The organism is Catellatospora sp. NPDC049133 (genome assembly GCF_040648455.1).
Lineage (GTDB): Bacteria > Actinomycetota > Actinomycetes > Mycobacteriales > Micromonosporaceae > Catellatospora > Catellatospora aurea.
This window is the reverse complement of record NZ_JBEZDT010000011.1, coordinates 54,946-104,297: the sequence shown is the minus strand read 5'-3', so window position 1 is coordinate 104,297 and position 49,352 is coordinate 54,946. Positions and strand designations below refer to the sequence as shown.

The following is a 49,352-nucleotide window of genomic DNA, read 5'->3' as shown; positions in this document are numbered from 1 at the left end:
CTGTCTGCCTGCGGCTGCCGCGGCGGGCGGTTGGGACGGTGCCCTTCCTCTACGTTTTGGGTTTGAATGGTGCCCTTCCTTGCTTGGCGGTGGGCCGCTCCCGGAGGGAGCGGCCCTGAGGTGGAGGCGGCGTCCGCCGACCGACGTCGCGTCAGCCGACCGACGTCAGGCTGGGCTGCTGGGGGACGGTGGGCTTGAGCTGTGCCTTGTGGGCCAGTTCGGTGACCGCGGCCTTCTTGCGGGCGCGGTGGGCCGCCACGTGCGAGCGCGTGGCGCAGCGCTCGGAGCAGAAGCGGCGGCAGTTGTTGGACGAGGTGTCGAGGTAGACGTTGCCGCAGCGGTCGTCGGCGCAGACGCCGAACCGGGCGCTGCCGTACTCGCAGAGCCACACGGACAGGCCCCAGACGGCGCCGGCCAGGTACTCGGCGCTGACCGCGGAGCCGCGGCTGGTGACGTGGATGTGCCAGTTCCCGGACTCATGACCGGAGATGCGGGGGTGCACCGGATGGGCTTCGAGCAGCGAGTTGAGCTCTTCGACGGCCTCGCGTTCGCGGCCGTGCGCGCCGTGTTCGAACACCTCGCGCAGCCGCCGTTGTGCCTTGCGGAACACCTGCAGGTCGCGTTCGGTGGCGTCCTCGCACATCCAGTCCGGCCCCGGCAGGACAGCGCGGAGCTGGCTCAGGTCGTCCAGCGGCGCGTTGACAAGATCAACAGCCGTTCGGGCGTACGCATCGAAGTTCACCCGACAAAGGTAGTGCACCTACGGCGTGCGTGGGGTGTCAACATAGTGGGGTATGAAGCGAGCGTGACCGTCGGTGATCAGACTGGTGCTCTCCCGTAGTCCCAGTCCCGCCGACTCGCCATCGATGATCCACGAACCCAGCACCACGTGGTTGCCCTGGAACGAAGGCAGCGCACGGAACTCCTGGAAGCAGTGGCCGCCGGTGTCGTAGATACCGTCCGTGACCTGCTCGCCTGTGGCAGTGACGATCCGCACATTGGCCCCCTCGCGGCCGAGCAGCGGTTTGGCCACGTACTCGGCCAGGTCCCGCGGGCCGTCCAGGTATGCCGGCAGCAGCAGCTCGTGGCCCGGGTGCAGCTCCCAGAGCACGGCCAGCAGCGCCTTGTTCGACAGCAGCAGCTTCCAGGCCGGCTCGATCCAGGTGGTCGGGGTGCCCGGGTCCAGCGCGAGCCGCCCGTACGGCTCGGCGACCATCCACTCCCAGGGGTACAGCTTGAAGATCGTGCTGATCGGGTCGCCGCCGCTGTCGCGGAAGCGCCGCCCGTCCCAGGCGATGTCGAGCATCGGGGTGACCCGCACGTCCAGGCCGGCCTGGTGCGCGGTGTCGGCCAGGTAGCCGACGGTCATCAGGTCCTCGAACGTCTCCTCCAGGTTCGACCACGCGAAGTGCACCGGGCCCGCGGCGAACTGGGGGCCGAGCCGGCGCCACGCGGCGATCAGACGCTCGTGCAGGCTGTTCCACTGGTCCAGGTCCGGCCGGGTGTCGGTGAGCCAGAACCACTGGATGATCGCCGCCTCCAGCAGCGACGTGGGCGTGTCCGCGTTGTACTCCAGCATCTTCGGCGGGCCGCTGCCGTCGTACCAGAGGTCGAACCGGCCGTACAGGGTCGGCGGCTGCTCGCGCCACACCCGGCGCACCTCGTCCACGGCCCAGGCCGGGATGCCGAAGTCGACCCACCGGTCCTGCTCGACGACGTGCTTGGCGGCCGCGAGCGACATCCGGTGCAGCTCCTCGGTCGCCTCCTCCAGCCGGAGCACCTCGTCCAGGGTGAACGAGTAGCAGGCCGACTCGTCCCAGTACGGGGTGGTGGCGCCGTCGTCGAGCTTGGTGTCGGCGTAGAGCATGCCCTGCGCCCGGACCTTCTCCCGCCAGTCCGGGCGCGGTTCGATCTGATGACGCTGCACGAGCGGTCAGCCGCCGCAGGAGGCGAGGTGGGTGCCGAAGCCGCCCGAATCGGGCAGCGCCTCGGTAGGGGCGGGGGGCTCGGCCAGCCGGATGCCGGAGCTGCCGGCGGCGAACACGGTCTGCTGGGGGTCGGGCTGACCCCAGCAGTCGTCGTCATCGTCGTCCAGGGCACAGGCCAGGCCGGCGACGAGCAGCACGACCCCACCGATGATCACGGCGGGGGAGCGGAGCGGGTTCGAGTTCACAGCTGAAGTTTGTAGCCGACGCACACAACCCTCCCATCACCGAGATATCGAGCAGTGTTCTTGTATACAACGGGCAGGAGTCCCGTGAGCCCTTCGGTGCAGGCGGGTTACGCTGCCATCATGCTTCGCTCCGTGATCCTCGCCGCCGCCCGATCCCAGAAGGTGGAACGGCTCGTAGAGACCGCCCCGGTCAGCCGGGACGTCGTCAAGCGTTTCGTCGCCGGCTCCGGAACCGGCGAGGCCCTCGCCGCCACCCGGCAGCTCGCCGACGCCGGCCTCTGCATCACCCTGGACAACCTGGGCGAGGACACCCTCACCGCCGAGCAGGCCAACGCCACCAAGGAGGCGTACCTGGAGCTGCTCGCCGCGCTCGGCCACGCCGGGCTCACCGCGCCGAAGGAGGGCGGCGGCGGGGTCACCGTGGCCACCGCCGAGGTCAGCCTGAAGTTGTCCGCACTCGGCCAGGCCTTCGACGAGCAGCTCGCGGAGAAGAACGCCCGCGAGATCTGCGAGGCCGCCGCGGCCCTGGGCACCACGGTCACCCTGGACATGGAGGACCACACCACCACCGACTCGACTTTGGACATCCTGTCCCGGCTGCGCCGCGACCACCCGGGCACCGGCGCGGTGCTGCAGGCGTACCTGCGCCGCACCGAGGGCGACTGCCGGGAGCTGGCCACCGCCGGGTCGCGGGTGCGGCTGTGCAAGGGGGCGTACAAGGAGCCCGAGCACGTCGCGTACCAGGCGCCGCTGGAAGTGGACAAGTCGTATGTGCGGTGCATGAACATCCTCATGGCCGGCGAGGGCTACCCGATGCTGGCCACCCACGACCCGCGCCTGATCGCCATCGCGCAGGACCGGGCCCGCTGGTTCGACCGCTCGCCGGACGAGTTCGAGTTCCAGATGCTGTACGGCATCCGCCCCGAGGAGCAGGCCCGCCTGGCCCGCGCCGGGCACACCGTGCGCGTCTACGTGCCCTACGGCACCGAGTGGTACGGCTACCTGATGCGCCGGCTCGCCGAGCGCCCCGCCAACCTCGCCTTCTTCGGACGGGCGCTGATCTCGAAGAAGTGACCGTCCGGCCGAATCACCTCGGCCGCGCAGGTGGGTAGCGTCCTCGTCCGTGATCGCCGAGGACGCCGCCCATTCCACCGACGGATCCTCGCCGCCCGTCCCGACTCCGCACCCCGTTCCGGCGCAGCGCGCCGTGCCGGATCCGTACCCGGACTCGTACGCGGTGCCGGGTCCGCAGCCGGCGCCGGGCCCGCCGCCCGGTTTCGGGGCGCCCTACCCGTACCCCACGCTCTGGCCCGATCCGGCGCTGCTGCACCGGCCGCGCCGCCGCTGGGGCCGGGTGATCGGGCTGGTCGCCACGGGCCTGACGCTGGCCTGCGCGGCCGCCGGGGGCCTGGCGGTGGTGCTGGTCCCGCCGGTGCTCGACCAGCTCGCCGCGGCGGGCACGCAGACCCCCGGCACCGCACCCAGCCCGCAGCCGGACGACAAGCTGAGCGTGCGCCAGGCCTGGGTCAAGGAGCGCATCGACGCGGCGCTGGCCGTGCAGCGCGAGGCCCTGCTCGCCGGGGACGAGAAGGCCTACCTGTCGGTGGTCGAACCGACCGCCACCGATGCCCTCGACCGGCTGCGGATCCAGTTCCGCTCGCTGCGCGCGATGCAGGTCGCGGCGTGGACCGACCGCGGCTACCAGCCGAGTCCCAGCCCGAACGACGAGTGGCAGGTACGGCTGAGCAGCACGCCGTGCTTCGTCGTCGCGGTGTGCAACGAGTCCCGGACACCGTCGTTCATGCGCTGGCGCATCGAGGACGGCCGGGCGGTGCTGGCGTACTGGGAGCCGGGCGACAAGGACGGCGGCGCGCCCTGGCAGACCGACGAGCTGGTCGCGCTGGCAGGTGCGCGCACCGTGGTCGCGACCACCCCCGTCTTCGAGCGGGAGCTGCCCATGCTGCTCCGCGAGGCCGAGAAGGCCGCGAAGGTCGCCGACCGGTACGCCGTCGGCACCCCGCCCACCCGCTACCCGGTGTACTACGCGGACAGCCGCGAGTGGGAGCGCTGGTACGGCGGCCACCCGCCGGACTGGGCCGGCGGCGTCGCCATCCCGGTGACGCGCGAGCGCTACGAGCTGGTGCTCAACGGCGCCTACCTGACGCGGGCCGGGCTGGGCGAGCTGATGCGGCACGAGCTGGCGCACGCCTCCTCGCTGGCCGGGGCCGGCGGCGGCTACGGCTCCTGGTGGCTGGTCGAAGGGCTCGCCGAGGAGGCCGGGGCGAACGGGGCCAAGCCTGCGGCGTACCCGGCGATGGCCGAGGTGCGCCGGTTCGTCAAGAAGTGGAATCGCGACATCGAGCTGGCCGCGCCCGGCGAGAAGACCCCGGAGTCGGAGGTGGCGGGCCGTTACGGCGTCGCCTACCTGGCCGTGCACCGCCTGGTCGCCCGGTTCGGGTTCGCCAAGGCGATGGCGTTCTTCAAGTCTGTGCTGCACTTCCGGAAGGAGGCGGCGCTGGCGGCCCCGGAGCAGCTCGGCGTGAGCTGGGCGGCGGTGGAGCGGGATCTGGTCGACTACGTGCGGCGCACCGCCCGCTGAGCGGCGGCTGGACGACGTCGAAGCAGGGTGAAACGGGCGCACCGCTTTGGATCGCCCATGCCGCTCATACCGGATTCGACTGCCGCGAGCCCTACCCGTTGCCGCAACCCGTTGGTAGCCTCCACGTCCGTGCCCCCCGAGGACGAGACCCCTTCCGCCGGTTGGCCCCCGCCCGCCGATCGACGCTCGCCCGACGAGACCGGCACGGGGGCCGTCGACCCCTGGGCGAGGACCGCCCCGGACCTCCTGCCGCTCGACGACGAGGACCCCACCCCGGCCGCGGTGATCGCGGCCGCCCACTCCGCCGCGCCCCCCGACGACGAGCAGCCCACCGCGCCGCTGGCCGGGTATGCGCCGTCCCCGGTGGAGCCGCCGACCGCGTCCCTGGCCGGGTTCGCGGGGCCTCCGGCAGACCCGCCTACGCTGCCGCACGCCGGATACGCCCAGCAGGCGGCGGCGGACGCGACCTTCGTGCCGCCGCCCGCGCCGATGCCGCCGGCCGGCTACCCGGCACCGGCAGCTCAGGCGCCCACCACGGTTCCCGGCTACCCGGCTTCGGCCGCACACGGCGGCTATCCGGCTTCGGCGGTCCCCGCCGCCTACCCGGCTTCGGCGATGCCCGCCGGCTACCCCGCGTCCGGTGTGCCGGGCGGCTACCCGAGCGCCGGTGCGCCGGGCGGCGCGCACCCGGTGCCGCCGGTGTCCGGTGTGCCCGGATACCCGGTGTCGGGCGTTCCTGCCGGGTATCCGCAGTTTCCCGCGTCCGGAGTGCCGGGCGGTCATCCCGCGGGGTGGCCGCCGCCGCGGCGCCGGCGGCGCTGGGGGCGGGTGCTGGCGTTCGCGGTCGTGGTGCTGGTGGTCGTGTGCCTGGTCGCGGGCGGGCTGGCGGTGCTGGCGTTCCCGTGGCTGAAGGAACGGATCTCCGGCCCGGAACCGACCGGCGCGCCGAGCCCCGGACCGAACGCCCCGTTCGCCGCCCGCCAGGCGTGGATCAAGGACCGGATCGGGACGGCGCTGACCGAGCAGCACCGGGCCCTGCTGGCCGGTGACGAGGCGGCCTACCTGTCCGTGGTCGATCCGGCCGCGCCGCAGGTGCTGGACGGCATGCGCACGCAGTTCCGGTCGCTGCGCGCGATGCGGGTGGCGGGGTGGACCGACGAGCCGAGCAACCCGACCCCGGTGGCCGCCGACGGCGGCGAGCAGTGGTCGACCGAGCTGCGCGGCACTCCCTGCTTCGTGACGCCGACCTGCGCGAAGGCCGGCGCGAAGGCGCAGACCCGGTGGCGGATCCGGGACGGGCGGGCCTGGCTGTTCGAGTGGCAGCCGGTCGCCACCCAGCCGTCGCCGCACCCGTGGCAGGTCGCGGAGCTGGTCGCCGACGCGGGGGAGCGCACCGTCGTCGCGACCACGCCGGACTTCGCGGGCAAGCTGCCCGAGCTGCTGGCCGAGGCGGAGAAAGCGGCCAAGGTCGCCGACCGGTTCGCCCGCACGGGCGCCACGCCGTCGCGGTACGTCGTCTACTACGCGGGGCCGCAGGAGTGGCGGCGCTGGTTCACCTGGAACCCCGGGGACACCGTGTCCGGGGTGGCGCTGCGGGTGAGCGTGGAGCGCTGGGAGCTGATGCTCTACGACGACAACATCACGCCGGAGGTGCTGGGCGGGGTGCTTCGCCATGAGCTGACCCACGCGGCGTCGCTGGCCGGCCCGTTCAAGGACAGCGACACCATGTGGTGGCTGCACGAGGGCCTGGCCGAGTACGCCCTGATGGACGGGGCCCGGGTGCGCGACTACCTGCGGATGCCCGCCATCCGGCAGTTCGTCGAGGACGGCTGGAACGGCGACATCGAGTTCAAGGACCCGCCCAAGGGCACCAAGGGCTGGATCGTCTCCGCCCGGTACGGCGTGAGCGCGCTGGCCGTGCGGCACATGGCGGAGCGGTTCGGCGAGGCCCGGCTGGTCGAGTTCTTCCACCGGGTGGTCCACGACGGCGTGACGGTGCCCGTGGCGGCGCGGGAGACGCTGGGCGTGGAGTGGGCCGCCCTGGAGCGCGACTGCGCCGCCTTCGTCCGGGACAGCGTGCGCTGATCAAGCCCTGATCAGCCCGATCTTGGGGAAAGGCTCGCATCGGTCACAACCGTCCCGGTACCGTACTCAATACACAGGAATTTGCGTTCGCGACCTCTACCGCGACCGCGACCCGCCGCCCTGCGGCGCGGCCTGTACCGGAGGAGGTGGGCCTGCTCATGATCGGATCGACACGACAGGACGCGCGGCTGGCGGAGGTCAGATTCCTCACCGTCGCCGAGGTGGCGACCCTGATGCGGGTGTCGAAGATGACGGTCTACCGCCTGGTTCACTCGGGGGAGTTGTCCGCCGTCCGGGTGGGGCGCTCGTTCCGGGTCCCTGAGCAGGCGGTTCAGGAGTATCTGCGGGGCGCTTTCTCGGAGCAGTAGGTATCCCCGCTCACCCTGACGGTGCCCCCTGGCAGCGGGCTCGCGGCTGCTCGGCTACCCTGAACGGGTTCCACCACCGTCAACTTCGAGGGGATGCCGTATGGGCTCCGTGGTCAAGAAGCGCCGCAAGCGCATGGCGAAGAAGAAGCACCGCAAGCTGCTGCGCAAGACCCGCGTCCAGCGTCGCCGTCTCGGCAAGTGAGGCTCGCGCCCGGCGCTGAGCTGACCGTCCGATCCGCCCGCGTACCACTGGCGGATGCGTAAAGACGGGCTCAGGCCTGGGCGTGGTCCCGCGAAACCCCTGAGTGGGCCGTACAGCTCGCGGGGTTCGCGGTGCTCCTCTTCATTCTTCGCCGCCCCGGGGAGGCGCGTATGACCGCGGTCGCCAACGGCTCCGCCGCCGATCGCGCACGCGCTCCCCGGGTCGTCATCGTCACCGGCGTCAGCCGGTTCCTCGGTGCGACCGTCGCCGCCCGGATCGCCGCGGACCCCCGGGTCCGCAAGGTCGTCGGCGTGGACCGGGTGGATCCGCCCGCCGAGCTCGCGCCGCTGCTCAGCGACGTCGCGGTGCGCCGGGTCGACCTGACCGGCGGCGCGTCCTCCCTGGTCAAGCTCGGCGCCGAGGCTCTCGTGCACCTCGCCGTGGTCTCCTCGCCCGACCCGGACGCCGGCGGGCGGGCCGCGATGAAGGACCAGAACGTCATCGGCACGCTCCAACTGCTGGCCGCCTGCCAGCAGATGCCGTCGCTGCGCCGGCTCGTGCTGCGCTCCTCGACGGCGGCGTACGGTGTGTCGTTCCGCGACCCGGCCGTGTTCACCGAGGACACCGAGCCCCGGGACGCCCCGCGCGGGGGCTACGGGCGCGACATCCTCGACATCGAGTCGTACGTGCGCGGCTTCCGGCGCCGGCGGCCCGACGTCACCACCACCGTGCTGCGCTTCGCCCCGTTCATCGGCCCGCAGGCCGACACGGCCCTGCTGAAGTTCCTGGCCCGCCCGGCCGTGCCGACGGTGCTCGGGCGGGACCCGCGCCTGCAGTTCATCCACGTCGACGACGCGCTGGAGATCCTGCGCCGCTCGGTGCTGGAGGACCACCAGGGCACCTTCAACGTGGCCGGTCCGGGCACGCTGACCCTGTCCCAGGCGGTGCGCCGATCGGGGCGCATCGCGCTGCCGGTGCTGGAGCCCGCCATGCACGCCGCCGCGTCGTTCGGCCGCGGGGTAGCCGGGCTGAGCCTGGACCAGGTCGACCTGTTCGTGCACGGCCGCGTGGTCGACACCGCGAAACTCGTGCGGGAGTATGGCTGCACGCCCCGCTCGACCGCCGAAGCCTTCGACGACTTCGTGCGCGCCCAGGAGCCCGGCGCGGTCATCACCCCCGCCCGGGTGGCCGCGACCGAGCAGCGGCTGCTCGACATGATCAGGTCGGTGCGGGAGAAGCAGCGGAGGGCCGGCCGGTGAGCGTCCCCGAGTACGACGACGAGTTCGACGAGCGCGTCGCCGCGGGCCTGGCGTTCGTGCGCCGCCGGCTGTCCGGGCAGTACCAGATCGACGAGTTCGGGTTCGATCCCGAGCTGACCGAGCAGGTCTTCCAGCCGGTGCTGCGCCAGCTCTACCACCGCTGGTTCCGCACCGAGGTGATCGACGTCAAGAATTTGCCCGGCGAGGGCGGCGCGCTGGTCGTCGGCAACCACTCGGGCACCGTCGCGCTGGACGCGCTGATGCTGTCGGTGGCCTGCCACGACGAGCACCCGGCCCACCGGCACCTGCGGCTGCTCGGGGCCGACTTCGTGTTCCGCATGCCGTTCGTCTCCGAGCTGGCCCGCAAGTCGGGGGCCACCCTGGCGTGCAACCCGGACGTGGAGCGGCTGCTGCTGGCCGAGGAGCTGGTCGGGGTGTTCCCGGAGGGGTTCAAGGGCGTCGGCAAGCGCTTCGTCGACCGGTACAAGCTGCAGCGCTTCGGGCGCGGGGGCTTCGTGTCGGCGGCGCTGCGCACCGGCAAGCCCATCGTGCCGGTGGCCATCGTCGGGGCGGAGGAGATCTACCCGCTGCTCGGCAACATCAAGCCGCTGGCCCGGCTGATCGGCGCGCCGTACTTCCCGGTCACCCCGACATTCCCGTGGTTGGGGCCGCTGGGCCTGATCCCGCTGCCGAGCAAGTGGCTGATCCGCTTCGGCGAGCCCATCGACACCACGCCGTACGCCGACGCCGCCGACGATCCCGCGGTCGTCTTCAACCTCGCCGACCAGGTCCGCGAAACCATCCAGACCATGCTCCACGAAACCCTCGAACTGCGCCCCGACCCCTTCGCCCCCTGAGGTCAGGGGAGCTCGCGCAGGTCTATGGCGTGCCAGGTGAGGGTTTCGTTGTCGCCGGTGGACCACCAGAGGACGCCGCCACGGCAGGCGATGCGGCCCGCGTTGGCGGTGACCAGGGACAGGGTGCGGGTCTTGAGGTCGTAGAGCATCACCCGAGTGGTCGTGAGGCCCTGGGTCGAGCGGGTGTACACCTCGAAGCGGTCCAGGACGGCCACGTCGGCGATGGCCGAGGAGACCGCGCCGGTCACGGTGCGCACGCGCTCGGAGCCGTCGGGGCGTAGCAGCTCGATGACCGTGGAGGCCTCGGTGCTGCCGATGATCAGTGACCGGCACCAGACCGCCGAACAGCTCATCAGCTCGCCGCTCTGCACGCCGACCAGGACACGCTCGGCCGTCTGCGGGTTGGTCAGCTCGATCGAACCCGCATCGGCGACCGGCTCGCTGACCAGCCACGGCCAGGCGCTGATGGCGTACCCACCGGTCATCTCCCGCACGACGGGCCTGCCACCGGCCACCGGCACCGTGTAGATCGCGGACACGCCTGGCTTGCCGACGTCGGCCATCCAGCTCAGCTGCCCGTCGTGCAGGACCAGGTCGCCCTGCTTGTCGAAGAGCATCACCAGGCCGGTGTCCTCGGTGACCAGGCGCGGCGCGCCGCCGTCGAGCCGGGCCGTCCAGACGCCGCTGCGGCCCGCGCCGTCGGCGTCGCTGCTCAGCTCCACCCAGGCCACGATCGTGCCGTCGCTGGTGAAGCCGGCGAACTCGGCGGCGGTGTCCTTGGGCATGCGGCGCAGCTCGCGCTCAACGCCCCGGTCACGCAGCAACAGCCGCACATCGGCGCCGCCGGGCGACAGCGCTGTGCCGACGGACCCGGTCGCGCTGAGGAAGTAGACCGGGGTGTACGCCGACCCGTCGGCCAGCGTGCCAGGGGTGTCCTGGGCGACGGCACCCGGATACGCCTCCGCGAGCGCCGGTTCGGCCGAACGGGGCGGGGCGGGCTGCCGTGGGCTCAGCGCGAGCATGAAGCCCACCGCGCCCAGGGCGAGCAGCAGCGCGACGGCACGGGGGACCGGCAGGGTGGCGGGGTGCCGGTGCGGTCCGGGCGGCTGCGGGTCCGCCGCGGGCGAGGTGTCGCGTCGGGCGGGTGTCGTCAGGTCCTCGGCCGGCGGTGGGGTGGTGCGCCGTCCGGGCAGCGTCACGTCTTCTTCCGGCGGCGGCTCAGCACCACACCGCCCGCGACCGCGCCGGCCAGCACGCCCGCGCCGAGTGCGACGGGCACGGCGACCTTGGCGGCCTTGCGCCCGGAGCGGAAGTCCCGGATGTCCCAGCCCTGGGTGCGGGCCATCCGGCGCAGCGCGCTGTCGGGGTTGACGGCGACCGCGCGCCCGACGCTGGTCAGCATCGGCACGTCGTTGATCGAGTCGCTGTACGCGGTACACCGGGTCAGGTCCAGCCCTTCGGCGGCGGCCAGCGCCTCGATGGCGTGCGCCTTGGCGGGGCCGTGCATCATCTCGCCGACCAGGCGGCCGGTGTACGCCCCGTCGCGGATCTCCGCGACCGTGCCCAGCGCGCCGGTGAGGCCGAGCCGCGCCGCGATGACCCGGCCCAGCTCGACGGGGGCCGCGGTGACCAGCCAGACGCGCTGGCCGGCGGCCAGGTGCTGGTCGGCGAGCGCGCGGGTGCCGGACCAGATCCGGTCTGCCATCAGCTCGTCGAAGATCTCCTCGCTGAGCCGCTGCACGTCGTCGACCTGCCAGCCCTCGATGAAGGCGAGCGCCGCCTCGCGGGCCTGCGCGATGTCGCCGGAGTGCTCGGCGGCCAGCAGGCGGAACTTCGCCTGGCTGATGGCGAACCTGGCCAGGTCGATGGTGGTGAAGTAGCGCCGGGACGCCAGGCCGCGGGCGAAGTAGTACAGCGAGGCGCCCTGCATCATCGTGTTGTCGACGTCGAAGAACGCGGCCCCGGTGCGGTCGGCGACCGGTGCGGCCGGCTCGGTCAGGGGCATCGGCACGATGGTCGGTGGCAGCAGCGGCCCGGCCGTGGCGGCGGTCGGCTGCGCCGGACTGCGACGACGTGCCATCGGGCCCTCCTTCTGCGGGGAACGTGGTGCGCGCGACCGCTAGAGCGTATGCGCCGCCGGACGCCGCACACAGTAGGGGCGCGACGCCGTTCCCGGCACCGCGCCCCCGTGTTGCCTCTGTCGGGCTAGCCCAGCAGGCCGCCGAGGATCCGTCCCAGCTCGTCGAGCAGGCCGTCGTCCTGCGCCTGCTCGGTCTCGCCGTCGGGAGCCGCGGGCGATGCCGAGGCGTTCGGGCTGGCCGACGCCTGCGGGGCGGCGGGCGTGGTGCCGTTGCTGCCCGGCTTGGCGTTCTCCTTGGTCTCCGCCGGTTCCTGCTGCTGCTGTTCCGGCCGCGAGGGCTGGGTGACCGCGTTGGCGCACGCGCCGGGCACGGAACCGAGCTTGTCGCTGCCGTTGGAACCCGCGCCGCAGGCCAGCGCCGTGCGGGCCGCGGCGGAGCGCTTCTCGATCCGGTCCAGCAGGGACAGCGAGCCGGTGACCTTCTCCCGGTCGGTGCCGCTGTCGAGCAGCTGCCCGACGAGCATGCGCTGGTCGGCGACGAAGCGGTCGACCGCGTCCAGGGCGGAGGTGTCGCGTCGCGCCATGGCGGACGTGATCAGCATTCGGATGCCCTGTGTGGTGTCGCTGTCCATGTCGGTGAGCGCGGCCCCGAACCCGGTGGCGTCGGTGCGCACGGCGTGCGCCTCCGACAGGCGGGTGCGGGCGAACTCGAGGTAGAGCCGGCCACGGGACAGGTCCGAGCCGGCCAGCGCGAGCTGGGCCTTCTCGGTCTGCCGCTTGACGCCGTAGAGGGCGTCGCCGGGGATCGCCTCACCGCTGGCCACCGATACGCCGGACAGTGCCAGCGTGCCGGCGGCGATGCCGATGACGATCGCCCCGCGGGCGCGCGCCCGGCCGGGTGTGCGGGCGGTCCAGGGCGCCGCCGCGCGCTGGTCCTCGACGTCGGTCCGGGCGGTCACGCCGATGCCCTCGCGTTCCGCGGTGGCGATCAGCTGAGCGCGCAGATCCCGTTTGAAGTTGGCCTCGGGCGCGCCGGGCAGGGCCACGGTGCGCAGCTGCTGTCCGACGGTGACCAGCTCCGTGAGCTGGCCGTCGAGGCGGGACCGGGTGTGGTGACGGCGGCCGCCGTTGGCCTCGTCGAGCAACTGGGCGAAGCGCTCGGCACGCCCACGATCGAACAGGGAAATGTTGTTCACCGCGGGCACCCCCCTTCGCTGATCGCGGTGATGGTTACGGCGAACGCTGAGAATGCCGCTCGCACCCGGTCAAACGGGGCCAGGGCACGATCAGTTACGGCCGTCGAGGGTGACGGGGCACCCGGAGTGAGGTGAGTCACGTTCACGGTTGGAACCCCTCGGGCAGCAGGCGGGCGAGCGCGCGCACGGCGCGGTACTGCAGGGCCTTGATCGCGCCCTCGTTCTTGCCCATCGCCTGCGCGGTCTCCGCCACCGAGAAGCCCTGGAGGAACCGCAGCACGATGCACTCCTGCTGCTCGGGGTTGAGCTGCTTGACCGCCGTCAGCAGCGCCACGTTGGTGATGTGGTCCACCACGGCCGTCTCGGGGCTGCCCTCGGGGCCGCGGTCCTCGCGGTCGGCGTCCAGCACGTCGCCGGTGGTGACCTCCAGCCGGTACCGGCCGGACTTGAAGTGGTCGGCGACCAGGTTGCGGGCGATGGTGACCAGCCACGCGCCCAGGTCGCGGCCCTGCCAGGTGAAGCTGCTGATGCGCTTGAGCGCGCGCAGGAAGGTGTCCGAGGTCAGGTCCTCGGCCAGCGGGCGGTTGCCGACCCGGAAGTAGATGAACCGGAACACCGTGTCGACGTACCGGTCGTAGATGAGCCCGAACGCCTCGGCGTCGCCCTGCTGAGCCCGCTCCACCAGCGTCCACACCTCGTGTGCGGCGTCGCTGGGATCGGGCCGGTCCGGGTAGCCGGTGCCGCCGGAGCCGCCCTCCTCGACGGACGGCAGGACCTGGGTCTCGCCGCTCTCGACGGCGGAGCCGCCGGCCTGGGTGGGGGCGCTGCGCCCGTTGACCCGCCCGCCCACGGGTTTGGTGCCCGGGGGCTGGTGGCGGACCGCGGCGTCGTTGCTCTGCCGGGTGCGGATCCGCTGCGTGCCGCCGTCGCCACGTACCGCTGTGGCCAGCATGTCGTTGAGCGAAGTACGGAGCAGCGTCAGGCCGTCGACCAGGGCCCGGCGGGCCGCCGCCACCTCGCTGGTGACCACATCATCGCCGAACAACACAGAACTCATCCCGCCACCTCCGCGTGCCCCCAGACCGATCCGCCCCGGTGCTGCGGAGGGCGCGTACGACCTCCGGCATACCGGGCAATCTCCACCATAAGCCGCTGAACACCCATGAGGTACTCGTTCGGTGCGATAAACGGCACAAAGGCCTCCTCTGGCTGAGGGGTGTCGACTCATGGCAAAACGGGTGAGCCGACCCTGAGGACTATAAAGGCCCCAACTCACCCAGCGGTGTGGAGTCAGTTACACGCCGGACCGAAATGTTGCACCGGCACCCGTAGGGGTAGTCGCACACGTTGTGCGCTGGTCCGCGTACTGACCGAAAGTTTCGGGGCCGACTCACCCGGCCGGGTGATGCTGCTGTCGCGCCTGTGACAGCGTCGTGTCAGGGCGGTGAACGCGAGGGGTGGGCGCGCGGGCCGCGCTGTGGAAAACTCAGCCTCCGTGAACCTCGCCACACTGTTGCGCCAGCACGCCGCCGCGACCCCGGACCGCATCGCGCTGCGCGCGGGCGAGGAGAGCCTGACCTGGGCGGAGTGGGATAGGCGGGTCGACGCCGCCGCATGCGGCCTGGCCGCGCTGGCACTTCCCGCCTCGGCCGGACATCCCGCGCGTGTCGCGATCGCCCTGCCCAACGGCCTCGACTTCCCGGTCGCCCTGCTGGCCGTGCTGCGGGCGGGCCTGGTCGCGGTGCCCTGCAACCCCGGCTTCACCCCGCGCGAGCTGCGCCACGTGCTGGCCGACAGCGGGGCGCAGGTGCTGGTCGCGCCACCGGAGCTGCTGGCGGGTGTCGACGGCGCCGTGGCCCATCCGCTGACCGTGCTGCCGGTGGCCGAGGGCGCCCCGCCCGCCGAGGGCGCCGGTGACGGCCTGGCGCTGCTGCTCTACACCTCCGGCACGGAAGGCGTGCCCAAGGGCGCGATGCTGCCGCACGCGGCGCTGCTGGCCAACCACCGGCAGCTGGCCGCCGTGGAGCCGCCGCTGGTCGGCCCGGACGACACGGTGCTGCTGGCGCTGCCGCTGTTCCACGCGTACGGGCTCAACACCGGCCTCGGCTCGGTGCTGTTCCACGGCGCGGCCGGCGTGCTGCTCGCCGACTTCCACCCGGCCGCCTCCGCCACGCTGATCGCCGAGCACGAAGTGAGCGTGCTGGTCGGCGTGCCGCCCATGTTCCTCGCCTGGAGCGCGGTGCCGGACATCGGCGAGCGGCTGCGCTCGGTGCGGCTGGCGGTGTGCGGCGCGGCCGCGCTGGAGCCTGCCGCGGCGGCGCGCTTCACCGCGCTCACCGGGCACACCGTGCAGATCGGCTACGGGCTGACCGAGACCGCTCCGGTGCTGGCCTCCACCGTCGCGGCCCCGTCGGCCAAGCCGGGCTCCATCGGCCGGCCGCTGCCTGGGGTCGAGCTGCGCCTGGTGAACCGGGCCGGGGAGGACGTGTGGCGGGGCGGGGAGCCGCTCGGCGCGGCCGAGGAGGACGACCTCGACCTCGACGTGCCCGACTCGCCGGGCACCGACCCCGGCGAGGTGGTGGCCCGGGGGCAGAACCTGTTCGCCGGGTACTGGCCCGACGGCCGGGGCGGCCCGGACGCCGACGGCTGGTGGCCCACCCGCGACGTGGCGTACGCCGACGGCGACGGAGACCTGTTCCTGGTCGACCGGCTCGGCGAGCTGATCCTGGTCAGCGGCTTCAACGTGTACCCGGCCGAGGTGGAGCAGGTGCTGCTGGCGCACCCGGGCGTGGCCCAGGCGGCCGTGCTGGGCGCGCCGCACCCGATGACCGGGCAGCAGGTGCGCGCGGTGGTGGTGCCCGCCCAGCGGGGCGAGGTCACCGCGGCGGAGCTGGCCGCGCACTGCGCCCGCAACCTGGCCAGGTTCAAGTGCCCGAGCGAGATCGAGTTCGCGGACGCCCTGCCGTACTCGGTCATCGGCAAGGTGCGCAAGGGGCTGCTGTGATACGCGGAGCCCGGTCCGCGAGAATGACGGCGTGACCCGACTGACCCTGTACACCCGGCCCGGCTGCCACCTGTGCGAGGACGCGGTGGCGGTGCTGGAGCGCATCGGCGAGCCGTTCGAGGAGATCGACATCTCGGGCGACCGGGAACTGGAGGCCGAGTACGGCGACCGGATCCCGGTGATCATGCTGGACGGCCGGGAGCACGGCTACTGGCGGGTGGAGGAGCAGCGGCTGCGCCGCGACCTCGCGGCCTGATCTCCGCGGCCCGGGCGGGGCACCCTGAGCAGCGGTCACGCGAGTAATCTGGCGCGATGAAGCGCGGCGCGAAGCACCTTGTCTGGGACTGGAACGGGACCCTCGTCGACGACCTGCACCTGGTCGTGAACTCCACCAACGTGGCGTTCGAGGCGGCCGCTCCCGGCCTGTCGGTCAAGGTCACCGCCGACGAGCACCGCCGTGACTTCCGCCGCCCGATCAGCGAGTACTACGGCTCGGTGCTGGGCCGCACGGTCACCGAAGCGGAATTCGCCCAGCTGGACCAGATCTTCCACAACGCCTACCGCACCGGCCTGGCCGAGCTGGCCCTGGCCGCCGGTGCGCGGGACGCGCTGCGCGGCTGGACCGGAACGCAGTCGCTGTTGTCCATGTGGTTCCACGACGAGCTGGTCCCGACGGTCACCCGGTACGAGCTGACGTCGCACTTCATCCGGGTGGACGGGCTGCGCGAGCGGCTGGGCGGGGAGCAGGCGCACAAGGCCGGCCACCTGAAGCGGCACCTGGCCGAACTGCGCCTGGAGGGCGCGGACGTGGTGCTGATCGGCGACTCGATCGACGACGCCGACGCGGCGGCGTCCGTGGGCGCGCGTTGCGTGCTCTACACCGGCGGCTTCACCGATCCGGCCAAACTGCGCACGTATGGAGTGCCGGTCGCGGACAGCCTGCTGGAGGCGGTCGCGCTCGCGGCGTGACGTTCGTCTCTGGATGACGGTGGTCGAGGGCGCCAGTCACCGCTTTGGATGGTTTGCTTCTTCTGCATGTGTTTGCGGTGAATCAAGCGGGCGTGTTTTGGTAGCGATTGTCGTAGTTGCGACATAATCGCGGAGCAGCGCCCATCCGGACGTCCGTCGCGAACCGCCTTTTCGGCGACTCTCCGTGACGGGCAGAGCGGCGTCGGGCCAGAGTGGGGGCACACATGCCGCGGGGGCATTCTGGCCGATTCGCGCTCCCGGATGGGCGCGCTTTCAAGATCGCGATTTGTGCACCTGTTCACAAGCGCTTAGTCTGTTACCTCGACGTTCCCCGCTAGCACAGAGCCGTTCGGCCATGTGATCTGGGGTCTAAGCCTTGTTCGGCACGGAGTCTCATGAGTCAGCAGCGCACCGGTCACGAAGCCGGTATCACCGGCCGTGTCGGCGCGGTCACGCCCTCGGCGGCGCTCGGCAGCCAACCGGATTTCCCGGACCTGCCCGAGGCCACGGTGGCCCGACTGCCCGAATACCTGCGTGCTCTGCATCACCTCGCCGAGACCGGGCACGACACCGTCTCCAGTGAGGGCCTGGCCACCGCCGCCGGGGTCAACTCGGCCAAGCTCCGCAAGGACCTCTCCCACCTCGGCTCGTACGGCACCCGCGGCGTCGGCTACGACATCGAGCCCCTGGTCGGCCAGATCGAGTACATCCTCGGCCTGAACAAGCGCCGGGCCGTCGCCCTCGTCGGCGTCGGCAACCTCGGTCACGCGCTGGCCGGCTACGCCGGGTTCGCCAGCCGCGGCTTCCGCATCGCCGCGCTGTTCGACGCCGACCTGACCCGCGTCGGCGAGCTGATCAACGGGCTCGCCGTGCGGCACATCAGCGACATCCCCGAGGTGGTCAAGTCGGAGGCGATCTCCATCGCCGTGCTGGCCACCCCCGCCGGGGCCGCCCAGGCCGTCGCCGACCAGCTGGTCGCGGCCGGGGTCACCAGCATCCTGAACTTCGCCCCGGTGGTGCTCAACCTTCCGGAGCAGGTCGACGTCCGCAAGGTGGACCTCGCCGTGGAGCTGCAGATCCTCTCGTTCCACGAGCACCGCAAGTCGGCCCGCGGGGCCGAGCTGGCCAAGGCGGTGGCCCTGGCCGGCGACCAGGCAACGTCTGCCGCCCCGGCGGCACTCAACGGGGCCGAACCGGTCCGCCCGGTGGCCCGCGCCGCCGGCCGGGGCCGGGTCGCCCGCGTCATTGCCGAGGCGGGTGGGGCCGTGAACGGCAGCCCGGCCGCACGAGGAGAGGTGGCCGCGTGAACCTCGTCGTGGTCGGCGCGTCGTACCGGACGGCGCCGGTGGAACTGCTGGAGAAGCTGTCGCTGGTCGAAGGCCCGCAGGCGCTGCCCCGGCTGCTGGCCGGTGGTGAGCTGGCCGAGGCGGTCGTGGTCTCCACCTGCAACCGGGTAGAGGTCTACGCCGCCGTGCCCGCGTTCCACGCCGGTCTGAGCCACCTCGGCGAGGTGCTGTCGGAGCTGTCCGGCGTGCCCGCCGAGCAGCTCGCGAGCACCCTCTACGTGCACCACGGCCAGGACGCGGTGCGCCACGTCTTCCGGGTCGCCGCCGGGCTCGATTCGATGGTGGCCGGCGAGGCGCAGATCCTCGGCCAGCTCCGCGAGGCATACCAGCACGCCACCGAGGCCGACGCGGCCGGCAAGGTGCTGCACGAGCTGCTGCAGCAGGCCCTGCGGGTCGGCAAGCGGGCGCACGCCGAGACCGGCATCGACCACGCGCCGCGCAGCATGGTCAGCGCCGCGCTGGACCACGCCGTCGCGAACTCCGCGGACTGCCACCGCTGGCTCGTGGTGGGGGCCGGGGCGATGGGCGCGCTGGCCGTCGCCGAGCTGACCCGCCGCGGCGCGGGCACGGTCACCGTGGTCAACCGCGGCCTGGACCGCGCGCAGCGGCTCGCCGACGCGTACGGCGCCACCGCCGCCCCGATGGAGCGCCTGCCCGAGCTGCTGGTCGACGCCGACGTCGTGATCACCGCGACCGCCTCGACCGGCCACGTACTCACCACGGGCAACGTCGGTGCGGCGCGCGCCGGGTCCGCCAAGATCCTGACTATCATCGATCTGGCGATGCCGCGCGATGTCGAGCCGGCCGTCGCCGAACTTCCCGGGGTGCGGCTCGTCGACGTCGCGCGCCTGGGCACCGTGCTCGACCCGGCCACGTCCGGCGCGCCGGTCTGCCCCCGCTCGTCCGCCGACCGCGAGGTCGCGGCCGTGGAGGAGATCGTCGCCGGCGAGGTCGACTCGTACGCGAGCTGGCTGCGCGGCGCCGAGGTGGCGCCGACGGTCGCCGCGCTGCGGGCCAGGGCCGAGGACGTGGTCAGCGCCGAGCTGCGCCGCCTCGCCCAGCGCCGCAGCGACCTGACCGACGAGCAACGCGCCGACGTGGCGCACACCGTGCACCGGATCGTGCAGCGCCTGCTGCACCAGCCCACCGTGCGGGTGCGCCAGCTGGCCGCCGAGCCCGGCGGGGAGGCGTACGCCAGCCTGCTGCGCGACCTGTTCGACCTGTCGGTGATCCCCGGATCGCCGGACCACACCACGGTGGCCGACGTGCCAGATTTGAAGGGGGGTGCCTGATGAGCCGTACCGGAGTGCTCCGGCTGGGTACGCGGGGCAGCGCCCTGGCGATGGCGCAGTCGCAGACCGTCGCGGATCTGGTGACCGCGGCGACCGGCCTGCCGGTCGAGCTGGTGGAGATCGCGACGGCGGGCGACCGCTCGTCCGCGCCCGTGCAGCAGCTCGGCGTGGGCGTGTTCGTGTCCGCCCTGCGTGACGCGCTGACCGCGAAGGAGATCGACTTCGCGGTGCACTCGTACAAGGACCTGCCCACCGCGCCCGCCGACGGCCTGTCCATCGCGGCCGTGCCCGAGCGGGCGGACCCGCGCGACGCCCTGATCGCCCGGGACGGGCTGACCCTGGCCGAGCTGCCCGCCGGCGCCGTGATCGGCACCGGCGCGCTGCGCCGCATCGCGCAGATCAACGCGCTGGGCCTGCCCGTCACCACCGTGCCGATCCGCGGCAACGTGGACACCCGGCTGCGCAAGGTCGCCGACGGCGAGCTGGACGCGGTCGTGCTGGCCCGCGCCGGCCTGGCCCGGCTGGGCCGCGCCGGTGAGGTCACCGAGATCCTGGACCCGATGCTGATGCTGCCCGCGCCCGCCCAGGGCGCGCTGGCCGTCGAGTGCCGGTCCGCAGATGCCGATCTGGTCGAGGCCCTCGCGGCCCTCGACCACCGGGCGACCCGTGCGGCGGTCACCGCCGAGCGGGCGCTGCTGGCCGCGCTGGAGGCAGGGTGCAGCGCACCCGTCGCCGCGCTGGCCGAGACAACCGAAGACGACGAGATCTACCTGCGCGGTGCGGTGATCAGCGTGGACGGGCGGTTCGCCCTCCGGCTGTCGCGCACCGGAACGCTCGCCGAGGCCGAGCAGATCGGGCGGGCCCTGGCCGCCGACCTGCTCGAAGACGGTGCCGAGAATGTACTTGGGAGTGCAGAATGACCCGCACCCGTAAGCCCGCCGGGCACGTCGCGTTCGTCGGGGCTGGACCCGGCGACCCGGGACTGCTCACCCGCCGCGCGTACGACACGCTGCTCGAAGCCGACCACATCGTGTACGACCGCAGCGTGCCCGACGCGCTGCTCGACACGCTCAAGGCCGAGACCGGCGACCTGACCGAATACAGCCCCGCCGAGGGCGTGCCCGGGGACGTGGCCAAGGTGCTGCTGTCCGAGGCGCGTTCGGGTCGCAACGCGGTGCACCTGGTGACCGGTGACCCCTTCGGCCACGACGCCGTGGTCAAGGAGGTCCAGGCGGTCGCCCGGACCAACGTGCGCTTCGCCGTCGTGCCCGGCGTGCCCCAGGCCGCCGGTGTGGCGACCTACGCGGGCGTGCCGCTGACCGGTGTGCGCACCGCTGCCGACGTCGACGACGTCACCACGCTCGACTTCGACGGGCTGGCCGCCGCGGTGCGGCACGGCTCGGTCGCGCTGGCCGTCGACGCCGGCGACCTCGCCTCGGTGCGCGACGGCCTGCTGGCCGCGGGCGTCGACGGCACCGCCCCGGTGGCGATCACCGGTGACGGCACCGGCGACACGCAGTACACGACCACCTCGTCGGTGGACAGCTTCGTCGCCGCCGCGCTGGGCTTCTCCGGCCGGGTCGTGGTGACCGTCGGCGGGGGCGTCCAGCACCTGGACAAGCTCGGCTGGTGGGAGCGGCGGCCGCTGTACGGCTGGCGCGTGCTGGTGCCGCGCACCAAGGAGCAGGCGGGCGTCATGAGCGCGCGGCTGCGGGCGTACGGGGCCATCCCGTGCGAGGTGCCGACGATCGCGGTCGAGCCGCCCCGGACCCCGGCCCAGATGGAGCGGGCGATCAAGGGCCTGGTCGACGGCCGGTACGCGTGGGTCATCTTCACCAGCGCCAACGCGGTGCGCGCGGTGTGGGAGAAGTTCGGCGAGCACGGCCTCGACGCCCGCCACTTCGGCGGCGTCAAGATCGCCTGCATCGGCGAGGCGACCGCCGAGGCGGTCCGCTCCTTCGGCATCCAGCCCGAGCTGGTGCCCGCGGGCGACCAGTCGAGCGAGGGTCTGCTCGCCGAGTTCGCGCCGTACGACGAGATCTTCGACCCGGTGGGCCGGGTGCTGCTGCCCCGCGCCGACATCGCGACCGAGACGCTCGCCGCCGGGCTCACCGAGCGCGGCTGGGAGGTCGACGACGTGACCGCCTACCGGACCGTGCGCGCCGCGCCGCCGCCGGAGGAGATCCGCAACGCCATCAAGTCGGGTGGTTTCGACGCGGTTCTCTTCACGTCAAGCTCCACAGTCCGCAATCTCGTCGGTATCGCCGGCAAACCGCACCAGCGTACGGTGGTTTCGGTGATCGGCCCGAAGACGGCCGAGACCGCACTGGAGTTCGGTCTGCGCGTCGACGTGCAGCCCGAGCACGCGTCCGTCCCCGACCTGGTCGAGGCGCTCGCGATGTACGCCGTCGAGCTGCGTGAGCGGCTCGCCGCGATGCCTGCCAAGCAGCGCCGCGGCTCGAAGGTGCAGGGCCCCACCGCCCTGCGCTTCCGCTGAGCTGCGGCACCACGTGATCGAAGTGTCCTCGACGTCGTTATAGCAGCGTCGGGGACACCTCGATCACAGGAAAGACAGGGAGTGCGTGATGTCCTTCCCGAACGTGCGGCCGCGACGGCTGCGCACGACCGCGGCGATGCGGCGGATGGTCAGCGAGACCCGGCTGCACCCGGCCGAGCTGATCCTGCCGCTGTTCGTGAAGGAGGGCCTCGCCGAGCCCCGCCCCGTGAAGTCGCTGCCCGGCGTGCTCCAGCACTCGCGCGAGTCGCTGCGCAAGGCCGTCGCCGAGGCGGCGCAGGCAGGCATCGGCGGGGTCATGCTGTTCGGCATCCCGGCCGAGAAGGACGCCGTCGGCTCCGGCGGCATCGACCCGAACGGCATCCTCAACGTCGCGATCCGCGACGTGGTCGCCGAGGTCGGCGACAGCGTCGTGGTCATGAGCGACCTGTGCCTGGACGAGTTCACCTCGCACGGCCACTGCGGCCTGGTGCGCCCCGACGGCTCGGTGGACAACGACGCGACCCTGGCGGCGTACGCCCGCATGGCGGTGGCCCAGGCCGCCGCTGGCGTGCACGTGGTCGGCCCCTCGGGGATGATGGACGGCCAGGTCGCCGTGGTACGCCGCGCCCTCGACGAGGCCGGCTACCGCGACACCACGATCCTGGCTTACGCGGCCAAGTACGCCTCCGCCTTCTACGGCCCGTTCCGCGACGCTGTCGAGTCGTCGCTGGAGGGCGACCGGCGCACCTACCAGCAGGACCCGGCGAACCTGCGGGAGTCGCTGCGCGAGGTCGCGCTCGACGTCGCCGAGGGCGCCGACATCGTCATGGTCAAGCCCGCGCTGCCCTACCTCGACGTGGTCGCCGCGGTCCGGGACATGGTCGACGTGCCCGTCGCCGCCTACCAGGTCAGCGGCGAATACGCGATGGTCGAGGCGGCCGCCGCCAACGGCTGGATCGACCGCGACCGGGTGATGATGGAGACGCTGCACTCCATCCGCCGCGCCGGCGCGCAGATGATCCTCACGTACTGGGCCACTGACGCCGCCCGCCGCCTGCGCGCGGACTTCTAGCCGCCCGCCCCGCAGGGGCGATTTCAAGATCGCTGTTTGCGGTCATCTTGTGAGGCCTGGCCTGACATCTTGACCGAAAACAGCGATCTTGCTGGTGGAAGGGCGTCGTGCGACGGCGCGGGACGGGTCAGCTGCAGCAGCCGCCACCGCAGCAGCCGCCACCGCCGGACGGCGCGGGGATCGCGTCGCCGCGGCCGGAGAGGCCGACGGTGGTCAGCAGCTTCACGGTGTCGTCGTGGCCGGCCGGGCAGGGCGCGGGGTCACCCGCGGCCGCCATCGGCCGGTTCACCTCGAACGTGTCGCCGCAGGCGCGGCAGCGGAAGTCGTAGCGTGGCATCGGATCAGCTTATGCGGAGGTTGGCGGCCAGTTCCACGACGTCGCCCTCGTACTCCAGCCACTGGCGGTCGGCGACGAAGCCGAGCTCCTGGTTGACCTTGATGAGGGGTTCGTTGACCGCCGCGTTCCAGGTCTGCACCTCGGTCAGGTTCGGCTCGGCCGAGCGCAGCTCGAACAGCATCCGGGCCTTGATGGCACGGCCCACGCCGTAGCCGCGGTGGCGCGGCACGACGACGGTGTCGTACTGGTCGGCACGGCCGGGGCGCTGGGCGGGCACCACGACCTCGGTCAGGCCGGCGACCTCGCCCGTCTTCTCCTGGACGGCGACCACGATGTAGAGCTTCAGGCCCCGGGCGGCCAGGGTGTGCAGGCTGGCCAGCAGCCGCTCCGGCTCGTAGGAGCTCGGGCGCAGCTCCAGGTCGCCGAGGTCGTAGTCGTCGCGCACCTCGGCCTTGGCGGCCGCGTACGGCGTGATCAGGTGCTCGGGCGGGCCGTCGGCGTAGAACTCGATCTGGTAGCCGGCGCCGACGCCCGCGGCCATGTCGCCGAGGGAGAACCAGTCGACCGTGTCGAGCCGCAGCACGCTGCGGATCTCGGTGAACGCCAGGGTGAAGCCGTGCGCGTGGTAGAAGTCGACGGCGGACGTGCCGCCGGCCACCTCGACGCCGAGCGTGGTGAAGCCCTTGCGCAGGGCGACCCGCACCTGCTCGGTCAGCAGCGCGCGGCCGATGGCCTGCCGGCGCGCCTTGGGATGGACCAGGATCTCGACGACGCCGATGTCGCCCAGCAGGATGATGCTCCCGGCGCCCAGCGGGGCCACGCCGCGCGCGGCGTCGCCCTCGTTCTCCTCGACCAGCCACATCATCTTGCGTTCACCGGGCATGGTGACCGCCAGGTAGTCGCGCATCCGGCCGTCTTGCCACAGGGGATCATCAGGTAGGTCGACCGCGGACACCTCGTTGAGGAGCGCGACCAGAGAGGTGATCTCAGTGGCGGCGGCGGTACGGGGATCCCATTCGCGCACCTTCACTTGTCCAGCTTGCACACTGCGCCCCCGAAACGGAAGGGTCCCACCTGTCATCGTATGCAAACCATTACTCTGAGTGGCGTTCAACGACGCAGGCAGTGGCGGACGGTAGTGTTATGGGCCGTTTCGCTGAACTGTGCGAGACGTCCGGTGGATCAGGTCTGACTGCTACGACCGTACGCCTGCGCGGTGTCGTACACCTTCTGCAGGTACACCCCGACGTTGTTGTACGACAGCACCACCGATTTCCAGTTGGCCACGACGGTCAGGTCCTTGTTCGGCGCGCAGAGGTAGTACGCCGCGGACAGCGCCGCGTCGTCGAGGTCGTGCGGGTCGATGAGCTGGTCGTTGTCGGCGTCCACCCCGTAGGTCGTCCACGTGGTCGGGATGAACTGCATGGGGCCGACCGCGTGGTCCCACTTCTTGTCGAGATCGAGCCGGCCGGCGTCGGTGTCGTTGATCTTCTTGGTGTTCTTGGTGCCGTCCAGGGCGGGCCCGACAATCGGCGGCAGCGCCTTGGCGTCGTCGCCGAGCTTCGCGCCCTTGGCGCGGCCGTGATCAGATTCGATCTTGCCGATCGCGGCGAGCGTGGTCCACCGCAGCTTGCACGACGGGCGGGTCGACGTCACCACCCATTCGGCGTACGCATACGCCTCCAGGGCCGTCACCGGCACGTTCACCTTGGCGGAGGTGGCCTCGGCCCAGCGGCGGAACGCGGCGGCCGGCCGGGCCACGGGGCTCGGCGCGGCGGTGGCCGTGGGGAGCGGTTCGAAGCTGGGGCTCGGCGTCGCGCTCGCGGGCGCCTCGCTCGACACCGACGGCGACGGCGCGGGCGCGGCCTTGGCTCCGACCAGAGAAGGGATCAGCAGGGCACCGGACGCGCCGGCCGCGGCCACCAGCAACGCGAGGGTGACGCCCGTGGTCGTGAGCCGGCCGACCGGGCGGCGCGACTGCCGCCAGACCACGCGGCCCGCGTCCATCGCCGCCGAACGCAGCCGCACCATCGCCGCCCCGACCGAGATCGCGGGCACCGCCTCGGTCCCCGGCACCGCCTCGGTCCCCGGCACCGCCTCGGTCCCCGGCGCGGCCTCGGCCGCCGGCGTGGCCGCAGCATCCGCTGTGGCCGCAGCATCCGCTGTGGTCGCAGCGTCCGCTGTGGTCACGGTGTTCGGCCTGGTCATGGCATCGCCGTCGGCCTCGGCCGCTGTCGCGGCAACGGTTTCCGCGTCCTGCGGCGCCGTCGCGCCGACAGCATCCTCGGCGGCCGGCTTCCGAGCCCGCGCCGCCGCTTCCGTGGTGTCCTCCCCGTCCCGCACGGGTCGAGTATGCCTCGCGCGCGCCGCATTGTCGTGCGCACGCCGTGTCCGTCGGCGACGGCTCGGATGATCCGGTTGTGACCTCACGGCCCACATCCGCCCTGCGGTGTCGTCGTTACGACGGTTGCAAGCTCGACACGGCACTGATCGGCTTCACCGTTCGCGGACGGCGACACCCTCGGACGGCTCGATCAACCCGTTCTCACGATGTCCTGTGCAGGTGGGGGTACGGCAGCATGAACCGCGACTTCCAGGGGGGCGGAGGTTATCCGCGCGTGCAGCAGCGTACACATCTGCCTCGTGGGCAGGTGACGTTCTTGTTCACCGACATCGAGGGCTCGACCCGACTGGCCCAGATGCTCGGTGACGGCTACCGGCCGGTGCTCCACGAGCACCGGCGGGTGCTGCGTGCCGTGCTCGCGGCGGCCGGTGGTGTGGAACTGTTCACCGAGGGCGACTCCTACTTCTTCGCCTTCGCCGACGCCTCGACCGCGGTGGAGGCGTGCGCCTGCGCGCAGCGTGCGCTCGAAGCCCACACGTGGTCCGACCCGCAGGCGCAGCCCAAGGTGCGGATGGGGCTCCACACCGGATTCGCGCAGCCGCACGGCGGTGAGTACGCCAGCCCTGAGGTGCACCGCGCGGCCCGGGTCGCCGCGGCGGCGCACGGCGGGCAGATCCTGCTGTCGGCGTCGACCGCGCAGGCCGCGTCCCGCCTGCCCGACCAGGCCTGGCTGCTGGACCTGGGCCTGCACCGGCTGCGCGGCTTCGACGGCCGCGAGCGCCTGTTCCAGCTCGTCGCACCCGAGCTGGAACAGCACTTCCCCCGCCCGCGCACCGAGCGCACCGCGCCCCACAACCTGCCCAGCCCGCTGACCTCGTTCGTGGGGCGGCATCCGGAGCGTGTCGAGCTGGCCGAACTGCTGTCGGCGCACCGGCTGGTGACCGTGGTCGGCGCGGGCGGGGCGGGCAAGTCACGGCTGGCCGTGGCCGTCGCGCACGACCTCATCGAGTCCTGTCCGGACGGTATCTGGAGCGTCGACATCGCCGGTGTCACCGATCCGGGACTGCTCGCCTTCACCGTCGCCACGGTGCTGGGGCTGCGCCCGGAGCCGGGCCGCCCGGTCGTCGAGACGCTGGTCGAGCATGCCTCGACCCGCCGCCTGATGCTGCTGCTGGACACCTGCGAGGCGCATGTGGGCGCCGTCGCGCCGCTGGTGGCCCAACTGCTGGCCGGCGCGCGTGAGGTGACCGTGCTGGCCACCAGCCGGGAGCCGCTGGGCATCGCGGGTGAGCTGGTCTGGCGCATCCCGCCGTTGTCGCTGGCGCCCGCCGGGGGTGGTGGCGTCAGCGACGCGGTCACGCTGCTGGCCGAGCGCACCGCGGCGGCCCGGGGCGGGCGCGCGGTCGAGCCGGCCGAACTGGCCGACCTGGCCCGGGTGGCGGCCCGTCTGGACGGGCTGCCGCTGGCCATCGAGCTGGCCGCGGCCCGGCTGCGGGTGCTGTCCGGCGGTGAGCTGGCGGCTCGGCTGCACGCCGAGCTGACCGCGGAGGAGAGCGACCCGCTGCAGGCCCTGGACGCGGGCCCGCCGCACTCGGGCGCGCACGCCCGGCACGCCACCATGCAGGCCACGGTGACCTGGTCCTACCGCACCCTGCCCGACGACGCGGCGCGGCTGCTGCGCTGGCTGTCGGTCTTCGCCGGGCCGGTCGGCCTGGCCGGGGTGGAGTCGCTGATGGACGACGACCCGCTCGGCCCGCTCACCGTGCTGGTGGACAAGTCGCTGGTGCAGGCCGAGCCGGGCGCGCACGGCACGACCTACCGCATGCTCGACCCGATCCGGGGGTACGCCGCCCGGCGGCTGGCCGCGCACGGGGAGGAGGCAGCGGCCCGGGACCGGCACGTCGCCTGGGCGCTGCGCGCGCTGCAGGCGGTCGGGCGCGGGCCGGACGAGCAGCCGGTGACCCTGTCGCTGTACTCGATCGACCCGCTCATCGCGGAGCTGCGCGCCGCGCTGCGCTGGTGCGGCACGGGCGGCAGCGCCCGTTCCGGGCTGCAGATCTCCTGCGGGCTCGACCAGTGGTGGCGGGAGCGGGGTCTGGCCCGGGAAGGCCGCCTGTGGCTGTTCCGGCTGTACGCCCGCCTGTCCGAGACCGGCGAGCGGGTGCCCGACGCGGAGCTGGCCCGCGCCTACCATGCGCACTCGGGCCATGCCGCCGTCGACGGCGAGTTCGTCGAGGAGCTGCGGTTCAGCCGCCGCGCCGAGGCCGCCGGCCGCCGTGCCGGGGATCCGGGCCTGCTGGCGCGGGTGCTGGCCGGGCGATCGGGCGCGCTGCGCGACGCGGGCAAGCCCGACGACGCCGAGCAGGCCTGCCGTGAGGTGCTCGCCTGGGCGACCCGGTACGACGTCGCGCCGGACGCGCTGTTCGCGGTGTGCAACCTGGCCGAGTTGCTGTGGCTGCGCGGCGCGCTCGACGAGGCCGCCACGCTGCTGGCCGCCTCCCGCCAGCTGGAGCAGCTGCGCCCGGCCGAGCGCGGGCGGCGCACCCTGGACCTGCTGCTGGGCATGGTGGCGCTGCGCCGGGGCGACCTGGTCGCCGCGCACGAGCACCTGACCGTGGCGCTGCGCTCGCGCATGGCGTACGGCTTCCACGGGCGCGCCTGCGTGGCCGTCAAGGCGATGGCGGCCCGGTGCGTGCAGGGCGGGGACGCGATGACGGCGGCGACGCTGTTCGGAGCGGCCGAGTCGACGACGGTACGGCTGCACTGCGGGCCGGGCATCTTCGCCCCGTACTGGACCGCGCAGCAGGAGGCCGCCCGGATCGCGCTCGGCGACGCGGTGTTCGACGAGGCGTACGCCCACGGCGCGGCGATGTCGCTGGGGGAGACGGCGTCGCTGGCGCTGGCCGTGGAGCACCCTGATCTCGCGGTGGACTCCAGCCGCTTCGCCGAGCTGCCCAGCGGCTCCTGAACCGGCCCCTGACGCAGTCCTGCGCAGCCTTCCCGGAGACGGATCGGGAAGCCTGCGCAGGAACCGCGGGAGCGGGCGTCGTCAGTCGTTCTCGGCGGCGCGGCGCAGCGCGTCGTCCTTGAGCTTCTGTGCCTTGGCGATGTCGGCCTGGCTCACCGCGCCGACACTGCCGAACTGCTTGACGGCCTGGTAGTACGTCCAGGCGAGGCTCGTGCAGGCGGGTCGCACGACGACGTTGTACGTCGCGCACTTGCGCTTGAGGTCCTCGTAGAACGCGCTGTCGATGCGGGCCTTGTTCGCCGAGAACTGGCCCATCGCCTTGTAGTTGCGGTAGTTGAAGTCGTGCCGGTGGCAGGACAGCTTGAAGTCGAAGCCGAGCGGGTTGTCCGGGCTGCTGGAGCAGTAGTCGGTGCTCCAGTCGAAGGCGTAAGCCGCCCACGCGCCCTGGTTCTGCCGCGCGCTGTTCCACGCGTTGTAACTGGTCACGCTGGTCTGGCTCCAGCTCGACATCACGGAGAGCTTTTCGGCGGGGGTGACCGCCGCGGCCGGCGAGGAGATCGCGAGAACGGCGATCATCGCGGCTGCGGGGGCGAGCAGCAGGCGCAGGCGGGACATGGCTTCACCTCGGCGAATAGGGTTCGTCTGGGGTTCAACGAGCCGGTGGCCCGACGCTGGGGTGTGCATCGGTGGAGCTGAATGTAGTCGTTGCGCCGATGTTTCGGAAGTGTTGATTTTTCCGGCACGGCAGGGGCTTGCAACCCCGCTGCCCGACGCTTACGTCCCCTGCCTGGAGACGACGGGAAGGGACGACGTGAGGCGCGAGGACGAACCGGAGTACCGGGAGTACGTGGCGGCACGGCTGGAGAGCCTGCGGCGCATCGCGTTCCTGCTCTGCCACGACTGGCACGCCGCTGACGATCTGGTGTCGACGGTGCTGCTGAAGCTCTACCGGTCCTGGTCGCGGGCCCGCCGGGCGGACAATCTCGACGCCTACGTGCGCGGCATGCTGACCAATGCCTGGCTGGACGAGCGGCGGCGGCCGTGGCGGCGTGAGCGGCCGGAGGCGGAACTGCCCGAGGTCGCGGCCGCGCCGGTCGAGCCGGACGACCGCAGCGGCATCGGCCGGCTGCTGCGATCGCTCGGTCCGCGGCAGCGGGCGGTGGTGGTGCTGCGCTTCTACTGCGACCTGTCGGTCGAGCAGACCGCGAACCTGCTCGGCATCTCCGAGGGAACCGTGAAGAGCCAGTCGGCTCGGGGGCTCGAGACCCTGCGTGGCCTGGCAATCGAGGCGAATGCAGAGGGACGGCTATGAACGACTACCGAGACACCCTGGACGAGTACGTGGGCACCGCCCCGCGTACCGCCATCGACATCGACGACCTGGTCCACCGGGGCAGGCTCGCCCAGCGGGGCCGCCGGATCGCGGCGGCCTCCGCGGGGCTGGCCCTGTCCGCGATCGTGACACTGTCAGCGGTGAGCCTGCTCGGCACGACGGCACCGGGGCCGCAGCTTCCGGTGGCTGCCTCAGCGGCTGCGTCCACGCCGTTCGCGGGAGCGGAGACGCCGGACGAGCGGGCGCAGCGGCTGCTCGACGTCCTCAAAGCGGCGATCACCCGGGAGGCCCCGGGGGTCACCGGGCTGGAGACCCTACGTCGGCAGATGCACGTGTGCAGCCCGGGGGCGACGCCGCCCGTGCGGCTGGCGCCCTACGACGCCGCGACGTTCGACACGGTCTGCCCCGCCGACTCCACGCTGCACAAGCTGCGCCTGGAGAACTTCGACTGGCTGGGACAGCTCACCGTCGGAGAGGTCACCACGACGGTGCGCATCCATGTCGGCGCGGTTCCCGCCGAGGACCCGTCGGGCGAACCGGAGCTGATGCCCGAGCTGGGGCGCAAGCTGCCCGGCGGCGGCGCGGGGGTGCCCAGCGCGCCGGCCGTGGCGGTGATGTCGAACGAGCTGACGGTGCAGGTGGTGAAGCCGGACGGGACGCTGTTCTTCGTCGGGCACCCGGAGAAGCACACGCTGCCCTGGACCGAGCTGTGGCAGGCCGTCGGGGTGGACCCGGCACTGCACCTCTGAGGTCGTACGGGAAAGGGCGCCCACCGGGTCTCGGTGGGCGCCCTTTCTCACGAGCACGCGAAGGGGTGCGTGCTCAACCCCCGGATCAGGGGACGAAGCGGGCCGGGCTGGGCAGGCTCTCGTTGTAGAGCCGGTCCAGCGAGGTGACGAAGTAGGTGTAGCGCTGGCCGGGCACCGCGGTGGTGTCCGTGAACTCCGTGCCCCGGGTCGTCGCGACCAGGTTCGTCGCGTCGGCGAAGTCGCAGGCGCCCGGCAGGATCCGCAGCCCGTTCACGCGGTAGACCGCGTACGACGCGGCCTGGCCGAAGGGGCCCGCCCCGTCGGCCAGCGGCTGCCACTTCAGCGCGATCCCGGCGTCGCTCCGGTCGGCCTTGGTGACGACCGGGAACAGCAGCGGCTTGCCGGGCAGGTGCGACATGGTCGGCACCAGGGCCGGCTTGCTGTAGTGGTCGGCGGCGTACAGGTCGGTGGCGCCGATCCGGTTGGCCCGCACCTGCACAGCGCTGAAGTGCACGTTTCCGGACACGTTGTAGTCGCGGTTGAAGGTGAGGTGCTTGCTCATCTCGGCCGGGTCGAACCAGGCGGCCGGCTGCCCGGCCGTGGCGATCTTGTAGTCGGCCTGGCCGATGTAGAGCTGCGTGTTCGTGCCCGCGACCACGTCGGACCACCACGGCACGAGCTTGGCGTAGTCGGCCACGGCCAGCCCGATGTTCCAGTAGATCTGCGGCACGATGTAGTCCAGCCAGCCCTCCTTGACCCACTTGCGGGTGTCGGCGAAGTTGGCGTCGTAGGACTGGGTGCCGTTGGTCTCCGAGCCCAGCGGGTCGGCGGCCTTGTTGCGCCAGATGCCGAACGGGCTGACCCCGAACTTCACCCACGGCTTGGCGGCCTTGATGCGCTGGCTCATCTCGTGCACCAGCAGATCGATGTTGTTGCGCCGCCAGTCCGCCTTGCCGGCGAAGCCGGCCCCGTACTGCTCGAACGTGGCCTGGTCGGGGAAGTCCTGGCCGGCCGCCGGGTACGGGTAGAAGTAGTCGTCGAAGTGCACGCCGTCGATGTCGTAGTTCTCGACCGCGTGCATCATCGCGTCCTGCACGTACTGGCGTACCTCCGGGATGCCCGGGTTGTAGTAGAGCCGGCTGCCGGCCGCGTTGACCGGGTAGGCCACCGCCCAGTCCGGGTGCACCCGCGCCGGGTGCCCGGGTGCGAGGTTGTTGACGTCGGTGCCCGCGCCCAGACCGCTGGCGCTGGTCGGCATGGAGATGCGGTAGGGGTTGAACCAGGCGTGGAACTCCAGGTTGCGGGCGTGCGACTCGGCGACCAGGAAGGCCAGCGGGTCCCAGCCCGGCCCGACGTTGTCGCGCTTGCCGGTCAGCCACTCCGACCACGGCTCGTACGGCGAGGGCCAGAACGCGTCCGCGGTGGGGCGGATCTGCACCACGACGGCGTTGTGGTTGAGCCGCTGGGCGAGGTCGAGCCAGCCGCGGTACTCGGCCTTGAGCTCCTCCTCGGCCTTGCCGGGGGCGCTCGGCCAATCGATGTTGACTACGCTGGCGATCCACATCGCCCGCAGCTGCCGCTTGGGCAGCGCGGGGTTGAGCGTGCACTCCGTCGCGTCCGGCGTGGCCGCCGGCGCGGAGGACAGCGGGTCTGCCTGCGCGCCGCCGGGCACCAGCAGCGCGCCGAGCAGCGCTGTCGCGGCCGCGGCCGCGATCAGTCTCATGCGCATGAGAATTCCTCCAGTAGCAATGTGCAGTCCGAAGAAAACTTTCATTCTCCGGCCAAGAACGCAAGTGGCTCGATGGGTACGGTTCCCGAGGACTTCTCATCTGCCGCTACCATCTGGCGGACGGTGACAGCGTGTCGCCGGCCACACGTGGGGAGTTGACATGTCCTACTCCGACTACGGTTCGCGTCGCGACGAGCCGGAGGGTCACCCGACGGACCCGTGGCGGCGTTCGGGCGGGGACGACGGGTACGGCCAGCCGCCGTCGGCCCCGACTTCCGGTACCAATGGCACATATCCCCAGCAATACGGCTATCCCCAGCAGAACAGTGGTTATCCACAGCAGCCGGGTTATCCACCGGCCGGAGGTTATCCACAGGACGGCGGGTACGCCGGATCCGGCGGCTACGGTGGCGGGCACGCTCAGCAGGGCCCCGCCGGATACCCCTCCCAGAGTGGATATCCGCAGGCAGGGGGCTATTCGCAGCAGGACCGGCCAGGTGCTGCGGGCGGTTATCCACAGCAGGGCGGCTACGGCCACCAGGACGGCAGTTACCCACAGCAGGGTGATGGTTACCCACAGCAGGGTGGATACGGCCAGAGTGGATATCCACAGCCGGGTGGGTACGGTGCACAGGCCGGTCAGGGCGGCTACGGCCAGGGCGGCTACCCGCAGCAGGGCGGTTATCCCCAGCAGCAGCCGTACGGGCAGCCCGCGGCCTACGGCAGGCCCGCGGGGCAGGGCGGCTACCAGGACGGCTACGCCCAGCAGGGCGGCTTCCTGGGCGACGTGAGCGTCGACGACGATCCGTTCGCCGGCCACGAGCCGCGCAGCAAGCGCCGCTACGAGCCCGACCCGCCGTACAAGAAGTCCCGCAAGGGCTTGTGGATCACGCTCGTGGTGCTGCTGGTGCTGTGCGGCGGCGGAGCGGGCGGCGGCTACTTCTTCCTCAAGGACTTCATCAGCGAGGCCGCGGACACGGTCGAGCAGGCCGCGAGCATCACCGTGAAGGAGCCGACGCAGCTCGGCGGGCGGGAGAAGAGCGCCGAGCCCGACCTGGTGAAGGCGGCCGACGAGCTGAAGACCCAGATCTCCAAGGAGATGCCCGGAGCGACCGCCTCCGTGGCGGCCTTCTACGGCGACGTGAAGTCCAAGAACATGGCGATGGTCTTCGCGATGGCGATGATCAACCCGAAGCCGGACGTGGCGTTCGACGAGTTCACCAAGTCCATGACCGAGGGCTCGAAGATCACCGAGGAGTGGGTCGCGGTCGAGCCGGGCCCGCTGGGCGGCATCGCCAAGTGCGCCGCGCTGACCATGGACAGCGGCCCGGTCGCCATCTGCGTCTGGGCCGACAAGGGCAGCCTGGGCTCGATCATGTACTTCGACAAGAAGGTCGCCGACGTGAAGGCCAAGTTCGCCGCCGAGCGCGGCCAGCTGGAGACCAAGACCGAGCCGGAGTCCTGAACCACGGCAGACACGAAAGCGCCGCCCGCGATCGTCGCGGGCGGCGCTTTCGGGTGTCAGCCGGCTACAGGATGGTCCAGGTGTCGCCGGAGTTGAGCAGCGCGGCCAGGTCGGCCTCGGGCTCGCCGGCCTTCGCCTTCGCCGCGTCGAGCTGGTTGCGCACCAGCTCGTCGTAGGACGGGCGGCGCACCGAGCGGAACACGCCCACCGGGGTGTGCCGCAGGTCCGGCCCGGCCAGCCGGGACAGCGCGAACGCGTACGCCGGGTCCTCGGCGTGCGCGTCGTGGGTGAGCACCTCGCCCGCGTCGACCGCGCCGGCCTCGCTCACGGCCAGGCCGAAGCTGCCCGCCGGGTGGGTGACCACGTGCGAGCCGTCCTTGCCGAACGTGATCGGCTGCCCGTGCTCCAGCCGGATCAGATAGGCGTCGCGCGTCTCGGGGTCCTTGAGCACCTCGAACGCGCCGTCGTTGAAGATGTTGCAGTTCTGGTAGATCTCCACGAACGCCGAACCCTGGTGCTCGGCCGCCTGGCGCAGCACCGACTGCAGGTGCTTGCGGTCGGAGTCGATGGTGCGGGCGACGAACGAGGCCTCCGCGCCCAGCGCCAGCGAGATCGGGTTGAACGGCGCGTCCGAGGAGCCGGTCGGCGTCGACTTGGTGATCTTGCCGATCTCGCTGGTGGGCGAGTACTGGCCCTTGGTCAGACCGTAGATCTTGTTGTTGAACAGCAGGATCTTGATGTTGACGTTGCGGCGCAGCGCGTGGATCAGGTGGTTGCCGCCGATGGACAGCGCGTCGCCGTCACCGGTCACCACCCACACGGTCAGGTCCGGCCGCGACACCGACAGGCCGGTGGCGATCGCCGGGGCACGCCCGTGGATCGAGTGCATGCCGTAGGTGTTCAGGTAGTACGGGAAGCGCGAGGAGCAGCCGATGCCCGACACGAAGACCGTGCGCTCGCGAGGGATGCCCAGCTCGGGCAGGAAGGTCTGCATCGCGGCCAGGATCGCGTAGTCACCGCAACCCGGGCACCAGCGCACCTCCTGGTCGGACTTGAAGTCCTTCGCCGACAGCTGGACCGGCACCGCGTTAGACATTCTTGATCACTTCCTCGAGCATGGTCTCCAGCTGGGTGGAGGTGAAGGGAAGCCCGCGCACCTGGTTGTAGCCGACGACGTCGATCAGGAAGCGCGCCCGGATCACGTGGGCCAGCTGGCCCAGGTTCATCTCCGGGATGACCACCTTGTCGTACGACGCCAGCACCTCGCCCAGGTTCTTCGGCAGCGGGTTCAGGTGCCGCAGGTGGGCCTGCGCCACGTTCACCCCGCGCTGGCGCAGCGCCCGCGACGCCGCCCCGATCGGGCCGTACGTCGAGCCCCAGCCCAGCACCAGCACCTTCGCCTCGCCCGACGGGTCCTCGACCTCGACGTCCGGGACGTCGATGGCCTCGATGCGGGCGGCCCGGGTGCGCACCATGAAGTCGTGGTTGGCCGGGTCGTAGGAGATGTCACCGGTCTTGTCGGCCTTCTCCAGGCCGCCGATGCGGTGCTCCAGCCCCGGCGTGCCCGGCACGGCCCACGGCCGCGCCATGGTCTCCGGATCGCGCAGGTACGGGTAGAACTTGCCGTCCTCGCCGTTCGGACCGCTCGCGTACTCGACCCGCAGGTCGGGCAGCTCGCTGATCTCCGGCAGCAGCCACGGCTCGGAGCCGTTGGCGACGTAGCCGTCCGACAGCAGGATGACCGGGGTGCGGTACTTCAGCGCGATCCGGCAGGCCTCGATCGCGGCGTGGAAGCAGTCCACCGGGGACTGCGCGGCCACCACCGCGACGGGCGCCTCGCCGTGCCGGCCGAACAGCGCCATGTTCAGGTCGGCCTGTTCGGTCTTGGTCGGCAGACCCGTGGACGGGCCGGCCCGCTGCACGTCGACGATCACCAGGGGCAGCTCCAGGGCCACCGCGAGCGAGATCGTCTCGCCCTTGAGCGCCACACCCGGGCCACTGGTCGTGGTGATGCCCAGCGCGCCGCCGTACGCCGCGCCCAGCGCGACGCCGATCGCGGCGATCTCGTCCTCGGCCTGCACCGTGGTCACGCCGAGCTTCTTGTGCTTGCTCAGCTCGTGCAGGATGTCCGACGCCGGGGTGATCGGGTACGCCCCCAGCAGCACCGGCAGCTTCGCCTTCACACCCGCGGCGACCAGGCCCAGGGCGAGCGCGGTGTTGCCGGTGATGTTGCGGTAGTTGCCCGGGGCCATCTGCGCCGGCGGCACCTCGTAGCGCACCGCGAAGCCCTCGGTGGTCTCGCCGAAGTTCCAGCCCGCGTTGAACGCGGCCTTGTTCGCGGCGACCAGCTCGGGGCGGGCGGCGAACTTCTTCTCCAGGAACGCCATCGTCGACTCGTGCGGCCGCGAGTACAGCCAGCTCAGCAGGCCCAGCGCGAACATGTTCTTGGCCCGCTCGGCGTCCTTCTTGCTCACCGGGTGCTCGGCCAGCGCGCCGACGGTCATGCTGGTCAGCCCGACCTTGTGCACGTCCCAGCCGGCGAGCGAGTCGTCCTCCAGCGGGTTGCTGTCGTAACCGACCTTGGCCAGGTTGCGCTTGGTGAACTCGTCGGTGTTGACGATGATCGTGCCGCCCTTGGGCAGGTCGGCGATGTTCGCCTTGAGCGCCGCCGGGTTCATCGCCACCAGCACGTTCGGCGCGTCGCCGGGCGTGAGGATGTCGTAGTCGGCGAAGGCGACCTGGAAGCTCGACACGCCGGGCAGCGTGCCGGCGGGCGCGCGGATCTCCGCCGGGAAGTTCGGCAACGTCGAGATGTCGTTGCCGAGCTGGGCGGTCTCCGACGTGAACCTGTCGCCGGTGAGCTGCATGCCGTCGCCCGAGTCACCCGCGAAGCGGATCACCACCCGGTCGAGCTGGTGGATCTCCTTGGCGGGATGCCCGTGCTCGCTGAGCTGACCGGCCTGCCCGGCGCCCTCACGATGTTCGGCCACTGGACGCGACCTCCTGCTGGGGTGGTGTGCTGTTACGTCTCGATTAAGGTCAGCCTACGTCGGAGGTAGGGAATAGCGTTGACACGGCCCCCCCCAGCGAAACCATGCGGAACGTGATAAAGACGACAGCACTTTGGGAGACGGGTCGCGCATATCACTGGTCCGTCCCACAGAGTGGCATCGCAGCGGCTATTCGGCGAACGATGTGCCATTCCACGCGTACGTCCGGTCCGTGCCGACGCCGCCGGACGCCGGGCCCGACGAGACGTACAGGCCTTCGGCGGTCACCCGCCAGTGGCTGACGGTGTGCCCGGCGGGGGTCGGCACCCTGGCCACGGCCAGCCAGCCGTCCGGGGCGGTGTCGAAGACGACCAGGTTGTGTCCCGGCTGGACGTCGGCCGTGCTGTTCGGCGTGTCGTCGGGCGCGCATGCCACCAGCAGCACCAGATACGGCCGCCGGTCCGGCAGCAGCCGCGGCAGGTAGGGGCCGTTGGACGGCGTGCCGGGCACCAGGGTCCACTCGCGGTCGCCGGCCGCGGCGATGCCCTCGGCGTTGAACACCGGCCGCACCGGCCCGCCCGTCGCGGGCAGCCCGGCGCAGTCCAGCTGGTCCGCGATGCCGGTCAGGTCCAGGCGGCGGCCCTCCACCGTCGGCAGGACCGGCGGGTATTCGCTCGACACGTCCTGCCCGGCGAACGCCTTGCCGGTCCAGCGAAACCCGTACGCCATGCCCATCAGGTAGTCCTGCGGCCCGGTGTGCCACGGGTGCATCTCGGTGTAGAGCACCTGTTCGGCCACCCAGACGCTGGTGAACAACGCGCCCCGCTCGCCCGGAAAGCCGAGCGCGCGCAGCGCCCCGTCCGTCGCCCGCTCCACCACCAGCAGGCGCGAGGAGCCGTCGCCGCTGTCCTCCTCGCCCGACAGGCAGTAGGCGTGCAGCACCGCCTCGGCCGCGCCGTCCCCGGTGAGATCGCCGTAGGCGGCCGGTTCGCGGTCCAGGTACAGCTGCGGCCAGCCGCCGCCGCTGGTGATGACCGGTTCCCCGGTGCGTCCGTCGACCTCGCGGAAGGTCAGCCGCCCGGAGGGGCACCCGGGCGAGGCCGGGACGGTCACCACGGCCGTGCGCCAGTCGACGTCCAGGATCGGGTCCCCCGCGTCGACCGTGCGCACCGGCCCCGGGCTCGGTGGCGGCGCGCTGGGCAGGGACACGCTCACGCTCGGGCTCGGGGTCTGCGCCGGAGGTGGCGGCTGGTGCCCGCCGAACCGGATCACCTGCAGCGCGAACACCGCGACCAGCGCGCAGGCGGCCGCGGTCGCGGTCGCGATCGCCCCCCGGCGGCGGCGGCGCTGCCGGTCGCCGCGCTGCCGCACGTCCTGCGGGGGCACGGGCTCGCCGCCGGCACCCGAGTGCTCGCCCAGCAGGGCCGCCAGTTCGGTGCGCCCGCGGTGCAGCCAGGACTTGACCGTTCCGGTGGGCACGCCCATCTCCCGCGCCACCTCGGCCACCGGCAGGTCGACGAGGTGGTGCAGCACGATCGCCTGGCGCTGGTCCATCGGCAGCGCGCGCAGCGCGGTCACCAGTGCCACGTGCTCGGGATCCGCCGCCGGCACCTCAGCGGGGCGCTGGCGCACCAGGTGCGCGGCGGCCACCCTCAGATGGCGCCAGCGGGACCGGGCCAGGTTGACGGTCACCCGGTACACCCATGCGGGCGGGTTGTCGTAGCGGGAGATCTCGGCCCAGCGCTGCCAGGCGCGGCAGTACGCCTCCTGGGCGAGGTCCTGTGCCTCGCCCCGGTCACCGGTCAGCCCGAACGCGACGGCCACGGTTCCGGCGTAGTGCGCCTGGTAGAAGGCATCGAAGTCGGCGGCGTCGAGGGCACGCCGGGCGGCGGGTCGCGGCGCGCGGGCCGACAGCGGCGCGGGCGTCGCCGGGGGCGGGACGGACATCGTCATGCAGGGTCACACACGATGCCCCGCCGCCCGGTTGCATGAATCCCAACTGTTACCGCCAGACGTTAGGCTGCGGTCGTGAACGGTTACCTCGACGCGTACGCGACGGTGGCGTTGCTGCTGCTCGTCGGTGTGCTGATCATCGGTGGGGCGTACACGGCGAACCGGCTGCTGCGTCCGTCGCGGCCCAGCGCGGCCGAGGGCAAACTCGACACGTACGAGTGCGGCCTCGATCCGGTCGAGGGCGGCTGGGCGCAGATGCAGATTCGTTATTACGTCTACGCGTACCTGTACGTGCTGTTCGCCGTCGAGGCGGTCTTCCTGTTCCCATGGGCTGTCGTCTATGTCGAGGCGGGGCTCGCGGTGGTCGTGGAGATGGCCGTGTTCGTGGCAGTGCTGGCATTGGGCCTGCTCTACGCCTGGCGGAAGAACGCGCTGCGCTGGCTCTGACCGCGTCGCGCATCCCGGCATCCGCCCGCCCGGGTCCGCCCTACCGGTCGGTAATGAGCCGGACGGATCCCGTGCCACGGGCCGGACAGCTCGGGTGGCAGGGTCGCGCTGAAGCGCCCTTCGTGCCACGATCGTGGGCATGGGCAACGTGCTGCTGCTGATCGTCGTCGCGCTCACCGTGGGCGCCGTGGTGTTCGGGGTGATGACGCTGGTCACCGGGGGTGACCCAGGTCTGGCGCCGGCCGAACCGGACGAGCGAGCCACTCCGCTGCCCGCCGACCGCCCGCTCGTCGAGGGTGACGTGTCCCGGGCGACGTTCGACCCGGCCTGGCGCGGATACCGGATGGCGCAGGTCGACCAGACGCTGCGTCGGCTGGCGTACGACATCGGTTACAAGAGCGAGCTGATCCAGGTGCTCGAAGCCGAGGTCACCGCGCTGCGCGAGGGCCGCGTCGAGGACGCCGACACGCTGGCCCGTGCCCGCGCCAGCGCGCTGGGCGTGATCACCGCGACCCCCGTGGACGAGAACACCGTCGACGTCACCGACGAGACGCCCGCCGAGGAAGCCGCCCCGGCCGAGCTCGACGTGACCGCGGAGCAGACCGGCGACGAGCCCGCCGACGAGGCTGACCACCAGACCGACCCGGCACCCGCCGTGGTGGACGAGGCGCCGGCCGGCGAGCCGGTCCGGCGGTGACGGCGGGCGATCCCGCCGCGCCCGGCGCGGGTGAGGTCACCGCGACGATCATCGTGGCCGCGCCGGCCGAGCGGGTGTTCGCCGCGTTCATGGCGTGGGAGCGGCAGAGCGACTGGATCCCGCTGACCAAGGTGCGAGTGGTCGAGGGCGACGGCGGCGAGGGCACCGTGATCGAGGCGATCACCGTGGCCGGCCCGGCCGTGCTGCGCGACGAGATGCGCGTGGTCAAAGTGGACCCGCCGTACGAGGTGCGGGTCGTGCACCAGGGCAAGGTGCTGCGCGGTCCCGGTGTCATGCGGTGCACCCCGATGGCCGGCGACCGCACGCAGGTCGTCTGGCACGAGTGGTTCCACCTGCCCGGCGGCGTCGCTGGCCGGCTGGCCTGGCCGCTGCTGTGGCCCGGCTCCAAGGTCAGCCTCAAGCAGGCCCTCAAGCGCTTCGCCAGGATGGTCGAGTCCGGCCGCCTGCCGTGAGTGAACCCCAAGCGGGGAAACCTTCTATCAGCGAAACCTTCTATCGTGAGCGGTCACGGTAGCCTTTGACCGTGGCTCCCACGACGTTCGGAGGGGACGCGTTGAGTGCTGCCGTCGCCAAGCTCGCGCAGTTGCGCCCAGGTGTGCGCGGCTATACCGTCGCCGACCTGCACACCCTCCCGGAAGTCGGCCCGCGGTACGAGCTGATCGACGGGAGCATCGTCATGTCTCCCTCCGCCACCAGTGCCCACAACATGATCGCGCGGTGGATCGCGCAGCTCATAGAGGACGCCAACCCCGGCGACGGCTACGTAGTCGGCACCGACCAGTCCGTCACCATCGATGAGCACAATGAGCCTCGCCCGGACATCGTGGTGCTGCCTGCCGCCCACATCGACGACTCACCGTTCCCGGTGGACGGGGTGCGGTTGGTCGTGGAGGTGGTGTCGCCGACCTCTGCGCTGCGGGACACCGAGGTCAAGCGAGTGCTGTACGCGCGGGCCGGTGTCCCGTTCTACTGGGTGGTCGTCCCGGATCCCGACGCTGACACGATCGCGCTCGCGGAACTGGTGCTGGAAGGCGGCACGTACCGGTACGCGACGCACTACACGACCGAGGTGTTCCTTACGAAGCAGCCGTGGCCGGTGGAGATCGACCTACCGGCGTTGGCCGCGCGGACGGCTCGCTACCGCAGGCCGTCCGCCGGCGCGTCCTGATCCGGCCTCATTCGATCCGGATGGCCCGCGGGGCGGCCGGGGCGGGGACGGGCCTCGGCGCGGGCACCGCGCTGGGAGACCAGCCCGGGCCGCGGAGCAGGGTCGGCAGCCATTCGCGTACGCGGCGGGTGCGCAGGTCGCGGAAGATGGCGGCGTACTCGTGGTAGGCGACGCGCAGCGGGTTGTAGGTCGTGATGTTCTTGGTGAGGCCGTAGACCGGGCGCTCGGTCTCCGGGGCGAACGAGCCGAACAGGCGGTCCCAGATGATCAGGATGCCGCCGAAGTTGCGGTCGAGGTAACCGCCCTGCGAGGCGTGGTGCACCCGGTGGTGCGACGGGGTGTTGAAGACGAACTCGTACGGCCGCCACATCTTGTCGATGCGCTCGGTGTGGATCCAGAACTGGTAGACCAGGTTGATGCCGCCGCAGAACGCGGTGACCCGCGGATCGACGCCGACGGCGGCCAGCGGCAGGTAGAACAGGAACCCGGTGAAGCCGGTCCACGACTGGCGCAACGCGGTGGACAGGTTGAACGTCTGCGACGAGTGGTGCACCACGTGCGACGCCCACAGCAGGCGGATCATGTGGTGGCCGCGGTGCGACCAGTAGTAGCAGAGGTCCTGCGCGATGAGGAACAGCGGCAGCGCCCACCAGTGGAACTCGATGCGCAGCGGTGTGAGCAGGTAGATCGCGCTGGTGGCGACGGCGGTGCCGATGCCCCAGAGCACGTCCCAGCCGAGGCTGCCCAGGCCCATGCTCAGGCTCGTCGCGGTGTCCTTGCCGCCGTAACCGACCTCGGCGTCGTCGGGATGGAACCAGTAGGACACGCGTTCGAGGACCATGAGCAGAATGAACAGCGGCACCGAGTACAGCACCACCGGTGGGAAGGCCGGGAGCTCCATGGGTTCCGAAGGCTATTCGCGTTCGAGTAAGGGGGCAAGAGGGTGAGCGACCTCATCATCGGCGAGGACGGGCTGGCACGCTGCGCGTGGTCGGCCGGAGCGCCGGAGTATCGCGCGTACCACGACCAGGAGTGGGGCACCCCGCTGCGCGGCGACGACGCGTTGTTCGAGCGGGTGAGCCTGGAGGCGTTCCAATCCGGCCTGTCCTGGATCACGATCCTGCGCAAGCGGCCCGCGTTCCGGGCGGCGTTCGCCGGGTTCCACCTGGAGAGCGTGGCCGCGTTCGGGCCGGCCGACGTGGAGCGGCTGCTGGGCGACGCCGGGATTGTGCGCAACCGGTCCAAGATCGAGGCGACGCTGCACAACGCGCGGGTCGCTCTGGAGCTGCCGGGCGGGCTGAGCGCGCTGCTGTGGTCGTACGCTCCGGAGCCCGGCAGCCGCCCCCGCCCCGCAGGACGGGCCGACGTGCCCGCCACCTCCGCGGAGTCCATGGCGATGGCCAAGGACCTCAAGAAGCGCGGGCTGCGTTTCCTCGGACCCACTACCGCGTACGCGCTCATGCAGGCCACCGGCATGGTCGACGATCACCTGGCAGGCTGCCACGTTCCGCTGGTGGCTCGTCCCGGCGACCCGCCTGGACGGCGGCCCACCGAGGACTCCCCACCAGCGTCCGCGCGAGCGCTGTGATGGGATGAGCGGGTGAGCGGGAAGTGGCTGGTCAGTGTGGCGTTGCCGATCGAGGCGGAGTCGGCGGAGGAGGCCGTCCGGGAGTACTGGCGGTATGTCACCGAGCTGGGCCCGGACGAGCTGCCCGCGTACGTGTCCCCAGCGGGGGACGAGCTGCAGATGACGGCGTACGTCACCGACGGCGTCGCCCCCCTCGACCCTGAAGAGGACTAGCGGCCCTCGAACACCGGCTTGCGCTTGTTGACGAAGGCGTCGGTGGACTCGCGGTGGTCGGCGGTGCCGCCCGAGCGCTGCTGCGCCGCCAGCTCGACGAGCAGGGCGTCGGCCAGGGTGCCGGTCGCGCCGTGCAGCAGCTCGCGCTTGATCTGCCCGTACGCCACGGTCGGGCCGGCCGCCAGCCGGGCCGCCAGCTCCTGCGCGACCGGAAGCACCTGCTCGTCGTCCTCGGTCAGCCTGGTCAGCAGCCCCAGCCGCTGGGCCTCGTCGGCCTTCACCGGCTCGGCGAGCAGCAGCAGCTCGGCGGCCTTGGCCGCGCCGACCATCCGCGGCAGGGTCCACGACACGGCGGTGTCGGCCGCCAGGCCCACCCGGGCGAAGGCCATCAGGAACGACGTCGACGGTCCGCCGATGCGCAGGTCGGACAGGAACGCCAGGCCCGCGCCCGCGCCCGCGGCCGGTCCGCGCACCGCGGCGATCACCGGCTTGGGCAGCTCGGCCAGGGCGAGGGCCAGCGGGTTGTAGTGCTTCTCGACGGTGTCCAGGGGAGCCTTGCCGCCCATCGCGGACATGTGTTCACGCAGGTCCTGCCCGACGCAGAAACCCCGGCCGGCGCCCGCCAGCACCACCGCGCGGCATGCCGGGTCGTCGGCCAGCTCCAGGAACGTCTCCCGCAGCGCCTCCTTGAGCGCGATGTCCAGCGAGTTGAGGGAGTCGGGGCGGTTCATGGTGACGGTGACGACGCCCTCGGCGCGGTCGACGAGCAGCGGTGCGGACATCAGCTCTCCCTGAGGCAGTGGTCGACGAAACGGTCGGCGGCGGGCCGCAACCGGGCGGCCTGCCGGTCGAAGAAGGCGGCCGCGGCAGTGCCCGGCCAGTCCGGCGGCAGCAGTGAGGCGGGCAGCTGCGGGTCACGGAACAGGAACGCGCGCCAGGCGTGCACCAGGGCGCACCGGGCCGCGTACGCGGTGCGGTCGTCGGCCAGCCGCGTGATCGCGCCGACCACCGGCGTGAGCTGGGCCACGAACCCGGCGTACGAGGCGCCCACGGCCGGCACGTTCCACGCTCTCATGATCAGCTCACGGGCACCGGTATCCCCGCCGGTGTGCGTGGCGGAGAAGCGCTCGAAGCGCACTCCGGCGTCGGCCAGCAACTGGTCGACCTCGCCCGCGGGTCGGGCGGCCAGCCAGACGCCGGTCTCCAGCCGCCCGTAGCCGAGGAAGGTCAGCTCGGCGGCGAGCCGGTCGCGCTCGGTGCGTGCTTCCGGCGCGGAGATCACCAATAGGTCGAAATGCCCGTCCCAGGAGCTGCGGCCGGTCCGGTAGATGCGGGCGGCGGCCTCGTCGAGGCGGCGTACGGCCCGCGGGGTGAGCTGGTAGCCCGGTCCGGCGGGCAGTCGCACCGGGGCGAGCCAGCCTTGTCGCACCATGCGGGACACCGCGGTACGTACCGCCGGTGCGGCGATTCCCAGCGGCGCGAGCAGCCGGATCAGGGCCGCGATGGTGGCCCGGCCACCACGTTGCCGCAGGTGATCGCCGTAGAGGTCGAAGAGTGCGGAACGGGCCTGCATGAGGGGTGATTGTGACAGATGTGAACTGTGCTGGCGAGATGATGTCACACCGTGACCGGCCCGGTTTGGGCTTAGCGGAGTCCATCAGGGAAAATCATTGGTCGGCACCCGTTCGTGTGGCCCCACCCAACCACACGCGGTGCCGGACGGCGTACGAAGACGGCGCGTCGCGGGCAGGCTGCATCGGCAGCCGTCGCGAGGTTTCGTCGGCGGAGCAGGCGGGGAGACCCGCCAAGTCTTGCATTCCACCCGGGTGCAGGTCTGGCAAGTCTGAGGGGAGACACACATGGCGGCGATGAAGCCGCGGACGGGCGACGGTCCGCTGGAGGTCACCAAAGAGGGCCGGGGAATCGTCATGCGCGTGCCGCTGGAAGGCGGCGGGCGGCTTGTGGTGGAGATGACACCAGACGAGGCCACCGCTCTCGGCGAGGCCCTCAAACTGGCCGTCGGCTGACATCGGGACCGGCCGGGCGATAACCCGGCCGTCCAACCCATCCCTCCCGGCATCACGTGCCACGCCACGGGCGCGGCGCGCAGCCACCACACCCCCATTGCATCACCCACTCCTGACCAGCGGGACCGTCCTGGACCCCGGTATGTCGCGCGGCGGCGCGCCTCCACCGGGGCGGCACGGGCCGCACCTCCGTCGCGGTCGGCGCCGGAGGTGGCGCGATAGGGTCAGGCGGTCGGCGGCCGGTGGGGCGTCGGCGGCACAGCCAGTGAAGGGGCAGGGATGATCTCGATTCGACTGGACGGCGCGGCGGAGCTCGCCGGAACCGTCGCGTGCCCGGTGGGCACCGCCGAGGGCGAGTCCGCGGCGGGCACACCGCTCGCGGCGGGCACACCGCTCGCGGTGCTGCCCTCCGACGTCGCCGCCGAGGTGGACGCATTCCTCGCCGCGACCGAGCACAAGGGCTCGGCCGGGGCCCTCCAGACGCTGCCGCGGCCGCTGCGCGAGCCGTCGAAGGTGCTGCTGGCCGGGGTCGGCTCCGGTGACGAGGCGGGCTGGCGGGCGGCCGGCGCCGCGCTGGCCCGTGCCGCGGCCAAGGAGTCCGTGCTCACCGTGCTCGCTCCCGCCGACCTGACCGACGCGGCGCTGCGCGGCCTGGCCGAAGGCCTGTGGCTGGCGTCGTACCGGTTCCGCGTCGCGGAGGAGAAGCCCGAGGCCGCGCCGAAACTGGCCGAGGTCGTCGTCGCCGTCGAGGCCACCCCCGAGCGGGAGGCCGCGCTCGCGGCGACCCGCATCGTGGCCGGGCACACCCGGTTCGCCCGGGACCTCACCAACACCCCTTCGCTGACCAAGACGCCGGAATGGTTCGTTCGCCAGGTGCGCGAGCGGGCCGGCGACGGCGTGACGGTCACCGTGCGCGAGCGCGAGCAGCTGGAGGCCGAGGGCTTCGGCGGCATCCTCGCCGTCGGCGGCGGCTCGGTGAACGAACCCCGCCTGCTGGAGCTGAGCTGGTCGCCCGCGGACGCGACGACGCACGTGGTGCTGGTCGGCAAGGGCATCACGTACGACACCGGCGGCATCGACATCAAGCCCAACGACGCCATGCAGCTGATGCGCAAGGACATGGGCGGCGCGGCCGCGGTCGTCGGCGCGCTGCTCGCCGTCGCAGACCTGGGCCTGCCGGTGCGGGTCACCGCGCTCGCCCCGCTGGCCGAGAACATGGTCTCCGGCAGCGCCTGGCGCCCCGGCGACGTGGTCACCCACTACGGCGGCCTCACCTCCGAGGTGCGCAGCACCGACGCCGAGGGCCGGGTCGTGCTCGGCGACGCCATGGCGTACGCGGTGGAGAACCTCGGCCCCGACCTGCTGATCGACCTCGCCACGCTGACCGGGGCCTCCCGGATCGCGCTCGGCAAGAAGACGGCCGCCCTGTTCAGCGCCAACGAGGAGCTGATCGGCGGCTTGACCGCTGCCGGTGCTGCCGCCGGGGAACCGCTGTGGCGGCTGCCGCTGGCCGAGGAGTACGCCGGGGACGTGTCCTCGGACATCGCCGACCTGGACAACGCCGCGGGCAACCCGGGGACCATCACCGCGGCGCTCTACCTGCGCGAGTTCGCGGGCAGCCTGCGCGATCGGTGGGTGCACATCGACATGTCGTCGCCGGCCTGGTCCGCGTCCCCGGACGCCGAGCTCACCAAGGGCGCGACCGGCTGGGGCGTACGCACCCTGGTCCGCTGGCTCACCACCGTCGCCTGACCCGTCCCACCTGCGAGTTGCGAACGGGGGTCAGGCTTTGACGGCGGCGAGGAGGCCCTCGCCCAGGGGGAGCAGGGCGGGGTGCCAGAGGTCGCTGTCGCGCACGGCGTACGCCAGGTCGCGGACCGTGAAGACGTCGCGGCCGCTGGTCAGGACGCCGTGCAGGACCACCACGCCGCCGGGACGCAGCAGCCGGGCGGCGGCCTCCATGAACGCGGCGTACTCGGTCGGGTCGGCGTCGACGAAGATCAGGTCGTAGGCGCCGTCGGCGAGCCGGGGCAGCACCTCCAGCGCCCGGCCGGTGATCACCCGGGCCCGGGATGTGGAGAAGCCGGCCTCGGTGAACAGGCGCCGCGCCATGCGCTGGTGCTCGGACTCGCGGTCGATGGTGGTCAGCACGCCGTCGGCGCGCATCCCGCGCAGCAGCCACAGGCCGCTGACCCCGGTGCCGGTGCCGATCTCGACGACCGCCTTCGCGGCACAGGCCCCGGCCAGCATGCGCAGTGCCGCGCCGACCGCCGGCGCGACCGGCTGCAGACCCACCTCGACGGCCAGTCCGCGGGCCGTCTGCGCGATCACGTCTTCGGGGACGAACGACGCGATGAAGTCGCCTGCGCTACCGGGCTGGCGATGCAGCGTCGTCATGGGGCACCTTCCGTGAACAGTGATTTTTCACGTTGAAACCGTGCCATCCTGAAACCGGGAACGGGACGGAGGGCTGGTTCAGTGACCGACGGCTGGGGTTATCGCCGGCCGGATGACGACGACTGGACGGCAGCGCAGCAGACGCCGCCGGCCGTCGCACCTCCGGCGTCGTTTTGGTGGTCCGATGCGCTCAACGATCCGTGGCGCGATCCGCACTCGCCGGTGGCGCTCGTGCCACCCGCCGAGCGCGCGCACGCGCCCGAGCCGGAGCCGTTGGCCGAGCCCGACCATACCCGACGTCGTACGTTGTGGACAGTCGCCGGAGCGGCCGTCCTCGCGGGCGTACTGGCCGGGGTGCTCGGCGGCGCGATGGGCGTGCGGTTCAGCGACGACCGCCAGACCGCCCGCTCGATCCTCGGTTCGACCGCCTCCCCGCCGCAGCGAGCCCCCGAGTCGCTGGCCGCCGTGGCCAGCCTGCTGCTGCCCAGCGTGGTCACCGTGCGGGTGCCGGTGGACGGCAGCGTGTCGCTCGGCTCGGGCTTCGTGGCCAGCGCCGACGGCCACATCATCACCAACGACCACGTGGTGTCCGGCAGCTCCGGCGTGGTGAGCGTCATATTCGACGACGGCACCAGCTCCCCGGCGAAGGTGATCGGCTCCGACCCCGAGTCGGACGTGGCGGTGCTCCAGGTCAAGCGCCCTGAGCTGCACCCGGCGATGCTGGGCGACTCCGACGCGGTCGCGGTGGGCGACGCGGTGGTGGCGATCGGCTCGCCGCTGGCGCTGCGCGGCACGGTCACCGCGGGCATCGTCAGCGCGCTGGACCGCCCCATCGCCACGGACGCCGAGAACGGCACGACCAGGTACTACGCCGCGATCCAGACCGACGCCGCGGTCAACCACGGCAACTCGGGCGGCCCGCTTGTCGACGCCGCGGGCCAGGTCGTCGGGATCAACGCCGTGATCAAGTCGATGGCGGGCAGCGAGGAGTCGGCGGGCAACATCGGCCTGGCCTTCGCCATCCCGATCAACCACGCCCGCCGGGTCGCCGAAGAGATCATCTCCGCGGGCCGGGCGCACCGTACGGTGATCGGCGCGGAGGTGGAGGAGTCGTTCCGCGGTCCGGCCGGCGGGGTGCGCCTGGGCGAGGTGACGGCCACCGGACCGGCCGCCGAGGCGGGCCTGCGCACGGGTGACGTGGTGACCAGCTTCGACCGCCGGCCGCTCAGCGAGCCCACGGACCTCATCGCACTTGTGCGGAAAACTGCACCGGGTGAGGTGGTCGAAGTGACCTACAAACGGGGTTCTACCAGCCACAACGCTGCCGTGACACTCGTCGCTGACGCCGACTGAGGGGTGGCCTGTCCGGCCGTCGCACACGTACCCTTGCGACGGCGGCCACAGTCGGGAGGTAGCGGTGTTCGAGAACCTTGGCACACCGGAGTTCATTGCGCTCCTGCTGCTCGCGCTGTTGATCTTCGGCGAGCGGTTGCCCAAGGTCATCAGTGACGGCATGCGGATGCTGCGCGGCCTGCGCGCCATGGCGACCAACGCCACCGGCGACCTGAGCAAGGAACTCGGCACCGACATCAAGCTCGAGGACCTCAACCCGAAGGCCTTCGTCCGCAAGCACCTGCTCAGCGAGGAGGACGAGGCCGCCCTCCGCAAGCCGTTGACCGGCATGTACGACGAGCTCCGGGGCGAGCTGAACAACGCCGGCAAGCTGGCCGCCGAGACCAAGGCCAACGTCAACGCCATGGCCTCCGCCACCCCCACCGGCGCATCCTCGACCCCCGCGACCCCCGTCGCCACCCGCTTCGACGACGCCACCTGACCCACCCCACCCTCCCGGCCCTCCGGCCTCCCGGCCCCCCGGCCCTCGGGGGTGATCATGAACTTATGGCACGGGTCGGCGGCGTGTCGTGGG

Annotated in this window: 45 protein-coding genes and 3 pseudogenes; 29 read left to right on the top strand and 19 right to left on the bottom strand. The window is 72.1% G+C overall.

Annotated features, from left to right (window positions below; genetic code table 11):
* Positions 1-151: 151 nt before the first annotated feature.
* The 3 genes from AB0B35_RS14855 to AB0B35_RS14845 are packed head-to-tail and all read right to left on the bottom strand — an operon-like array spanning position 152 to position 2,173.
* Positions 152-742 (bottom strand): CGNR zinc finger domain-containing protein, encoded by a 591-nt coding sequence (locus tag AB0B35_RS14855; protein WP_360531275.1) that lies wholly within the window; start codon positions 740-742, stop codon positions 152-154.
* An 18-nt stretch (positions 743-760) separates the two neighbouring features.
* On the bottom strand, positions 761-1,927 hold the full coding sequence (locus AB0B35_RS14850; RefSeq protein ID WP_361045195.1) for a glutathionylspermidine synthase family protein: 1,167 nt from the start codon (positions 1,925-1,927) through the stop codon (positions 761-763).
* Between the two features lie 6 nt (positions 1,928-1,933).
* The gene (locus AB0B35_RS14845) at positions 1,934-2,173 is read right to left on the bottom strand and encodes a hypothetical protein (protein WP_230687110.1); all 240 of its coding nucleotides are present in this window, start codon (positions 2,171-2,173) and stop codon (positions 1,934-1,936) included.
* A gap of 120 nt (positions 2,174-2,293) precedes the next feature.
* Here AB0B35_RS14845 and AB0B35_RS14840 point away from each other — a divergent pair, with 120 nt between their 5' ends.
* The 7 genes from AB0B35_RS14840 to AB0B35_RS14810 all read left to right on the top strand — a co-directional run bounded on the left by AB0B35_RS14840 (position 2,294) and on the right by AB0B35_RS14810 (position 9,543).
* Positions 2,294-3,247 carry a proline dehydrogenase family protein gene (locus AB0B35_RS14840; RefSeq protein WP_361045192.1) on the top strand — a complete coding sequence of 318 codons (954 nt, stop codon included), beginning with the start codon at positions 2,294-2,296 and terminating at the stop codon, positions 3,245-3,247.
* Positions 3,248-3,296: 49 nt separating this feature from the next.
* A complete protein-coding gene (locus tag AB0B35_RS14835) occupies positions 3,297-4,772 on the top strand; it encodes a hypothetical protein (protein ID WP_361045189.1) in 1,476 nt (491 codons plus the stop codon).
* A gap of 129 nt (positions 4,773-4,901) precedes the next feature.
* Positions 4,902-6,857, top strand: a complete 1,956-nt coding sequence (locus tag AB0B35_RS14830; RefSeq protein WP_361045186.1) for a hypothetical protein — start codon at positions 4,902-4,904, stop codon at positions 6,855-6,857.
* Between the two features lie 158 nt (positions 6,858-7,015).
* Complete coding sequence (locus AB0B35_RS14825; RefSeq protein WP_120321539.1) at positions 7,016-7,225, top strand: helix-turn-helix domain-containing protein; 210 nt, start codon at positions 7,016-7,018, stop codon at positions 7,223-7,225.
* Positions 7,226-7,325: 100 nt separating this feature from the next.
* Positions 7,326-7,427 (top strand): AURKAIP1/COX24 domain-containing protein, encoded by a 102-nt coding sequence (locus AB0B35_RS14820; protein WP_007465623.1) that lies wholly within the window; start codon positions 7,326-7,328, stop codon positions 7,425-7,427.
* 170 nt (positions 7,428-7,597) lie between these two features.
* The gene (locus tag AB0B35_RS14815; protein ID WP_361045183.1) at positions 7,598-8,686 is read left to right on the top strand and encodes an NAD-dependent epimerase/dehydratase family protein; all 1,089 of its coding nucleotides are present in this window, start codon (positions 7,598-7,600) and stop codon (positions 8,684-8,686) included.
* Positions 8,683-9,543, top strand: coding sequence for a lysophospholipid acyltransferase family protein (locus AB0B35_RS14810; protein WP_361045180.1), 861 nt, complete (start codon positions 8,683-8,685; stop codon positions 9,541-9,543). Before AB0B35_RS14815 ends, AB0B35_RS14810 begins: the two co-directional genes overlap by 4 nt.
* A gap of 2 nt (positions 9,544-9,545) precedes the next feature.
* Here AB0B35_RS14810 and AB0B35_RS14805 read toward each other — a convergent pair whose 3' ends face one another.
* The 4 genes and pseudogenes from AB0B35_RS14805 to AB0B35_RS14790 all read right to left on the bottom strand — a co-directional run bounded on the left by AB0B35_RS14805 (position 9,546) and on the right by AB0B35_RS14790 (position 13,876).
* Positions 9,546-10,742, bottom strand: coding sequence for a hypothetical protein (locus tag AB0B35_RS14805; RefSeq protein ID WP_361045177.1), 1,197 nt, complete (start codon positions 10,740-10,742; stop codon positions 9,546-9,548).
* Positions 10,739-11,548 carry an HAD-IB family hydrolase gene (locus AB0B35_RS14800; protein WP_360531425.1) on the bottom strand — a complete coding sequence of 270 codons (810 nt, stop codon included), beginning with the start codon at positions 11,546-11,548 and terminating at the stop codon, positions 10,739-10,741. The genes AB0B35_RS14805 and AB0B35_RS14800 overlap by 4 nt, the downstream gene beginning before the upstream one ends.
* A gap of 431 nt (positions 11,549-11,979) precedes the next feature.
* Positions 11,980-12,828, bottom strand: a pseudogene (locus AB0B35_RS14795) (DUF5667 domain-containing protein); the annotation flags it as partial.
* Positions 12,829-12,961: 133 nt separating this feature from the next.
* Positions 12,962-13,876 (bottom strand): ECF subfamily RNA polymerase sigma factor, BldN family, encoded by a 915-nt coding sequence (locus AB0B35_RS14790; protein WP_203691288.1) that lies wholly within the window; start codon positions 13,874-13,876, stop codon positions 12,962-12,964.
* Positions 13,877-14,314: 438 nt separating this feature from the next.
* On the opposite strand from AB0B35_RS14790, the gene AB0B35_RS14785 reads away from it, so the two are divergent.
* The 8 genes and pseudogenes from AB0B35_RS14785 to hemB all read left to right on the top strand — a co-directional run bounded on the left by AB0B35_RS14785 (position 14,315) and on the right by hemB (position 22,999).
* Positions 14,315-15,823: an AMP-binding protein gene (locus tag AB0B35_RS14785; RefSeq protein WP_361045173.1), complete on the top strand. Its 1,509-nt coding sequence runs from the start codon at positions 14,315-14,317 to the stop codon at positions 15,821-15,823.
* 31 nt (positions 15,824-15,854) lie between these two features.
* Positions 15,855-16,079 (top strand): glutaredoxin family protein, encoded by a 225-nt coding sequence (locus AB0B35_RS14780; protein ID WP_361045170.1) that lies wholly within the window; start codon positions 15,855-15,857, stop codon positions 16,077-16,079.
* 56 nt (positions 16,080-16,135) lie between these two features.
* Positions 16,136-16,792, top strand: coding sequence for an HAD hydrolase-like protein (locus tag AB0B35_RS14775; protein ID WP_361045167.1), 657 nt, complete (start codon positions 16,136-16,138; stop codon positions 16,790-16,792).
* A gap of 395 nt (positions 16,793-17,187) precedes the next feature.
* A pseudogene (locus AB0B35_RS14770) lies at positions 17,188-17,901 on the top strand (redox-sensing transcriptional repressor Rex); the annotation flags it as partial.
* Between the two features lie 194 nt (positions 17,902-18,095).
* Complete coding sequence (locus AB0B35_RS14765) at positions 18,096-19,430, top strand: glutamyl-tRNA reductase (protein WP_361045165.1); 1,335 nt, start codon at positions 18,096-18,098, stop codon at positions 19,428-19,430.
* The gene (hemC, locus tag AB0B35_RS14760) at positions 19,430-20,350 is read left to right on the top strand and encodes a hydroxymethylbilane synthase (protein ID WP_360531315.1); all 921 of its coding nucleotides are present in this window, start codon (positions 19,430-19,432) and stop codon (positions 20,348-20,350) included. Before AB0B35_RS14765 ends, hemC begins: the two co-directional genes overlap by 1 nt.
* Positions 20,347-21,927: a uroporphyrinogen-III synthase gene (locus AB0B35_RS14755; protein ID WP_203691274.1), complete on the top strand. Its 1,581-nt coding sequence runs from the start codon at positions 20,347-20,349 to the stop codon at positions 21,925-21,927. Before hemC ends, AB0B35_RS14755 begins: the two co-directional genes overlap by 4 nt.
* A gap of 88 nt (positions 21,928-22,015) precedes the next feature.
* The gene (gene hemB, locus AB0B35_RS14750; protein ID WP_361045161.1) at positions 22,016-22,999 is read left to right on the top strand and encodes a porphobilinogen synthase; all 984 of its coding nucleotides are present in this window, start codon (positions 22,016-22,018) and stop codon (positions 22,997-22,999) included.
* 127 nt (positions 23,000-23,126) lie between these two features.
* On the opposite strand, the gene AB0B35_RS14745 is transcribed toward hemB, so the two are convergent.
* The 3 genes from AB0B35_RS14745 to AB0B35_RS14735 all read right to left on the bottom strand — a co-directional run bounded on the left by AB0B35_RS14745 (position 23,127) and on the right by AB0B35_RS14735 (position 25,430).
* Positions 23,127-23,336, bottom strand: a complete 210-nt coding sequence (locus AB0B35_RS14745) for a zinc ribbon domain-containing protein (RefSeq protein WP_361045158.1) — start codon at positions 23,334-23,336, stop codon at positions 23,127-23,129.
* 4 nt (positions 23,337-23,340) lie between these two features.
* Positions 23,341-24,366 carry a GNAT family N-acetyltransferase gene (locus AB0B35_RS14740; RefSeq protein WP_361045154.1) on the bottom strand — a complete coding sequence of 342 codons (1,026 nt, stop codon included), beginning with the start codon at positions 24,364-24,366 and terminating at the stop codon, positions 23,341-23,343.
* Between the two features lie 152 nt (positions 24,367-24,518).
* Entirely contained in the window at positions 24,519-25,430 is a 912-nt protein-coding gene (locus AB0B35_RS14735; RefSeq protein WP_361045151.1) for a lytic murein transglycosylase, read from the bottom strand.
* A gap of 524 nt (positions 25,431-25,954) precedes the next feature.
* On the opposite strand from AB0B35_RS14735, the gene AB0B35_RS14730 reads away from it, so the two are divergent.
* Positions 25,955-28,648, top strand: a complete 2,694-nt coding sequence (locus AB0B35_RS14730) for an adenylate/guanylate cyclase domain-containing protein (RefSeq protein WP_361045149.1) — start codon at positions 25,955-25,957, stop codon at positions 28,646-28,648.
* An 81-nt stretch (positions 28,649-28,729) separates the two neighbouring features.
* Here AB0B35_RS14730 and AB0B35_RS14725 read toward each other — a convergent pair whose 3' ends face one another.
* The gene (locus tag AB0B35_RS14725; RefSeq protein WP_361045146.1) at positions 28,730-29,263 is read right to left on the bottom strand and encodes a phospholipase; all 534 of its coding nucleotides are present in this window, start codon (positions 29,261-29,263) and stop codon (positions 28,730-28,732) included.
* A 196-nt stretch (positions 29,264-29,459) separates the two neighbouring features.
* Here AB0B35_RS14725 and AB0B35_RS14720 point away from each other — a divergent pair, with 196 nt between their 5' ends.
* Complete coding sequence (locus AB0B35_RS14720; protein ID WP_361045143.1) at positions 29,460-29,960, top strand: SigE family RNA polymerase sigma factor; 501 nt, start codon at positions 29,460-29,462, stop codon at positions 29,958-29,960.
* Positions 29,957-30,730, top strand: a complete 774-nt coding sequence (locus AB0B35_RS14715) for a hypothetical protein (RefSeq protein ID WP_361045140.1) — start codon at positions 29,957-29,959, stop codon at positions 30,728-30,730. Before AB0B35_RS14720 ends, AB0B35_RS14715 begins: the two co-directional genes overlap by 4 nt.
* 85 nt (positions 30,731-30,815) lie before the next feature.
* Here the strand turns inward: AB0B35_RS14715 and AB0B35_RS14710 are convergent, their stop codons facing one another.
* On the bottom strand, positions 30,816-32,459 hold the full coding sequence (locus AB0B35_RS14710) for a family 10 glycosylhydrolase (RefSeq protein ID WP_361045137.1): 1,644 nt from the start codon (positions 32,457-32,459) through the stop codon (positions 30,816-30,818).
* Positions 32,460-32,619: 160 nt separating this feature from the next.
* Here AB0B35_RS14710 and AB0B35_RS14705 point away from each other — a divergent pair, with 160 nt between their 5' ends.
* Complete coding sequence (locus AB0B35_RS14705) at positions 32,620-33,924, top strand: hypothetical protein (protein ID WP_361045134.1); 1,305 nt, start codon at positions 32,620-32,622, stop codon at positions 33,922-33,924.
* A 64-nt stretch (positions 33,925-33,988) separates the two neighbouring features.
* Here AB0B35_RS14705 and AB0B35_RS14700 read toward each other — a convergent pair whose 3' ends face one another.
* The 3 genes from AB0B35_RS14700 to AB0B35_RS14690 form a co-directional block, all read right to left on the bottom strand.
* A complete protein-coding gene (locus AB0B35_RS14700; protein ID WP_203691244.1) occupies positions 33,989-35,020 on the bottom strand; it encodes a 2-oxoacid:ferredoxin oxidoreductase subunit beta in 1,032 nt (343 codons plus the stop codon).
* Positions 35,013-36,845, bottom strand: a complete 1,833-nt coding sequence (locus AB0B35_RS14695; RefSeq protein WP_361045489.1) for a 2-oxoacid:acceptor oxidoreductase subunit alpha — start codon at positions 36,843-36,845, stop codon at positions 35,013-35,015. The genes AB0B35_RS14700 and AB0B35_RS14695 overlap by 8 nt, the downstream gene beginning before the upstream one ends.
* 258 nt (positions 36,846-37,103) lie before the next feature.
* Positions 37,104-38,861: a SigE family RNA polymerase sigma factor gene (locus AB0B35_RS14690; protein ID WP_361045131.1), complete on the bottom strand. Its 1,758-nt coding sequence runs from the start codon at positions 38,859-38,861 to the stop codon at positions 37,104-37,106.
* A gap of 81 nt (positions 38,862-38,942) precedes the next feature.
* Here AB0B35_RS14690 and AB0B35_RS14685 point away from each other — a divergent pair, with 81 nt between their 5' ends.
* The 4 genes from AB0B35_RS14685 to AB0B35_RS14670 all read left to right on the top strand — a co-directional run bounded on the left by AB0B35_RS14685 (position 38,943) and on the right by AB0B35_RS14670 (position 41,200).
* Positions 38,943-39,314: an NADH-quinone oxidoreductase subunit A gene (locus AB0B35_RS14685; protein WP_361045128.1), complete on the top strand. Its 372-nt coding sequence runs from the start codon at positions 38,943-38,945 to the stop codon at positions 39,312-39,314.
* A gap of 139 nt (positions 39,315-39,453) precedes the next feature.
* On the top strand, positions 39,454-40,011 hold the full coding sequence (locus tag AB0B35_RS14680; RefSeq protein WP_361045125.1) for a DivIVA domain-containing protein: 558 nt from the start codon (positions 39,454-39,456) through the stop codon (positions 40,009-40,011).
* Entirely contained in the window at positions 40,008-40,484 is a 477-nt protein-coding gene (locus tag AB0B35_RS14675; RefSeq protein WP_361045122.1) for an SRPBCC family protein, read from the top strand. The genes AB0B35_RS14680 and AB0B35_RS14675 overlap by 4 nt, the downstream gene beginning before the upstream one ends.
* Before the next feature lie 71 nt (positions 40,485-40,555).
* The gene (locus AB0B35_RS14670; protein WP_361045119.1) at positions 40,556-41,200 is read left to right on the top strand and encodes a Uma2 family endonuclease; all 645 of its coding nucleotides are present in this window, start codon (positions 40,556-40,558) and stop codon (positions 41,198-41,200) included.
* Positions 41,201-41,207: 7 nt separating this feature from the next.
* Here AB0B35_RS14670 and AB0B35_RS14665 read toward each other — a convergent pair whose 3' ends face one another.
* Complete coding sequence (locus tag AB0B35_RS14665) at positions 41,208-42,101, bottom strand: sterol desaturase family protein (protein WP_361045116.1); 894 nt, start codon at positions 42,099-42,101, stop codon at positions 41,208-41,210.
* A 42-nt stretch (positions 42,102-42,143) separates the two neighbouring features.
* Here AB0B35_RS14665 and AB0B35_RS14660 point away from each other — a divergent pair, with 42 nt between their 5' ends.
* A complete protein-coding gene (locus tag AB0B35_RS14660; RefSeq protein WP_361045113.1) occupies positions 42,144-42,788 on the top strand; it encodes a DNA-3-methyladenine glycosylase I in 645 nt (214 codons plus the stop codon).
* Between the two features lie 24 nt (positions 42,789-42,812).
* A pseudogene (locus AB0B35_RS14655) lies at positions 42,813-43,001 on the top strand (hypothetical protein); the annotation flags it as partial.
* On the opposite strand, the gene AB0B35_RS14650 reads toward AB0B35_RS14655, so the two are convergent.
* A complete protein-coding gene (locus tag AB0B35_RS14650) occupies positions 42,998-43,783 on the bottom strand; it encodes an enoyl-CoA hydratase-related protein (protein ID WP_361045110.1) in 786 nt (261 codons plus the stop codon). The pseudogene AB0B35_RS14655 and the gene AB0B35_RS14650 overlap by 4 nt on opposite strands.
* Positions 43,783-44,574: a PaaX family transcriptional regulator C-terminal domain-containing protein gene (locus tag AB0B35_RS14645; protein ID WP_361045107.1), complete on the bottom strand. Its 792-nt coding sequence runs from the start codon at positions 44,572-44,574 to the stop codon at positions 43,783-43,785. Before AB0B35_RS14645 ends, AB0B35_RS14650 begins: the two co-directional genes overlap by 1 nt.
* A gap of 286 nt (positions 44,575-44,860) precedes the next feature.
* Here AB0B35_RS14645 and AB0B35_RS14640 point away from each other — a divergent pair, with 286 nt between their 5' ends.
* Positions 44,861-45,028 carry a DUF3117 domain-containing protein gene (locus AB0B35_RS14640; RefSeq protein ID WP_120317235.1) on the top strand — a complete coding sequence of 56 codons (168 nt, stop codon included), beginning with the start codon at positions 44,861-44,863 and terminating at the stop codon, positions 45,026-45,028.
* A gap of 279 nt (positions 45,029-45,307) precedes the next feature.
* A complete protein-coding gene (locus AB0B35_RS14635; protein ID WP_361045104.1) occupies positions 45,308-46,780 on the top strand; it encodes a leucyl aminopeptidase family protein in 1,473 nt (490 codons plus the stop codon).
* A gap of 30 nt (positions 46,781-46,810) precedes the next feature.
* On the opposite strand, the gene AB0B35_RS14630 is transcribed toward AB0B35_RS14635, so the two are convergent.
* On the bottom strand, positions 46,811-47,425 hold the full coding sequence (locus AB0B35_RS14630; protein ID WP_361045101.1) for an O-methyltransferase: 615 nt from the start codon (positions 47,423-47,425) through the stop codon (positions 46,811-46,813).
* An 81-nt stretch (positions 47,426-47,506) separates the two neighbouring features.
* Between AB0B35_RS14630 and AB0B35_RS14625 the strand changes: the two genes are divergently transcribed.
* The gene (locus tag AB0B35_RS14625) at positions 47,507-48,778 is read left to right on the top strand and encodes a trypsin-like peptidase domain-containing protein (RefSeq protein ID WP_203691226.1); all 1,272 of its coding nucleotides are present in this window, start codon (positions 47,507-47,509) and stop codon (positions 48,776-48,778) included.
* Positions 48,779-48,842: 64 nt separating this feature from the next.
* On the top strand, positions 48,843-49,259 hold the full coding sequence (locus tag AB0B35_RS14620; protein WP_361045098.1) for a hypothetical protein: 417 nt from the start codon (positions 48,843-48,845) through the stop codon (positions 49,257-49,259).
* Positions 49,260-49,352 lie beyond the last annotated feature (93 nt).

Excerpts from the sequence above, each read along its gene's own strand:
- AB0B35_RS14840 (WP_361045192.1), top strand. The coding sequence starts at position 2,294 with ATGCTTCGCTCCGTGATCCTCGCCGCCGCCCGATCCCAGAAGGTGGAA.
- AB0B35_RS14825 (WP_120321539.1), top strand. The coding sequence starts at position 7,016 with ATGATCGGATCGACACGACAGGACGCGCGGCTGGCGGAGGTCAGATTC.
- AB0B35_RS14820 (WP_007465623.1), top strand. The coding sequence starts at position 7,326 with ATGGGCTCCGTGGTCAAGAAGCGCCGCAAGCGCATGGCGAAGAAGAAG.
- AB0B35_RS14815 (WP_361045183.1), top strand. The coding sequence starts at position 7,598 with ATGACCGCGGTCGCCAACGGCTCCGCCGCCGATCGCGCACGCGCTCCC.
- AB0B35_RS14800 (WP_360531425.1), bottom strand. The coding sequence starts at position 11,548 with ATGCCCCTGACCGAGCCGGCCGCACCGGTCGCCGACCGCACCGGGGCC.
- AB0B35_RS14790 (WP_203691288.1), bottom strand. The coding sequence starts at position 13,876 with ATGAGTTCTGTGTTGTTCGGCGATGATGTGGTCACCAGCGAGGTGGCG.
- AB0B35_RS14775 (WP_361045167.1), top strand. The coding sequence starts at position 16,136 with ATGAAGCGCGGCGCGAAGCACCTTGTCTGGGACTGGAACGGGACCCTC.
- hemC (WP_360531315.1), top strand. The coding sequence starts at position 19,430 with ATGAGCCGTACCGGAGTGCTCCGGCTGGGTACGCGGGGCAGCGCCCTG.
- AB0B35_RS14755 (WP_203691274.1), top strand. The coding sequence starts at position 20,347 with ATGACCCGCACCCGTAAGCCCGCCGGGCACGTCGCGTTCGTCGGGGCT.
- hemB (WP_361045161.1), top strand. The coding sequence starts at position 22,016 with ATGTCCTTCCCGAACGTGCGGCCGCGACGGCTGCGCACGACCGCGGCG.
- AB0B35_RS14745 (WP_361045158.1), bottom strand. The coding sequence starts at position 23,336 with ATGCCACGCTACGACTTCCGCTGCCGCGCCTGCGGCGACACGTTCGAG.
- AB0B35_RS14725 (WP_361045146.1), bottom strand. The coding sequence starts at position 29,263 with ATGTCCCGCCTGCGCCTGCTGCTCGCCCCCGCAGCCGCGATGATCGCC.
- AB0B35_RS14715 (WP_361045140.1), top strand. The coding sequence starts at position 29,957 with ATGAACGACTACCGAGACACCCTGGACGAGTACGTGGGCACCGCCCCG.
- AB0B35_RS14710 (WP_361045137.1), bottom strand. The coding sequence starts at position 32,459 with ATGCGCATGAGACTGATCGCGGCCGCGGCCGCGACAGCGCTGCTCGGC.
- AB0B35_RS14705 (WP_361045134.1), top strand. The coding sequence starts at position 32,620 with ATGTCCTACTCCGACTACGGTTCGCGTCGCGACGAGCCGGAGGGTCAC.
- AB0B35_RS14700 (WP_203691244.1), bottom strand. The coding sequence starts at position 35,020 with ATGTCTAACGCGGTGCCGGTCCAGCTGTCGGCGAAGGACTTCAAGTCC.
- AB0B35_RS14690 (WP_361045131.1), bottom strand. The coding sequence starts at position 38,861 with ATGTCCGTCCCGCCCCCGGCGACGCCCGCGCCGCTGTCGGCCCGCGCG.
- AB0B35_RS14680 (WP_361045125.1), top strand. The coding sequence starts at position 39,454 with ATGGGCAACGTGCTGCTGCTGATCGTCGTCGCGCTCACCGTGGGCGCC.
- AB0B35_RS14665 (WP_361045116.1), bottom strand. The coding sequence starts at position 42,101 with ATGGAGCTCCCGGCCTTCCCACCGGTGGTGCTGTACTCGGTGCCGCTG.
- AB0B35_RS14650 (WP_361045110.1), bottom strand. The coding sequence starts at position 43,783 with ATGTCCGCACCGCTGCTCGTCGACCGCGCCGAGGGCGTCGTCACCGTC.
- AB0B35_RS14645 (WP_361045107.1), bottom strand. The coding sequence starts at position 44,574 with ATGCAGGCCCGTTCCGCACTCTTCGACCTCTACGGCGATCACCTGCGG.
- AB0B35_RS14640 (WP_120317235.1), top strand. The coding sequence starts at position 44,861 with ATGGCGGCGATGAAGCCGCGGACGGGCGACGGTCCGCTGGAGGTCACC.
- AB0B35_RS14635 (WP_361045104.1), top strand. The coding sequence starts at position 45,308 with ATGATCTCGATTCGACTGGACGGCGCGGCGGAGCTCGCCGGAACCGTC.
- AB0B35_RS14630 (WP_361045101.1), bottom strand. The coding sequence starts at position 47,425 with ATGACGACGCTGCATCGCCAGCCCGGTAGCGCAGGCGACTTCATCGCG.